51 protein-coding genes (1 of these 51 only partly in view) are annotated in these 57168 nt (G+C 60.8%); 24 read left to right on the top strand and 27 right to left on the bottom strand.

The features are described from left to right. From M2400_RS00255 to rpsU, 4 genes are all read right to left on the bottom strand, one after another. On the bottom strand, positions 1–1992 hold the 5' portion of the coding sequence (locus tag M2400_RS00255) for a bifunctional diguanylate cyclase/phosphodiesterase (RefSeq protein ID WP_259198057.1). It extends 1752 nt beyond the left edge of the window; only the first 1992 of its 3744 coding nucleotides appear in the window; the start codon lies at positions 1990–1992; the stop codon falls past the left edge of the window. 121 nt (positions 1993–2113) lie between these two features. After that, entirely contained in the window at positions 2114–3964 is a 1851-nt protein-coding gene (gene rpoD, locus M2400_RS00250; protein WP_063026748.1) for an RNA polymerase sigma factor RpoD, read from the bottom strand. A 67-nt stretch (positions 3965–4031) separates the two neighbouring features. Next, a complete protein-coding gene (gene dnaG / locus M2400_RS00245; RefSeq protein WP_003211012.1) occupies positions 4032–5993 on the bottom strand; it encodes a DNA primase in 1962 nt (653 codons plus the stop codon). A gap of 445 nt (positions 5994–6438) precedes the next feature. After that, positions 6439–6654, bottom strand: coding sequence for a 30S ribosomal protein S21 (rpsU, locus tag M2400_RS00240; protein WP_002551877.1), 216 nt, complete (start codon positions 6652–6654; stop codon positions 6439–6441). 203 nt (positions 6655–6857) lie between these two features. On the opposite strand from rpsU, the gene tsaD reads away from it, so the two are divergent. Beyond that, positions 6858–7883 (top strand): tRNA (adenosine(37)-N6)-threonylcarbamoyltransferase complex transferase subunit TsaD, encoded by a 1026-nt coding sequence (gene tsaD, locus M2400_RS00235; RefSeq protein WP_010167287.1) that lies wholly within the window; start codon positions 6858–6860, stop codon positions 7881–7883. A 33-nt stretch (positions 7884–7916) separates the two neighbouring features. Here tsaD and plsY read toward each other — a convergent pair whose 3' ends face one another. Further along, positions 7917–8486, bottom strand: a complete 570-nt coding sequence (plsY, locus tag M2400_RS00230; protein ID WP_177043244.1) for a glycerol-3-phosphate 1-O-acyltransferase PlsY — start codon at positions 8484–8486, stop codon at positions 7917–7919. 74 nt (positions 8487–8560) lie between these two features. Between plsY and folB the strand changes: the two genes are divergently transcribed. Both folB and folK read left to right on the top strand, forming a co-directional pair. Continuing rightward, positions 8561–8914: a dihydroneopterin aldolase gene (folB, locus tag M2400_RS00225; RefSeq protein WP_177131790.1), complete on the top strand. Its 354-nt coding sequence runs from the start codon at positions 8561–8563 to the stop codon at positions 8912–8914. Next, entirely contained in the window at positions 8905–9423 is a 519-nt protein-coding gene (gene folK / locus M2400_RS00220) for a 2-amino-4-hydroxy-6-hydroxymethyldihydropteridine diphosphokinase (protein WP_259198058.1), read from the top strand. The genes folB and folK overlap by 10 nt, the downstream gene beginning before the upstream one ends. Here folK and M2400_RS00215 read toward each other — a convergent pair. The 11 genes from M2400_RS00215 to M2400_RS00165 all read right to left on the bottom strand — a co-directional run bounded on the left by M2400_RS00215 (position 9393) and on the right by M2400_RS00165 (position 23488). Further along, positions 9393–10628: a multifunctional CCA addition/repair protein gene (locus tag M2400_RS00215; protein ID WP_177043247.1), complete on the bottom strand. Its 1236-nt coding sequence runs from the start codon at positions 10626–10628 to the stop codon at positions 9393–9395. The genes folK and M2400_RS00215 overlap by 31 nt on opposite strands. 63 nt (positions 10629–10691) lie before the next feature. Then, on the bottom strand, positions 10692–12254 hold the full coding sequence (locus M2400_RS00210) for a SpoVR family protein (protein ID WP_259198059.1): 1563 nt from the start codon (positions 12252–12254) through the stop codon (positions 10692–10694). Then, entirely contained in the window at positions 12251–13522 is a 1272-nt protein-coding gene (locus M2400_RS00205) for a YeaH/YhbH family protein (protein ID WP_003211000.1), read from the bottom strand. Before M2400_RS00205 ends, M2400_RS00210 begins: the two co-directional genes overlap by 4 nt. A 126-nt stretch (positions 13523–13648) precedes the next feature. Beyond that, the gene (locus tag M2400_RS00200) at positions 13649–15571 is read right to left on the bottom strand and encodes a PrkA family serine protein kinase (RefSeq protein ID WP_003210999.1); all 1923 of its coding nucleotides are present in this window, start codon (positions 15569–15571) and stop codon (positions 13649–13651) included. Between the two features lie 285 nt (positions 15572–15856). Beyond that, the gene (gene glpE / locus M2400_RS00195) at positions 15857–16186 is read right to left on the bottom strand and encodes a thiosulfate sulfurtransferase GlpE (RefSeq protein WP_088423358.1); all 330 of its coding nucleotides are present in this window, start codon (positions 16184–16186) and stop codon (positions 15857–15859) included. A gap of 33 nt (positions 16187–16219) precedes the next feature. Continuing rightward, positions 16220–17071, bottom strand: a complete 852-nt coding sequence (locus M2400_RS00190; RefSeq protein WP_259198060.1) for a symmetrical bis(5'-nucleosyl)-tetraphosphatase — start codon at positions 17069–17071, stop codon at positions 16220–16222. Further along, a complete protein-coding gene (gene apaG / locus M2400_RS00185; RefSeq protein WP_003210996.1) occupies positions 17071–17451 on the bottom strand; it encodes a Co2+/Mg2+ efflux protein ApaG in 381 nt (126 codons plus the stop codon). Before apaG ends, M2400_RS00190 begins: the two co-directional genes overlap by 1 nt. A gap of 107 nt (positions 17452–17558) precedes the next feature. Beyond that, positions 17559–18371, bottom strand: a complete 813-nt coding sequence (gene rsmA / locus M2400_RS00180) for a 16S rRNA (adenine(1518)-N(6)/adenine(1519)-N(6))-dimethyltransferase RsmA (RefSeq protein ID WP_076017896.1) — start codon at positions 18369–18371, stop codon at positions 17559–17561. After that, positions 18368–19357: a 4-hydroxythreonine-4-phosphate dehydrogenase PdxA gene (pdxA, locus tag M2400_RS00175; RefSeq protein WP_259198061.1), complete on the bottom strand. Its 990-nt coding sequence runs from the start codon at positions 19355–19357 to the stop codon at positions 18368–18370. Before pdxA ends, rsmA begins: the two co-directional genes overlap by 4 nt. Then, the gene (locus M2400_RS00170) at positions 19354–20691 is read right to left on the bottom strand and encodes a peptidylprolyl isomerase (protein WP_371132015.1); all 1338 of its coding nucleotides are present in this window, start codon (positions 20689–20691) and stop codon (positions 19354–19356) included. The genes pdxA and M2400_RS00170 overlap by 4 nt, the downstream gene beginning before the upstream one ends. Beyond that, the gene (locus M2400_RS00165) at positions 20672–23488 is read right to left on the bottom strand and encodes an LPS-assembly protein LptD (protein WP_259198062.1); all 2817 of its coding nucleotides are present in this window, start codon (positions 23486–23488) and stop codon (positions 20672–20674) included. Before M2400_RS00165 ends, M2400_RS00170 begins: the two co-directional genes overlap by 20 nt. 130 nt (positions 23489–23618) lie before the next feature. On the opposite strand from M2400_RS00165, the gene M2400_RS00160 reads away from it, so the two are divergent. Genes M2400_RS00160 through M2400_RS00150 form a run of 3 tightly spaced genes read left to right on the top strand, consistent with a single transcriptional unit; the run spans position 23619 to position 26078 of the window. Beyond that, positions 23619–24638 (top strand): aminoglycoside phosphotransferase family protein, encoded by a 1020-nt coding sequence (locus tag M2400_RS00160; RefSeq protein ID WP_259198063.1) that lies wholly within the window; start codon positions 23619–23621, stop codon positions 24636–24638. After that, the gene (gene murU, locus M2400_RS00155; RefSeq protein ID WP_177079313.1) at positions 24635–25309 is read left to right on the top strand and encodes an N-acetylmuramate alpha-1-phosphate uridylyltransferase MurU; all 675 of its coding nucleotides are present in this window, start codon (positions 24635–24637) and stop codon (positions 25307–25309) included. Before M2400_RS00160 ends, murU begins: the two co-directional genes overlap by 4 nt. A gap of 1 nt (position 25310) precedes the next feature. Then, positions 25311–26078 carry a TerB family tellurite resistance protein gene (locus M2400_RS00150; RefSeq protein WP_259198064.1) on the top strand — a complete coding sequence of 256 codons (768 nt, stop codon included), beginning with the start codon at positions 25311–25313 and terminating at the stop codon, positions 26076–26078. 118 nt (positions 26079–26196) lie between these two features. On the opposite strand, the gene M2400_RS00145 is transcribed toward M2400_RS00150, so the two are convergent. Then, positions 26197–27171 carry an alpha/beta hydrolase family protein gene (locus M2400_RS00145; RefSeq protein WP_177043256.1) on the bottom strand — a complete coding sequence of 325 codons (975 nt, stop codon included), beginning with the start codon at positions 27169–27171 and terminating at the stop codon, positions 26197–26199. A 77-nt stretch (positions 27172–27248) separates the two neighbouring features. On the opposite strand from M2400_RS00145, the gene M2400_RS00140 reads away from it, so the two are divergent. The 10 genes from M2400_RS00140 to trpE all read left to right on the top strand — a co-directional run bounded on the left by M2400_RS00140 (position 27249) and on the right by trpE (position 39448). After that, on the top strand, positions 27249–29636 hold the full coding sequence (locus tag M2400_RS00140; protein ID WP_259198065.1) for a PAS domain S-box protein: 2388 nt from the start codon (positions 27249–27251) through the stop codon (positions 29634–29636). Positions 29637–29661: 25 nt separating this feature from the next. After that, positions 29662–30291 carry a response regulator transcription factor gene (locus M2400_RS00135; protein WP_003210977.1) on the top strand — a complete coding sequence of 210 codons (630 nt, stop codon included), beginning with the start codon at positions 29662–29664 and terminating at the stop codon, positions 30289–30291. 214 nt (positions 30292–30505) lie between these two features. Beyond that, the gene (locus M2400_RS00130; RefSeq protein WP_063026781.1) at positions 30506–31618 is read left to right on the top strand and encodes an ABC transporter ATP-binding protein; all 1113 of its coding nucleotides are present in this window, start codon (positions 30506–30508) and stop codon (positions 31616–31618) included. A 43-nt stretch (positions 31619–31661) separates the two neighbouring features. Then, the gene (locus tag M2400_RS00125; RefSeq protein ID WP_010167251.1) at positions 31662–32702 is read left to right on the top strand and encodes an ABC transporter substrate-binding protein; all 1041 of its coding nucleotides are present in this window, start codon (positions 31662–31664) and stop codon (positions 32700–32702) included. Positions 32703–32875: 173 nt separating this feature from the next. Next, positions 32876–34108 (top strand): ABC transporter permease, encoded by a 1233-nt coding sequence (locus M2400_RS00120; protein ID WP_003210972.1) that lies wholly within the window; start codon positions 32876–32878, stop codon positions 34106–34108. A gap of 13 nt (positions 34109–34121) precedes the next feature. After that, positions 34122–34946 carry an ABC transporter permease gene (locus M2400_RS00115; RefSeq protein WP_003210970.1) on the top strand — a complete coding sequence of 275 codons (825 nt, stop codon included), beginning with the start codon at positions 34122–34124 and terminating at the stop codon, positions 34944–34946. Between the two features lie 229 nt (positions 34947–35175). Beyond that, positions 35176–36324 carry an iron-containing alcohol dehydrogenase gene (locus M2400_RS00110; RefSeq protein WP_177112615.1) on the top strand — a complete coding sequence of 383 codons (1149 nt, stop codon included), beginning with the start codon at positions 35176–35178 and terminating at the stop codon, positions 36322–36324. A gap of 84 nt (positions 36325–36408) precedes the next feature. Further along, positions 36409–37083, top strand: coding sequence for a ribulose-phosphate 3-epimerase (rpe, locus tag M2400_RS00105; RefSeq protein ID WP_008434441.1), 675 nt, complete (start codon positions 36409–36411; stop codon positions 37081–37083). After that, entirely contained in the window at positions 37080–37898 is an 819-nt protein-coding gene (locus M2400_RS00100; RefSeq protein WP_177043260.1) for a phosphoglycolate phosphatase, read from the top strand. The genes rpe and M2400_RS00100 overlap by 4 nt, the downstream gene beginning before the upstream one ends. A 68-nt stretch (positions 37899–37966) precedes the next feature. Continuing rightward, complete coding sequence (gene trpE / locus M2400_RS00095) at positions 37967–39448, top strand: anthranilate synthase component I (protein ID WP_177043261.1); 1482 nt, start codon at positions 37967–37969, stop codon at positions 39446–39448. Between the two features lie 137 nt (positions 39449–39585). Here the strand turns inward: trpE and estP are convergent, their stop codons facing one another. Next, positions 39586–41508: an esterase EstP gene (gene estP, locus M2400_RS00090; protein WP_259198066.1), complete on the bottom strand. Its 1923-nt coding sequence runs from the start codon at positions 41506–41508 to the stop codon at positions 39586–39588. 412 nt (positions 41509–41920) lie between these two features. On the opposite strand from estP, the gene M2400_RS00085 reads away from it, so the two are divergent. From M2400_RS00085 to M2400_RS00070, 4 genes are read left to right on the top strand one after another with little or no spacing between them, the layout of a single operon-like run. Beyond that, a complete protein-coding gene (locus M2400_RS00085) occupies positions 41921–42514 on the top strand; it encodes an aminodeoxychorismate/anthranilate synthase component II (RefSeq protein WP_177112621.1) in 594 nt (197 codons plus the stop codon). Positions 42515–42523: 9 nt separating this feature from the next. After that, complete coding sequence (gene trpD / locus M2400_RS00080; RefSeq protein ID WP_017476335.1) at positions 42524–43573, top strand: anthranilate phosphoribosyltransferase; 1050 nt, start codon at positions 42524–42526, stop codon at positions 43571–43573. Next, positions 43570–44406, top strand: coding sequence for an indole-3-glycerol phosphate synthase TrpC (trpC, locus tag M2400_RS00075; protein ID WP_177043264.1), 837 nt, complete (start codon positions 43570–43572; stop codon positions 44404–44406). The genes trpD and trpC overlap by 4 nt, the downstream gene beginning before the upstream one ends. Continuing rightward, positions 44406–45104, top strand: coding sequence for a lipoate--protein ligase family protein (locus M2400_RS00070; protein ID WP_177121897.1), 699 nt, complete (start codon positions 44406–44408; stop codon positions 45102–45104). Before trpC ends, M2400_RS00070 begins: the two co-directional genes overlap by 1 nt. Here M2400_RS00070 and crp read toward each other — a convergent pair. Further along, on the bottom strand, positions 45101–45745 hold the full coding sequence (gene crp, locus M2400_RS00065) for a cAMP-activated global transcriptional regulator CRP (RefSeq protein WP_010167230.1): 645 nt from the start codon (positions 45743–45745) through the stop codon (positions 45101–45103). The two genes, M2400_RS00070 and crp, sit on opposite strands and share 4 nt — an antisense overlap. Positions 45746–45995: 250 nt before the next feature. Here crp and M2400_RS00060 point away from each other — a divergent pair, with 250 nt between their 5' ends. Continuing rightward, the gene (locus tag M2400_RS00060; RefSeq protein ID WP_259198067.1) at positions 45996–46418 is read left to right on the top strand and encodes an OsmC family protein; all 423 of its coding nucleotides are present in this window, start codon (positions 45996–45998) and stop codon (positions 46416–46418) included. A gap of 165 nt (positions 46419–46583) precedes the next feature. On the opposite strand, the gene coq7 is transcribed toward M2400_RS00060, so the two are convergent. The 6 genes from coq7 to hemJ form a co-directional block, all read right to left on the bottom strand. Then, positions 46584–47231 carry a 2-polyprenyl-3-methyl-6-methoxy-1,4-benzoquinone monooxygenase gene (gene coq7 / locus M2400_RS00055; RefSeq protein WP_177043267.1) on the bottom strand — a complete coding sequence of 216 codons (648 nt, stop codon included), beginning with the start codon at positions 47229–47231 and terminating at the stop codon, positions 46584–46586. A gap of 180 nt (positions 47232–47411) precedes the next feature. Continuing rightward, a complete protein-coding gene (locus tag M2400_RS00050; protein WP_010167221.1) occupies positions 47412–47750 on the bottom strand; it encodes a histidine triad nucleotide-binding protein in 339 nt (112 codons plus the stop codon). A gap of 46 nt (positions 47751–47796) precedes the next feature. Continuing rightward, a complete protein-coding gene (locus tag M2400_RS00045; protein WP_177079319.1) occupies positions 47797–48585 on the bottom strand; it encodes an SDR family oxidoreductase in 789 nt (262 codons plus the stop codon). Between the two features lie 62 nt (positions 48586–48647). Beyond that, a complete protein-coding gene (locus M2400_RS00040) occupies positions 48648–49613 on the bottom strand; it encodes a DUF805 domain-containing protein (RefSeq protein WP_259198068.1) in 966 nt (321 codons plus the stop codon). 63 nt (positions 49614–49676) lie between these two features. Continuing rightward, positions 49677–50645: a nitronate monooxygenase family protein gene (locus M2400_RS00035; protein WP_177043270.1), complete on the bottom strand. Its 969-nt coding sequence runs from the start codon at positions 50643–50645 to the stop codon at positions 49677–49679. 24 nt (positions 50646–50669) lie between these two features. Next, entirely contained in the window at positions 50670–51098 is a 429-nt protein-coding gene (gene hemJ, locus M2400_RS00030; RefSeq protein WP_177043271.1) for a protoporphyrinogen oxidase HemJ, read from the bottom strand. A 136-nt stretch (positions 51099–51234) separates the two neighbouring features. Between hemJ and argC the strand changes: the two genes are divergently transcribed. Next, on the top strand, positions 51235–52269 hold the full coding sequence (gene argC, locus M2400_RS00025) for an N-acetyl-gamma-glutamyl-phosphate reductase (RefSeq protein WP_010206935.1): 1035 nt from the start codon (positions 51235–51237) through the stop codon (positions 52267–52269). 162 nt (positions 52270–52431) lie between these two features. Beyond that, a complete protein-coding gene (gene erpA, locus M2400_RS00020) occupies positions 52432–52782 on the top strand; it encodes an iron-sulfur cluster insertion protein ErpA (protein ID WP_003176443.1) in 351 nt (116 codons plus the stop codon). Positions 52783–52848: 66 nt separating this feature from the next. On the opposite strand, the gene M2400_RS00015 is transcribed toward erpA, so the two are convergent. After that, positions 52849–53940, bottom strand: a complete 1092-nt coding sequence (locus tag M2400_RS00015) for an anhydro-N-acetylmuramic acid kinase (protein WP_177121899.1) — start codon at positions 53938–53940, stop codon at positions 52849–52851. Positions 53941–53943: 3 nt separating this feature from the next. After that, positions 53944–55356 carry a peptidoglycan DD-metalloendopeptidase family protein gene (locus M2400_RS00010; RefSeq protein ID WP_177112627.1) on the bottom strand — a complete coding sequence of 471 codons (1413 nt, stop codon included), beginning with the start codon at positions 55354–55356 and terminating at the stop codon, positions 53944–53946. Positions 55357–55567: 211 nt separating this feature from the next. On the opposite strand from M2400_RS00010, the gene tyrS reads away from it, so the two are divergent. Next, positions 55568–56767: a tyrosine--tRNA ligase gene (gene tyrS, locus M2400_RS00005; protein WP_076962201.1), complete on the top strand. Its 1200-nt coding sequence runs from the start codon at positions 55568–55570 to the stop codon at positions 56765–56767. Positions 56768–57168 lie beyond the last annotated feature (401 nt).

Genomic DNA, 57168 nt, shown 5'->3' with positions numbered 1-57168 from the left:
CATGCAGTCTTCGTCACCGATGGGCAGCGGGCGACTGGAGACCTCGCAGAGGCGAATCTCGCCGTCGTTGCGGCGGATGTGGCAGACAAAGTCGCGGACGAATCCGTCCCGTTGCAGCAGTTCCAGCATGTCCTTGCGTTCGTTCAGGTCGACCCAGATGCCGAGGTCCAGGGTGGACTGATCCAGTGACATCACGCTGTTGAAGCCGGTTATGCGGCTGAAGCCTTCGTTGACTTCGATCAGCAAGCCGTCGCTTTGGCGGGACAGCAGCAGGCCATCGGGGGAGGCGTGGAAGGCCTTGGCGAATTTCTCTTCGGAGGTTTGCAGCCGCTGCTGGGTTTCTTTCAGTTGGGTGATATCACGCACCACCACCACCAGGGCTTCGGTGGTGTCGAGTTGAAACGGTTCGGCGGAAATCAGCCCGGTGAAGGCCTGGCCGTTGCTGCGCAGGAAAGGCATTTCCAGGTTACGGATGCTGGTGGTCTGCACCCGTTGCAGAAGACCGGGGCCTACACCCTGGATGCCCCAGATATTCAGTTCGGTGGCGGTTTTTCCTACGACTTCTTCAGCGCTCAGGCCGATCTGATCCTCGAACGCCTTGTTGACCTCCATCAGGCAGCCGTCGGACAGCCGGGCAATCACCAGGATGTCCGGGCATTGCTGGAACACGGAGGCGAACTTCTGCTCCGAAAGCTGCAACGCTTCCTCGGTGCGCTTGGCTTCGCTGATGTCGATCATCAGGCCGCGCAGCACCGGTTCGTGGCCGTGTTCGATCAGGCTGACGATGTCTCGCACCCACAGGCAGCGGCCATCGGCGGTGATCACGCGGTAGTCGACACTGTGGTCGCGGTTGGCTCGGGTTTCTGCGTAGCAATAGGATTCTGTGCGGGTCAGGTCGGCGGGGTGAATGATGTTGCGCCAGAAGCCCGGGATCAGCCAATGGGCCCGCGGATAGCCCAGCAGTTCCTCGGCGTGGGGCGACACGTAGCTGTAGGTGAAATCGCTGATGCTGGCTTCCCAGGCGATCGCTGAAAGGCTCTCCACCAGGCCGCGATAATGGTATTCGCTGCTGCGCAGTTCCTGTTCGAGGGCTACACGGCGGGAAATTTCCGAACTGAGCCGGCGATTGATCCGGATAACCACGGCCAGCACGATGCTCAGCAACAGCACCGCCGGCAGCCCGTAGAGCAGTACATCGGTCCAGAGGGTGCGGTGGTCGATGACGTTGCCAACCCAGTGTTGCTGGATGGCTTCGGTCTCGGCCGGGCTGATGTCGGCCAGGACTTTGTCGAGGATGCCCACCAGCATCTTGTCGTCTTTGGGCACGCCCATGGCCAATTGATAGCGATAGGGCGTTTCGCCGCTGATGTACAGGCCTTCCAGCTTGAGTTGGCGCAGGCTCCACACGCTGGAAGCGAGGTCGCCGACCACGGCGTCGACCTTATCCGTGGCGAGGGCCTGCAGCGTTGCGCTGACGTTGGGCATGGCCACCAGGTTGAGGTCCGGGTGGTGAGTGCGCAGCAGTTCGTGGGGCGCATAGTTTTCCACCACGGCCACCTTTAACCCGTACAGGTCCTTGAGGCTGCGCGGTTGCGGGCCGCCTTCATGGGCGAGGATGACGATGGGGAAGTCGAGATACGGCCGGGTAAACGACAGGAAGCCCTGGCGTTCGGGGGTGGACATGATGCCCGGCAGCAGGTCGAGCTGGTTGTTGCGGGCCTGTTCCAGTACCGCGCTCCAGTTCACCGGCTCGATCAGTTTGATCCTGAGCCCTAGGCGGTCCTGCATCAGGCGCACGTAGTCTGCGGCCAGGCCTTGGTAACGACCTTCTTCATCGCGGTATTCAAAGGGCGGCCAGGACGCATCGACGCCCAGGCGCAACTCTTGGTGGTCCGCCAGCCAGCCACGCTCTTCATCGGTGAGAGTCAACGCGCCAGCCGTTGCGGTCCAGGTCAGCAGCGACAGCAGTAACACAGTCGGCAATCTGGGCATAACGGTCTCGTTATGGCACGGGGAATGTTTCGAGTGTAGACGGGCATTTCGGGGGAGGTGAGGCGGGGGGAATTTAAACTGTAGAAAGCAAAACCCCCGGCCTGGGCCGGGGGTTCTGTGATCACTCGTCGAGGAAGGAGCGCAAATGCTCGCTTCTCGTCGGGTGGCGCAGCTTGCGCAGCGCCTTGGCTTCGATCTGGCGGATCCGCTCACGGGTAACGTCAAACTGTTTACCGACTTCCTCAAGGGTGTGGTCGGTATTCATGTCGATGCCGAAGCGCATGCGCAGTACCTTGGCTTCACGGGCAGTGAGGCCGGACAGTACGTCGCGAGTGGCTTCTTTCAGGCTCTCAACGGTAGCAACATCGATTGGCGACTGCATGGTCGAGTCTTCGATGAAGTCACCCAGATGGGAGTCTTCGTCATCACCGATCGGGGTTTCCATGGAGATCGGCTCTTTAGCGATCTTCAATACCTTGCGGATTTTATCCTCAGGCATTTCCATGCGTTCGCCCAGCTCTTCCGGGGTCGGTTCGCGACCCATTTCCTGCAACATCTGCCGGGAAATACGGTTGAGCTTGTTGATCGTCTCGATCATGTGCACCGGAATACGGATGGTGCGGGCCTGGTCGGCGATCGAGCGAGTGATCGCCTGACGGATCCACCAGGTGGCATAAGTCGAGAATTTGTAGCCGCGACGGTATTCGAACTTGTCCACAGCCTTCATCAAGCCGATGTTGCCTTCCTGGATCAGATCGAGGAATTGCAGGCCACGGTTGGTGTACTTCTTGGCGATGGAGATCACCAGACGCAAGTTCGCTTCAACCATCTCTTTCTTCGCGCGGCGGGCCTTGGCCTCACCGATCGACATACGACGGTTGATGTCCTTGATCTCGGCAATCGTCAGACCGGTTTCGGTCTGCAATGCAGTCAGCTTCTGCTGGCAACGAACGATGTCGGCCTGGAAGCGACCAATGGCTTCAGCGTATTTGCTTTTGCCTTTGGCCAGTGCGTCGGTCCAGCTTTCGTCGACTTCGTTGCCCGGGAACTGGCGCAGGAAGTCGGCACGCGGCATGCGCGCATCACGGACACAGAGCTGCATGATCGCACGCTCTTGTGCACGCAGACGCTCAAGGGCGCTACGAACCCGCTCAACCAGGCCTTCGAATTGCTTCGGTACCAGTTTGATCGGCATGAAGAGTTCAGCCAGGGCCAGCAGTTCAGCAGTTGCCTGCTTGCTGCCGCGACCGTGCTTCTTCAGGGCCTTGCGAGCCAGTTCCATCTGATCGGAGACCGCGCCAAAGCGCTGGGCTGCGATGATCGGATCCGGACCGCTTTCGACTTCTTCTTCGTCATCGGTGCTGGCTTCAGCTTCTTCATCGTCGGTGTCGTCGTCTGCTTTCGCAGCCTTGGCATCGATCGGTGGCGGAACTTCAGCCGCAGGTGGCGCAATGCCGTCGTCCGGGTCGATATAACCGCTCAGGACGTCGGACAGGCGGCCACCTTCGGTGGTGACGCGAGTGTACTCGGAGAGAATGTGGTCAACCGTGCCTGGGAAGTGCGCGATTGCGCCCATCACTTCACGGATGCCCTCTTCGATACGCTTGGCGATTTCGATTTCGCCTTCACGTGTCAGCAGCTCTACCGTACCCATTTCGCGCATATACATGCGCACAGGGTCAGTCGTGCGACCGATGTCGGTCTCGACCGCTGCCAACGCGGCGGCTGCTTCTTCAGCGGCTGCCTCGTCGGTATCGGCGTCGGCCAACATAAGGGCGTCCGCATCCGGAGCACTCTCGTGTACGGGGATCCCCATGTCATTAATCATGCGGATGATGTCTTCCACCTGCTCTGGATCTGAAATATCCTCAGGCAGGTGGTCGTTGACCTCTGCGTAAGTCAGATACTTCTGCTCACGACCAAGGGTGATCAACTCTTTGATACGAGACTGCTGTTGCGCTTTTCCGGACATAACACCCTATCCACTGAAGGTCTTGGCGGGCAAAAAACAAGCCGAGGATTATACCCGAGCTATGACCTCACACGCCAGCTGAGGTCGGGTTTGATGCGGAAACATTGCGACTTAAAAGGTCGCGCAGTTGATTTTTCTCTTCGGCGGTCAATTCACTCTGACGCGCTTTTCGAAGAAGTTGTTCCAGGTTTCGCTCGCGTTGACGAGCTACCAAGCTAGTAATGGTGTCGAAAAACTGTTGTTCAAGGTTATCGCCATCAATCAGCCATTCCTTTTCTGCCAATGCCTTCAGCAAGCGGCCCTGTTCGGTGCCGTGCCAGCGTGCAATCAGCTGGAATGAGTTTAGCTTAGGATTCTTCTGTACGGCTTCGAGCAGGGCCACCAACAGTTGCGTATTGGTGTGGTCTTCGGCCGCAAAGTGCCCCGCATCCTCGACTTTTTGTGCCAGTTGCGGGTGGTGCAATAACGTACGCAGGGCCGCCATGGTGGGCGGCTCTACTGCTGCTGGGACGCGTGGCCCGCGCGGTTCGTCACGGTCGCCGCCACGTTTGCCGTTTTTGTCCCAGGGTTTCTTGTCCCATTTCTTGCCGCCAGCGCCGGGTTTCTTCGGTGTCCACTCCTGCTGGGGCGTGTAGGCCTCCTGCGGTTGGTGGAAGTCCGAATAGTCCGGCATGGCGTCGTAATCCATGCCCGGGTCGTAGGCCGGCGGCGCCTCTTGCGGCGCGCTGCGCGCCAGCTGGCTGACGGCCTCGCCACTCAAACCGGTAATTTCCAGCAGGCGCTGACGCATCAGGGTCCGCAGGTTGGCGCCCGGGACCTTGTCGATCAGCGGCGCTGCGAGGGTGACCATATGGGCCTTGCCTTCGAGGGAGCGCGGGTCGGACTCTTCGGTCAGTTGCTGGAAAAAGTAATCGGCCAGCGGTTGTGCATGTTGGTTGATGCGCGCGCGGAACGCGTCGGTGCCTTCGGAGCGGACCAGGGTGTCCGGGTCTTCGCCCTCGGGCAGGAACAGGAAGCGTGCGCGCCGCCCGTCCTGCAAGCTCGACAGGGTCGATTCAAGAGCGCGCCAGGCAGCGTTGCGGCCGGCCTGGTCGCCGTCGAAGCAGAATAATACGTTGGGTACCACACGAAACAGCCGCTTCAAGTGCTCTTCACTGGTGGCAGTACCCAGGGTGGCCACAGCATTGCGCAAACCTTGCTGGGCCAGGGCGATCACGTCCATATAGCCTTCAACCACGATGATTTCATCGAGGTTGCGGTTGTTCTTGCGCGCTTCAAACAGGCCGTAGAGTTCCTGGCCTTTGTGAAACACCGGGGTTTCCGGTGAGTTCAGGTATTTGGGTTTGTCGTCCCCCAGCACTCGGCCGCCGAAGGCAATGATGCGGCCGCGACTGTCGCGGATCGGGAACATCACGCGGTCGCGGAAGCGGTCATAGCGCTTGCCGGTCTCGGCGTTTTCCACCAGCAGGCCAGCGTCGATCATGGCTTTTTGCTGCAGGGTGTCGCTGCTCAGGTGTTTGTACAGATTGTCCCAGCCGGGCGGGGCGAAGCCGAGGCCGAAGTCGCGGGCGATTTCACCGGTCAGGCCGCGGCCCTTGAGGTAATCGACGGCGGCTTTGCGCTGCGGATGGCTTTTCAGTGCCTGGCGGTAAAAGTCGGCGGCGGCAGTGAGCAGCGGGTATAGCGGCGAATCGGTGGGTTGCCGCGGTTTGTGCGGGCGGCCACTTTCTTCGCGGGGGATTTCCATGCCGGCGGCTTTCGCCAGTTCCTCGACGGCCTGGGGGAAGTCCAGGTTGTCGTGGTCCATGATGAAGCCGAGGGCATTGCCGCCAGCGCCGCAGCCGAAGCAGTAGTAGAACTGCTTGTCGGGGCTGACGCTGAACGACGGAGTCTTTTCCTTGTGGAACGGGCAGCAGGCGGTGTAGTTCTTGCCGGCCTTTTTCATCTGCAGGCGCGAGCTGACAACATCGACGATGTCGGTGCGGTTCAGAAGGTCGTCAATAAAGCTCTGGGGAATTAGCCCGGCCATGGCGTTCTCGTCATCACTGCGTGTAAAAGAGGGCCCGCAAAGTGTTCAAGGCGCGCGTATCGTGCGGCTCGATAATCTGTCGTCTGCTTGGTCTGTCAGGAAGTGTATCTGCCGAACATTCACTGACGTTAGTTCCGATCAGTGCCCGGCGTAGAAATGTTGCCCGGGAGTCCGGTCTTGGCCATGTGGGGGCCTCGGAAGCTCGTCTGTGGGCGCAGCCGACCTGTTGATCGCCTGTTGAAAAATAAGTGTGCTCGTCAGTAGCCTTGTTAGGCTCGTCAGAAGAGACGTGCACCGCTGGCAAAAGAGCCAGTCCTGACGTGTGAAGCGGTTCGTTTCAGTCGCGTGTGCGGCGTCAACGGTGAAGCATCAAGCGATATCCGCAAATGCCAACAGCCCGGCTGAGGGCCGGGCTTGGCAGAAGCTTGCTACGAACGTCTGTGTATTAGTACAGACGAACGGCGCGGCGCTGCTCGCGCTGAACTTTCTTGGCGTGACGCTTAACAGCGGCTGCTGCTTTGCGCTTACGCTCAGAAGTTGGCTTCTCATAAAATTCGCGGCTACGAACTTCAGCCAGAACACCGGCTTTTTCGCAGGAGCGCTTGAAACGACGCAGAGCTACGTCGAAGGGTTCGTTCTCTTTTACTTTGACGGCTGGCATCCAGAGCTACCTTCTTTCATTACCGGGAATCAACGTTCTCGTCGCAAAAAATTCGCGGCTGAGGTCGTCGGTTTTTAAGGGTTGCGGATGTTAACCCCTCATTGCCCGGAATGCAAAGCCTCTGATCGAAAACCGCTAGTCGGGAGGGGGAGCGGCGACTATTATGCGCGCCTTCGAATTCAGCCTCTACAAGGCGCAAACCCATGCTAGTTCTGGGATTAGAAACCTCGTGCGACGAAACCGGTGTCGCACTTTACGACAGTGAACGCGGGCTTTTGGCCGACGCACTGTTCAGTCAGATCGACCTGCATCGCGCCTATGGTGGCGTGGTGCCGGAGCTGGCCAGCCGTGATCATGTCAAACGCATGCTGCCTTTGATTCGCCAGGTGCTGGACGAGGCTGGCTGCGTGCCGACCGAGATCGACGCCATTGCCTACACCGCGGGCCCCGGCTTGGTCGGAGCCCTGCTGGTTGGGGCCTCTTGCGCCCAGGCGCTGGCCTTTGCCTGGGGCATTCCGGCCCTCGGCGTGCACCACATGGAAGGCCATTTACTGGCGCCGATGCTGGAAGAAAACCCGCCACAGTTCCCGTTCGTCGCTTTGTTGGTTTCAGGTGGCCATACGCAGCTGGTTCAGGTGGATGGAATCGGTCAATACACGCTTCTGGGCGAAAGCCTGGACGATGCGGCCGGTGAAGCTTTTGACAAGACCGCGAAGATGATGGGCCTCAATTACCCAGGCGGCCCGGAAATCGCGAGGCTGGCGGAAAAAGGCATCCCGGGACGCTACACCTTCCCGCGTCCGATGTGCGATCGCCCTGGCCTGATGTTCAGCTTCAGCGGCCTGAAAACCTCTGCCCTGAACACCTGGCAGCAGAGCGTCAGCGCCGGAGACGACAGTGAGCAAGCCCGTTGCGACATCTCGCTGGCGTTCCAGCAGGCCGTGGTGGAGACTTTGACCATCAAGTGCAAGCGTGCCCTGAAGCAGGCGGGTATGAAGCGCCTGGTGATCGCCGGCGGCGTCAGCGCCAACAAGGCATTGCGCAGCTCACTGGAGAAAATGCTCGGCGACATGAAGGGCGATGTGTTTTATGCCCGTCCCGAATTCTGCACCGATAACGGCGCGATGATCGCCTATGCCGGCTGCCAGCGTTTGCAGGCCGGTCAGCATGAGAGCCTGGCCATCAGCGTGCAGGCACGCTGGCCGATGGAGCAACTGCCGCCGCTGTAATCGGCGAACGTGAGCCATGTTCAGCGGGCGTATTTAAAAATGCCGTTCGCGCCCGGCAAACAGGTCGCGTAAATTGCCCCGGTGGCGCCAGACGATCAGCAGCGTAAGCACGCTCATCGGCACCAGCGCCGCCGGCTCCTGCCAGGCCAGCAATGGCAGGGTCAGGGGTGTGGCGATCAGTGCGGCCAGTGAGCTGGTGCGGGTCAGGTAGAACGTCAGCAGCCAGGCCAGGAGGGCCAGCAGCGCCGCCGGTGGGTAGATCCCCAGCAGCATGCCGGCTGCCGTCGCGACGCCCTTGCCGCCGCGAAAGCGGAAGTACAGCGGAAACAGATGGCCGAGCACGGCGCAGACGCCGATCCAGGCTTGCTGTTGCAGCGAAAGCCCGGCCAGGTCGGCGATCAACACCGGCAGCAGGCCCTTGCAGACGTCGCCGAACAGCGTCAGTACGGCGAGTTTCTTGCCGGCCAGGCGCAACATATTGGTGGCGCCGGCATTGCCTGAGCCACTCATTCGCGGGTCGGGATTTCCCGTCAGGCGGCTGAGCAAAATGGCGAAGGACAGCGAGCCGAGCAGGTAGGCGAGAGTCGCCAGTAACCAAAACATGCTAACTATTCCGGGCGAGGACGCCCTGATTCTAACGGGGCATCGCGCCCTTGTCGTGCAGCGGAGAAGAGTGCTTGGACAGAGTGTTTATCGAAGGCCTGGAAGTCGACACCGTGATCGGGGCCTACGACTGGGAGCGCGGTATCCGGCAATGCCTGCGTCTGGACCTGAGCTTCGCCTGGGACAACCGCCCGGCCGCGGCCGGTGACGACCTGACCTTGGCCCTGGATTACGCCAGCGTGTCTGCCCGCATCCAGGCCTTTGCCGAGCAGGCACAATTCCAGCTGGTGGAAACCTTCGCCGAGCGCTTGGCCGAAGTATTGATGAGTGAATTCCAGATTCCCTGGCTGCACCTCAAGCTGACCAAGCCCGGCGCCGTTTCGGCGGCCAAGGGCGTGGGCGTGGAGATCGAGCGCGGATGTCGCTAACTCAGGTTTACCTTGGTCTTGGCAGCAATATCGAGCGCCAGACGCATTTGTGCGCCGGCCTCGATGCGCTGGCGGGTTTCCTGACGGATATGCACTGTTCGCCGGTGTTTGAAAGCCAGCCGGTGGGCATCAAGAGCGGGCCTTTCTTCAATCTCGTGGTGTCGGCCTATACCGACCTGCCGTTGATGGAGCTGGACCGCCGGCTGAAATTCATCGAGGCCGACAATGGCCGCTACGCCCCGGATCGCAAGGGTTTGCCGCTGGACATCGACGTGCTGCTGTACGGCGAGCTGGTGGGTAACTTCGACGGGCTGGTCCTGCCCCGGGCCGAAATCCTGAAGAACGCGTTTGTGCTGTGGCCGCTGTCGTTGATGGCGCCGGAGCGTGTGCACCCCGAGGCGGGCAAGACATTTGCCGCGCTGTGGCGGGATGCACACATTGATCAGGTACTGGCGCCCGTTGCGTTCCAGTGGCGAGATCAGTCGCTGACGCCGGATTCGCTCTTATAGGCTTTCAACGCCTTGAGCCGTTCGCGTTTGAGCGCTTCACCCAATTCAGGGCCTTTGAAGCCTTGTTCCAGTAGCGGCGCGACGGCCACACCTCTGGCCGCCAGCGCTGCGCCGCGCAAATAATCCGCCTGTGGATAACTTCGCTGCTCAAGGCCCTTGCGGCCACGGGCGTCCATCTCGCACGCCACCACAAACTCCTCGAAACGCTGCGGACGACGGTAAACGTCAAAGCTTTGCAGCAACTCCAGCAAGGTCGAGGGCCTCAGCTCCAGTGCGCGATGGCCGTGGGTATGGTATTCGCCCACCAGCAGCGCCAGTTCCTGGCAATCCCTTGGCACCTTGAAGCGCTCGTTCACCGCCTTGATCAGCTTCAAGCCGCGATGCTCATGGGCGATGTGCTGCGGTAACTTATCCACAGGCGTGAGGCCCTTGCCCAGGTCGTGCAGCAGGCAGGCCCAGCGCACGGTCAGCGGTTGGGCATGTAGGGCAGCCTGTTCCAGCACGCTCAGGGTGTGCACGCCGGTATCAATTTCGGGGTGGTGAGCTTCGGGCTGCGGTACGCCAAACAGGGCATCGATCTCCGGCATCAGGGTTTTCAGGGCGCCGCAATCGCGCAGTACCTGGATAAACACCTGTGGCTGATTTTCCATCAGGGCGCGGGAAATCTCCTTCCAGCTGCGCTCGGGCGTGAGGGCTTCCAGTTCGCCGGAGTTGCTGAGGTCGCGCATCAGCTCGAGGGTTTCCGGTGCGACGGTGAAACCAAGGCTGGCGTAGCGTGCGGCGAAGCGTGCAACGCGCAGCACCCTGAGCGGATCTTCGGCAAACGCCGGTGAAACGTGACGCAGAACGCGCGCTTTCAGATCACGCTGGCCGTGGTACGGATCGGTCAGGTTGCCGTCATCATCTTCGGCCATGGCGTTGATGGTCAGGTCACGGCGGATCAGGTCTTCTTCCAGGGTGACTTCGGGGCTGGCGTGAAATACAAAGCCGCCATAACCCCGGCCGCTCTTGCGCTCTGTGCGGGCGAGGGCGTATTCGTCGCCGTTCTTTGGATCGAGGAACACGGGAAAGTCCGAGCCCACAGGCTTGTAGCCCAGGGCGAGCATTTCCTCAGTGGTAGCGCCAACTACGACGCGATCAATATCGGTAACGGGGATGCCCAGCAGGCGATCTCGTACCGCGCCACCGACTTTGTAGATTTGCATGAAAAAGCCTCCATTAGCGGCACAGGATAACGCCTGCGGCCCGCCAATGGAGGCTTTGCGATTTCACAGATGCACGACAGCCAGGTCGAGGCGACCGTAGTCGTTGTCGCTGTGTTCGTTGCGGGGCGGAACATGGTGGGTTTTCATCACATGGTCACCCTGCAGCGTTTCCAGGTGGATATCGAACCCCCAGAGCCGGTGCAGGTGCTTGAGGACCTCGTCAGTGGACTCTCCCAAGGGTTTGCGGTCGTGCTGCTGGTGGCGCAGGGTCAGCGAGCGATCGCCGCGTACGTCGATGCTGTAGATCTGCACGTTGGGTTCGCGGTTGCCCAGGTTGTACTGCGCCGCCAGGGTTTCGCGGATGGTGCGGTAACCCGGTTCGTCATGGATCGCTGGCACCAACAGGTCGTCCTTGAGGTCGTCGTCCATGATGCTGAACAGCTTGAGGTCACGAATCACCTGGGGCGACAGGTACTGCAGGATGAAGCTCTCATCCTTGAAGCTGCTCATGGCGAACTTGATGGTCGACAGCCAATCGCTGCCGGCAATGTCCGGGAACCAGCGGCGGTCTTCTTCGGTAGGGTGCTCGCACATGCGTCGGATATCCCGGTACATGGCAAAGCCCAGGGCGTACGGGTTGATGCCGCTGTAGTAAGGACTGTCGAAGCCCGGCTGGAAGACCACGCTGGTGTGGGACGTCAGGAACTCCATCATGAAGCCGTCGGTAACCAAGCCTTCGTCGTACAGGTCGTTCATCAGGGTGTAGTGCCAGAACGTGGCCCAGCCCTCGTTCATCACCTGGGTCTGGCGTTGCGGGTAGAAATACTGGGCAATCTTGCGCACGATCCGCACGATTTCCCGCTGCCAGGGCTCCAGCAACGGCGCGTGTTTTTCGAGGAAGTACAGGATGTTTTCCTGAGGTTCGGCGGGGAAGCGCGCATTGTCCTTGTCGCTGTTCTTGCCAGCGCGTTTGGGAATTGTGCGCCACAGGTCGTTGATCTGCTTTTGCAGATGCTCTTCACGATCCTTCTGGCGCAGGCGTTCTTCTTCGGCGGAGATCGGATAAGGGCGTTTGTAGCGATCGACGCCGTAGTTCATCAGGGCGTGGCAGGAGTCCAGCAGGTCTTCCACCGCATCGATGCCGTGGCGCTCCTCGCACTGCATGATGTACTGCTTGGCGAAGACCAGGTAATCGATGATCGAGCTGGCATCGGTCCAGGTGCGGAACAGGTAGTTACCCTTGAAGAAGCTGTTATGCCCGTAGCACGCGTGGGCCACCACCAGCGCCTGCATGCAGATGGTGTTTTCTTCCATCAGGTAGGCGATGCACGGGTCGGAGTTGATGACGATTTCGTAGGCCAGGCCCATCTGGCCGCGGGTGTAGGACTTTTCGGTGCTGAGGAAGTGTTTGCCGTAGGACCAGTGGTGATAGCCCAGGGGCATGCCCACGGACGCATAGGCGTCCATCATCTGTTCGGCGGTGATCACTTCGATCTGGTTGGGGTAGGTGTCCAGGGCATAACCCGCCGCGATGCGGCTGATTTCCCGGTCATAGGCCTGGATCAGTTCGAAGGTCCATTCGGACCCCGTGGATATGGGTTGGCGCTTATGCTCTTTGGCGGTCATGTCACTAACCTGCGCTGGAAGAGTTCACGGAAGACCGGATAGATATCGCCGGCCGAGACCAATTGTTGCTGGGCGAAGGTGTCAGCGAAGGCTTCGCTGATGCGCTCGTACTCGAACCACAGCGCCTGGTGTTCGCGCGGGGTGATTTCGACGTAGGTGTAGTACTGCACGAAGGGCATGATCTGGTTGATCAGGATGTCGCGGCAGATGGGCGAGTCGTCGTTCCAGTTGTCGCCGTCGGAGGCCTGGGCGGCGTAGATATTCCACTCGTTCGCCGGATAGCGCTCCGCCATGATTTCCTGCATCAGCTTCAAGGCGCTGGAAACGATGGTGCCGCCGGTTTCCCGCGAGTAGAAGAATTCTTCTTCATCGACTTCCCGGGCGCTGGTGTGGTGGCGGATGAAGACCACGTCGATCTTGTCGTAGTTACGCTTGAGGAACAGGTACAGCAGGATGAAGAAGCGCTTGGCGATGTCCTTCGTCGCCTGGGTCATGGAGCCGGACACGTCCATCAGGCAGAACATCACCGCCTTGGAACTGGGATTGGGTTGCTTGACCAGCAGGTTGTACTTCAGGTCGAAGGTGTCGAGAAACGGTACGCGATGAATTCGCGCGCTGAGTTTGGCGATTTCGGCCTCGATTTCCTGAATATCGCCGAAGTTGTCCGGCTCTTCGCGTTTCAAGCGTTCCAGTTCGGCCTTGGCGTCCCGCAGTTTTGCCCGGCTGCTGCCAGACAATGCGATTCGCCGCGCATGGGCCGAACGCAGGGTGCGGATGATGTTGATCCGTGACGGGTTGCCCTCGTTGCTGATCCCGGCGCGCACGGTCTTGAAGGTGTCGGTACCGGTCAGGTTGCGTTTGACCAGATTGGGCAGCTCCAGGTCTTCGAACATGAACTCCAGGAACTCTTCCTGGGTGATCTGGAACACAAACTCGTCCATGCCTTCGCCGGAATTGCCGGCCTTGCCCGGGCCTTTGCCGCCCGCGCCGCCTTGGGGGCGCTGGATGTGTTCGCCGCTGGTGAACTCCTTGTTGCCGGGGTGCACGACCGTCTGTTTGCCGCCCCGGCCGTGGTGCAGCACCGGTTCATCGATGTCACGGCCGGGAATGCTGATCTGTTCGCCATGCTCCATGTCGGTGATGGAACGGCGGCTGACGGCCTCTTCGACGGCCTTTTTGATGTGGTCACGGTAACGCCGCAGGAAACGCTGGCGGTTTACCGTGCTCTTGTTCTTGCCATTGAGACGTCGGTCGATCACATAGCTCATGTGGGAGCCCTCCGGGCAGCTTCAAGTTACAAGCTTCAAGCGGCAAGCTGGAAGCTTAAAAACAAGCGGTCGATTGCCAGGCTGTCCGGCGTACCGGGAGCCTGGCACTTCACGCTTGTCGCTGCCTTACTGCGATTTCCGGACCCGCAGGTACCACTCGGAGAGCAGCCGTACCTGTTTGTCGGTGTAGCCACGCTCGACCATTCGTGTGACGAAGTCGTTGTGTTTTTGCTGATCCTCCTTGCTGGCCTTGGCGTTGAAGCTGATGACCGGCAGCAGATCCTCGGTGTTGGAGAACATTTTCTTCTCGATGACCACCCGCAGCTTCTCGTAGCTGAGCCAGGTAGGGTTCTTGCCGTTGTTGTTGGCCCGGGCGCGCAGCACGAAGTTGACGATTTCGTTGCGGAAATCCTTCGGATTGCTGATGCCGGCGGGTTTTTCGATCTTTTCCAGTTCCTCGTTGAGGGCCACGCGGTTGAGGATTTCGCCGGTTTCCGGGTCGCGGTATTCCTGGTCCTGGATCCAGAAGTCTGCATACAGCACGTAGCGGTCGAAAATGTTTTGGCCGTATTCGCTGTAGGACTCCAGGTAGGCCGTCTGGATTTCCTTGCCGATGAACTCGATGTAACGCGGTGCCAGGTATTCCTTGAGGAAGCGCAGGTAGCGCTCGCGGGTTTCGGCCTGGAATTGTTCCTGTTCGATCTGCTGTTCCAGCACGTAGAGCAGGTGCACCGGGTTGGCGGCGATTTCGTGCGGATCGAAGTTGAAGACCTTGGACAGGATCTTGAACGCGAAACGTGTCGACAGGCCGTTCATACCCTCATCCACGCCCGCCGTATCGCGGTATTCCTGGATCGACTTGGCTTTTGGATCGGTGTCCTTGAGGTTTTCTCCGTCGTACACCCGCATCTTGGAGTAGATGTTGGAGTTTTCCGGCTCCTTGAGGCGCGACAGGACGGTGAACTGGGCCAGCATCTTCAGGGTGTCAGGCGCGCAGTGGGCCTTGGCCAGGGAGCTGTTGAACAGCAGTTTGTCGTAAATCTTGATTTCATCGCTGACCCGCAGGCAGTACGGCACCTTGACGATGTAGATCCGGTCGATGAAGGCTTCGTTGTTCTTGTTGTTGCGGAAGGTGTGCCACTCCGATTCGTTGGAGTGGGCCAGCAGGATCCCGGTAAACGGAATCGCCCCCAGGCCTTCGGTGCTGTTGTAGTTACCTTCCTGGGTTGCCGTGAGCAGTGGGTGCAGCACCTTGATGGGTGCCTTGAACATCTCCACGAACTCCATCAGGCCCTGGTTGGCCCGGCACAGCGCGCCCGAGTAGCTGTAGGCGTCGGCGTCGTTCTGCGGGAATTCTTCGAGTTTGCGGATATCGACCTTGCCCACCAGCGCCGAAATGTCCTGGTTGTTCTCGTCACCCGGCTCGGTCTTGGCCACGGCAATCTGGTTGAGGATCGACGGATACAGCTTCACCACCCGGAACTGGCTGATGTCGCCGCCGAACTCGGCCAGGCGCTTGGTCGCCCAGGGCGACATGATGGTGTTGAGGTAGCGTCGTGGAATGCCGAAGTCTTCTTCGAGGATCGCGCCATCTTCCGTGGCGTTGAACAGCCCCAGGGGCGACTCGAACACCGGCGAGCCCTTGATGGCGTAGAACGGCACCTTCTCGATCAGTTGTTTGAGCTTCTCGGCCAGGGACGACTTGCCGCCGCCGACGGGACCGAGCAGGTAGAGGATTTGCTTCTTCTCTTCCAGGCCTTGGGCGGCATGGCGGAAGTACGAGACGATCTGGTCGATGCATTCTTCCATGCCGTGGAAGTCTTCAAAGGCCGGGTAGCGGCGGATCACCTTGTTCGAGAAAATCCGCGACAGTCGCGAATTGGCTGCGGTGTCTACCAGCTCCGGCTCGCCGATCGCCAGTAGCAGGCGTTCAGCGGCAGACGCGTAGGCGCTGCGGTCCTTTTTGCACAGTTCGAGATACTCCTGAAGCGAGAGCTCTTCCTGGCGTGTGGACTCGAAGCGTTGTTGGAAGTGGCTAAAAATACTCATGACGTCGTCACCTCGCTCGATACGTGGAGCCGACGCCGGATCAATCAGTCGATGCTGGCAGTCATTGGTGGACACCAATGGCCGTTTTCCCCCCAGAACACCCTGAAACGCTACCGATGACCCGCACGCCGGTGTACCGGCTCTCCCCTGTTTTGGATGGCCTGCGCTTAAGGATAGTTCGGAATCAGGGAGGTCAAGGCGCGATACGAAATTAGTTTGGCCGCGCCGTTCGTCAGAAACGGCGCGAGGCCAAGCGTCACGCGGGATAGAGGGGTTTGAAAAAAATTATTGCGCGTCGCCTGCGGCAATTTCTGCAGGATAGGTCGTACGCCACAGCTCAAAGCCGCCGTCCAGGCTATAGACGTCGGAGAAGCCCTGGCTCACCAGATAGGCTGCCGCGCTTTGGCTGGAGTTGCCGTGGTAGCACGCCACGATCACCGGCGCGTCGAGGTCGGCGGCGCGGATGAAGTCGGCGATGTTGTGGTTGTCCAGATGCTGGGCGCCACTGATGTGGCCGGCGATGTAGGTCGGCTGGTCGCGAATGTCGACAACCACTGCGCCTTGTTCGCGCAGGGCCTGGGCTTGTTCTGGAGGAATACGTTTGAATTCAGTCATGGCGGGCTCCTTTGGCCTGTATGAAAGCGCGGCTCAGCGCTTTGCCGCGGCCTGCAGTTGTTCGGGAATGGGGGCTTCGCACTGGCAGCTCATACGCTCGCCGGTGTCGATGTTCAACAGGGTCATGGCGCCGCCCCACACGCAGCCGGTGTCGAGGGCGAACACGCCGGGTTCATCACATTTGCCTTCCAGGGCTGCCCAGTGGCCGAAGATGATCTTCGTGTCCCGGGTCTTGCGCTCCTTGTGGGCGAACCAGGGCTTGTAGCCGGGCAGGGCGGTTTCGGCGCCTTCCTTGCTCTTGAGGTCCAGCTTGCCTTCGGCGGTGCAGAAGCGCATGCGGGTGAAGTAGTTGGTGATCACCCGCAGGCGGGCGACCCCAGTGAGTTCGTTGTCCCACTTCACGGGATCGTTGCCGTACATGCCATCCAGATAAGCCGTGTAGAGGTTGTCATCGGCCAGGGCGGCCTCGACTTCACTCGCGCACTTGAGCGCCTTCTTCAGCGTCCACTGGGGTGGAATGCCGGCATGCACCAGCGCGATGTCGCGGCTTTCATCATAGTGCATGATTTTTTGCCGGCGCAGCCAGTCAAGTAACTCGGTACGGTCGGGCGCCTCGAGGATTTCCCGCAGGGTGTCGCCCTTTTTCAGGCGCTCGATGTTATTGCCGGCTGCCAGCAGGTGCAGGTCATGGTTGCCCAGCACACACACCAGGGAATCGCGCATGCCATAAAGGAAGCGCAGGGTTTCCAGGGATTGCGGGCCACGGTTGACCAGGTCGCCTACCAGCCACAGGCGATCCTTGGCCGGGTCGAAGGCAACGCGCTCGAGCAGGCACTTGAGCGGTTCCAGGCAGCCTTGCAGGTCGCCGACGGCGTACGTCGTCATCAGTGCAGGGCTCCGGGCACCGCCAGGCGGAACGGGGCGATGATGGCGTCGAAGTGTTTACCATCGTCGGCGAGCATCTGGTAGCTGCCTTGCATGTTGCCCACGCGAGAGGTCATGACCGTGCCGCTGCTGTAGGTGTGGCTCTTGCCGGGGGCGATCAGCGGCTGTTGGCCAACCACGCCGGCGCCGCGCACTTCCTCGACCTGGCCGTCACCGTCGGTGATGACCCAGTGGCGCGACAGAAGCTTGGCGGGCAGTTCACCGTTGTTTTGCACGGTAATGGTGTAGGCGAACGCAAAACGGTTCTGCTCGGGTTGCGATTGTTCCGCCAGAAAGCGGGTGACGACGCTGACGTCGATCTGATAGCGAGGATCGGACATGCAAGAGGCCTTAAAAGCAAAAGCGGGGGAACAGCGGATGCCGGTCAGTCTAGGCCAACTGATGGGCACTAGGCCAGACATGCTGTCTGGCCGTGCCCGACTCTGCTTTATTCAGCCGCTGGCGCTGGCTGAATGGCGAGCTGATCAGCCAGGCGCACGAAGGCAGCCAGGTCCAGTTGCTCGGGGCGCAGGCTGCCGTCGACGCCGGCGGCTTCGATTTCGGCGTTGCTGAGCAAGGCCTTGAGCGTATTGCGCAGGGTCTTGCGGCGTTGGTTGAACGCTTCGCGCACCACGCGCTCCAGCAATTTGTGATCTTTGGCCGGGTGTGGCAACACTGCGTGAGGCACCAGGCGCACGATGGCGGAGTCGACCTTCGGCGGTGGGTTGAACGCGCCCGGGCCGACGTTGAACAGGTGCTCTACGCGGCAGTGGTACTGAACCATGATCGACAGGCGGCCCCAGTCACCGCCGCCAGGACCGGCTGCCAAACGCTCGACCACTTCCTTTTGCAGCATGAAGTGCATGTCGCGGATGATGCCGGCGTTGTTCAGCAGGTGAAAAATCAGCGGGGTGGAGATGTTGTACGGCAGGTTGCCGACCACACGCAGGCTGTTGGGCGCGGCGTTGAGGCTGGTGAAGTCGAACTTCAGCGCGTCGCCCTGGTGCAGGTTGAAGTTGGGCATGCCGGCGAACTGCTGGTTGAGGATCGGGATCAGGTCCTTGTCCAACTCAACCACGTCCAGTTGGCCGCCGCTCTTCAACAGGCCTTGGGTCAGGGCACCCTGGCCCGGGCCGATTTCCAGCAGGCGGTCTTCGGGCTTGGCATGGATGGAGCGCAGGATGCGATCGATCACGCCAGCGTCGTGCAGGAAGTTTTGCCCGAAGCGCTTGCGCGCCCGGTGTTGGTAATGCTCGGTCATATACGGGTCTCGGCCATCTGATAGGCGGTTTCCAGGGCCACGTGCAGGCTGCCGGTATCGATCTTGCCGCTGCCGGCGAGGTCCAGGGCGGTGCCATGGTCGACGGAAGTGCGGATGATCGGCAGGCCCAGTGTCACGTTGACTGCGGCGCCGAAGCCTTTGTACTTCAGCACGGGCAGCCCCTGGTCATGGTACATCGCCAGCACTGCATCGCAGTGCTCCAGATATTTGGGGGTAAACAGAGTGTCGGCAGGCAATGGGCCGCGCAGGTCCATGCCCTCAAGGCGCAGACGCTCCAGGGTTGGTTCAATGATGTCGATTTCTTCATGGCCCAGGTGGCCACCTTCACCGGCGTGGGGGTTTAGCCCGCAGACCAGGATGCGTGGTTGGGCGATGCCGAATTTTTGTTGCAGGTCGGCGTACAGGATGCGCGTGACGCGCTCCAGGCGCTCGGGGGTGATGGCGTCGGCAATCTCCCGCAGGGGCAGGTGAGTGGTCACCAGCGCCACCCGCAGGTCGCCCGTTGCCAGCATCATCACCACTTGTTCGGTGTGGGTCAGCTCAGCCAGGAATTCGGTATGGCCGGAAAAGGCGATGCCCGATTCGTTGATCACGCCCTTGTGCACGGGGGCGGTGATCATCCCGGCGAAATCCCCGTCGATGCAGCCTTGGCCGGCCCGGGTCAGGGTTTCCAGAACAAAGGCAGCATTGGCCTTGTCCAGTTGCCCGGCGACGACCTTGGCTGGCAGCGGGGTATCCCACACGTACAGGCTGTTGGCCGGCGCCGGCAGTTCAGGCCAGTTGCCCGGGCCTACCGGCAGCAGATCGACGACCACACCCAGCTGCGCGGCCCGCTCAAGGAGCAGGTCGCGGCTGGTAATGGCAATCAGGGGGTGTGGCTGGGGTTGCGAGGCGAGCAGCAGGCACAGGTCAGGACCAATGCCGGCCGGCTCGCCGGGTGTCAACGCGAAACGCTTGGGTTTCACTGAGGTGCCTGGTCGGTGCCTGTTTGGTCGGCGCCTGGCAGCTTGTTCTCTACGTAGGCTTCGTCACGGATCTGACGCAACCAGGTTTGCAGCTCTTCGTCGTATTTGCGGTTACGCAGTACGGTGAGGGCTTGTTGCTCGCGGGCCTGGGCGGTGTTGTCGGTGGCGCGACGGCCAAGGACTTCCAGCACATGCCAGCCGTATTGGGTCTTGAACGGCTTGGACAGTACACCTTGCGGGGTCTTGGCCATCACGTCCTGGAACTCTGGAACCAGTGCCTTCGGATCGATCCAGTTCAGATCGCCGCCGTTAAGCGCCGAACCCGGGTCTTCGGAATAGCTCTTGGCCAGTTCGCCGAAGTCTTCGCCCGCTTCGATGCGGTCATAGAGCTTCTGGGCCAGTTCCTTGGTCTGTGCTTCGGTACGGATCTCGCTTGGCTTGACCAGAATGTGACGAACGTGAACTTCGTCCTTCATCTGGGCTTCTTCGCCGCCGCGCTTGCCGAGCAACTTGAGGATGATGAAGCCGCCAGGGGTACGGGCAGGCTGGGTGATGCCGCCCACTTCCATGGCGCTCAGCTCGCGGTCGAACGGTGGTGGCAGTTGCGCAGCTTTACGCCAGCCCATGTCACCGCCTTCGAGGGCGTTGTCGCTGCCGGACTGGGCAATGGCCATCTGGGCAAAGTCAGCACCTTGCTTGAGGCGGTCATAGATAGCCTGGGTTTTCGCCGCCGCAGCATTCAGCTGTTCAGCGTTGGCGCTGTCTGGCGTAGGGATCAGGATGTTGGCCAGGTGCAGTTCTTCGGAAAGCTGCATCTTGCCAAGGTCGGAAGCCAGGAAGTTCTTCACTTCCTGCTCGGACACCTGAACCCGTTCGGCCACGCGGCGCTGACGCACACGGCTGATGATCATTTCGCGGCGGATCTGGTCACGGGCGTCCTCATAGGACAGGCCGTCGTGAGCCAGGGCGGCGCGGAACTGATCAACACTCATGTTGTTGCGCTGGGCGATGGTGCCGACAGCCTGGTTCAATTCTTCGTCGCTGATCCGGATACCGGAGCGATCGCCGATCTGCAATTGCAGGTTTTCAACGATCAGGCGCTCAAGCACCTGTTGGTCCAGCACGCTGGTCGGCGGCACGCCGCCGCCACGCTTGGCGATGGTTTGCTGAACTTCCTTGACCCGCTGGTCCAGTTGGCTCTGCATGATCACGTCGTTATCGACGATGGCCACTACCTTGTCCAGCGGTTGGACCGCCGCGTGAGCGGCGGCAGTACCCAGGAACAGTGCGCCCAGCATCAGCGGGCGCAGACAATCAGAAAGCTTGGTCTTCACGTTCACGATAACCTTCAATGCCTTTGTCGAGGAAGCTCTCTACCTTGGCGCCGGTCAGGCCGCCGAGTCCTTTAAGGACGATCTGGAAGAAGAGCCCGTGGTCACCCTTTTCGTTCAGCGGGGCGATCTGGCTGTATTCGTCGTTGGAAACCCAGTAACGGTTGATGACGCGCAGTTTCCAGCAGCAGTTGTCGTACTCGAAACCACCGAAGGCTTCCAGGGTACGGTTGCGGGCATAGTCATACTGCCAGCGGGTGATCAGGTTCCACTGGGGAACGATCGGCCACATCATCGAGAAGTCGTGTTGCTGGATTTTGTAGTAATCCTTCACGAAGTTATCAGTGCCTGGAGTACCGTAGTCACCACCGAACTGCCATTTGCCGGTCAGCTGGTTGTAGACCACCTGGTCGTTGCGATAGCGATAACCAACGTTGATAACCTTGTTCGGGTTGTCTTCCGGCTGGTAGTGGAACATTGCGCTGCCAGAGCGTGGGCTGTGGCTTTCCGGGTCCCAGTTGTAGTCGGCAGTAGCGCGCCAGTCACGGTTGAAGCGGAACTCGTAGTCCAGGGCGATTGGCGAAACATCAGACTGTGCGTCTGCACGGTCCGAGGCTAGGATGCCCGGCAGTTGAACTTCGCGGTTCTTGAAGTAAACCGCTTCGCCGATGCTGACACGCTGACGTTCGAAACCGTTTTCTTCAATCCAGCGGCTGGTTACGCCGAGGGACAGCTTGTTCTCGTCGCCAATACGGTCAGTGCCGCTGAAGCGGTTGTCACGGAACAGCGACGCGTAGCTGAACGAGTACTCGCCGCTGTCGAATACCGGGATATCGCTCTGGTCCTTGTTCGGTACATACAGGTAGTACGCACGAGGTTCCAGGGTCTGGCGGTAGTCTTTGCCGAACAGGTTGGTGTTGCGGTCGAAGTAAAGGCCGCTATCGATGCTGGCAATCGGGATGGCGCGGTCTTGTGAGCTTTTAAAGACGCCGCCTGCATACGGAGAAGCACCTGGCTGAGTCGCAGCAAGCTGGGCTGCAACAATCTGGTCCTTACCCGTGCTATCCAGGTCAAGATCGTATTTGGTGTAAACGTACTTCAACTTCGGCGTAACAAAACCGTAGGTCCAGTTCATCGGGTATTCGACGGCTGGCGCAGCAGTCAGGCGGTCACCGTTTGCACGGGTCAGACCTGTTACGTAAGTGTCCAGGCGAGGCGACACCAGGCCGTTTTCATCGGTAAAGGTGCCTTTCTCAAGATCCCGATCAAAGCGTACGGCCTCGGTCTCGTAAGTGAAGTTCAACCCACCCGGATGGTACGGCAGCGCACCATTGAATGTGATCTGCGGCAGCCGGTCGTACGGAGTGATCTGGGAGATCGTCGCCAACTGGTAAGCCTGCAGGTTCAGCCGCGCCTGGTAGGTATCGCCACGATAGGTCACGGAACCCTGCTGGTTCACGTAGTCCTGGCTCTTGATCCCTTCCTGATAGGACTTCAAGTCCTGGAAGTAATAAGGATCGCTGATATTGGTGTAGTCGACCTGGGTCAGTACACGCGTATCCAGCCCACCCTTGTGCTGCCAGTTGAGCATGTAGCGGGTTTTTTCGTAATCGGTCTGGCCTTTACGCTCGCTGCTGTCGTCGTTCAGGTACGCGCCGCCGAACTGTCCTTCGCTGGACTTGGTGAGGTAGCGGAATTCGCCTTCCATCAACAGGCCGCGCTTGGTCATGTATTGCGGATACAACGTGGCATCGTAGTTCGGCGCCAGGTTGAAGTAGTACGGCGTAACCAGCGTAAAGCCCGTCTCGCCACCGGTGCTGAAGCTCGGCGGCAGGAAGCCGGATTGACGACGGTTGTCGATCGGGAAATAGATGTACGGGGTGTAAAGGATCGGAATGTCCTTCACGCGCAACGTCACGTTGGTCGCGGTACCGAAACCGGTGGCCGGGTTGAGCGTGATGTTGTTGCCCTTGAGCTGCCAGGCGTTGCTGTTCGGCTCACAGGTGGTGTACGTACCGTCCTTGAGACGGATGATCGCGTTCTCGGCACGCTTGGCGTACAGCGCGTTGCCGCGGATGCGCGATTTGTGCATCACGTATTCGGCGTTGTCGACCTTGGCCGCGCCGGTGTCCAACTGGACTTCAGCGTGGTCGCCCACCAGCAGGGCGCCGTTGTCGCGCAGACGGACGTTGCCGTTCAGCTCACCACGGTTCTCGGCCTGGTACAGGTTGGCCTCGTCGGCCTCGACCTGCATGCTGCCCTGGCGCATGACGACGTCACCGGCCAGGGAGGCGATCTGTTGATCCTGCTCGTAACGAGAGGCTTTGGCACCGATGAAGGTCGGCGCGTCGCTCTTGTTCGTCTTGTCGTTCATGCCAGGACGAATCGGCTCGATGTACGCGCCGGAGCAATACGGGCCGGTCTCGGCCAGTTGCGCAGCGGTGAGCTTCTCGCGTGGGACCCAGTCCAGATGGCTGTAGTCGGCGCTGCGCGAACGCAGGCCCCGGCCCTTGGCTTCGGTGACCAGCGTGGTCTGTGGCACGGCCTCGGCAGTACCGCCGGTCTCGCCTTGCGGCGTGCCATTGGCGGAGGTGACGGCACTGCCGTCATGCACCGGGCGCGGTGGCAACGGGGCTGCGGCCGTCTTCGGCGCGCAATTCCAGGCACCCGAAGCAGAGACTGAGCAGTCATACTGTTCCGCGGCGACCACGAATGAGGTGGCGAAAGGTTGCATGGCCAGCAGACTGCCGGTTACCAGCAACGGAAATTTTCTACGAAACGCGGGGGATTTCAATGCCATCTTATTAGTCCGGGCTTCCTGCGTGCCATCTGCCCGCGGTGTGGGCCGCACGCCTCTCGATGGTCTGAAAAAGATGCGTGATAATAAAGCATGACCCGCTTGACGGCTAGCGCCGTCGGAGACCCTTGTAATGCCCGACCAAGATCTACGTTTGCAACAGCTGCAAGTCTGGCTTGATGAGCAATTGCCTCGCCTTTTTACCGCCCAGGGCTGGGGCGTCGTACCCCCGGCCACGTTGACTGCGGCCAGCAGTGACGCGAGTTTCAGGCGTTACTTCCGTTGGGAGGGAGGAGGTCGCAGTTTCGTCGTAATGGACGCTCCACCCCCCCAGGAAAACTGCAAACCTTTCGTCGATATCGCTCATTTGCTCGAACAATCGGGAATAAATGTTCCGAAAATTTATGCGCAAGATCTGCTTCGCGGCTTTCTTTTGCTGAACGACCTGGGGAAAAAAACCTATCTGGACGTAATTGACGAGCAAAATGCCGATCAATTGTTCGCCGATGCCATCGACGCATTGCTGGCTTTTCAGCAATTGCCGATGGAAGCGCCGTTGCCCAGCTATGACGTCGCTCTGTTACGTCGCGAGCTGGAATTGTTTCCGCAATGGTACGTGAGCCGGGAGCTGGGCATCGAGTTCGACGCCAAGCAACTTGCCCTGTGGCAGCGCGTCAGCGAGCACCTGATCGACAGCGCCCTGGCCCAGCCCAAGGTGTTGGTGCACCGCGACTACATGCCGCGCAACCTGATGATCAGCGAGCCGAACCCCGGCGTGCTGGATTTCCAGGATGCGGTCTACGGCCCGGTGACCTACGACATCACCTGCCTGTTCAAGGATGCGTTCCTCAGTTGGCCCAAGGCCCGCGTGAGGGAATGGCAGCGCGGTTACTGGCAGCGTGCCGGCGCGTTGGGTATTCCGGTGCAGGCGGACTTCGAAGAGTTCCTGCGGGCCAGCGACCTGATGGGCGTGCAGCGCCATCTCAAGGTGATCGGCATTTTCGCGCGCATCTGCCATCGAGATGGCAAGCCACGCTACCTGGCCGACGTGCCGCGCTTCTTTGCTTATATAGAGGCGGTGCTCGCAGACCGGCCAGAGTTGAGCGAACTGGGTGAGTTGCTGGCAAGCCTGCGTATCGAGGCGGCCGTATGAAAGCCATGATCCTGGCCGCCGGCAAAGGTGAGCGGATGCGTCCGCTGACCCTGCACACACCCAAGCCGCTGATCCAGGCTGGCGGCAAGCGCCTGATCGAATATCACCTTGAGGCGCTGGCGAAAGCCGGCTTCACCGATATCGTCATCAACCATGCCTGGCTCGGCCAGCAGATCGAAGGCTACCTGGGCGACGGCTCCCAGTATGGCGTCCGCATCCAGTACTCGGCCGAAGGCGAGCCGCTGGAAACCGGCGGCGGGATTTTCAAGGCGTTGCCGCTGCTGGGGGACGAACCGTTCCTGGTGGTCAATGGCGATATCTGGACCGACTACGACTTCGCCAGCCTTGATCGGCCATTGAACGGCCTGGCCCACCTGGTGATGGTGGACAATCCGGCGCATCACCCGTCCGGCGGTGACTTCTACATAAAGGACGGCGCGCTTCATGATGCCGCCCCCGATGCCGATAACCTGACCTTCAGTGGCATTTCCGTGCTCGACCCGAAGTTGTTCGCGGGTTGCAGTGCGGGTGCCTTCAAGCTGGCGCCGCTGTTGCGTGACGCCATGGCCAAAGGGTTGGTGACGGGGGAGCACATGAGCGGACGCTGGATCGATGTCGGGACGCTGGAGCGCCTGGCGCAAGTCGAAACCCTGCTGACAGCGGGGCACTAGGATGTTGTGGCCAGGGACTCTGATCGGAGCCGGGGCGGGCTTTGCCATTGCCAGCATTCCGGGGGCCATGTTGGGCGCGCTGCTGGGCCAGGCGTTGGACCGGCGCCTGGAGCTGCAAAGCTGGGCGCAACTGCGCGAGCGTCTTGGCGGTCGGGCGGCGTTGCGTAATGACGAACTGCTGTTCGTGTTGCTTGGCCGCCTGGCCAAGAGCAACGGCCGGGTGGTGGACGGGCATATCCAGCAGGCGCGCCAGGAAATGCGCTCGCTGGACATGGCCGAGCCGGCCCAGCGCCGTGCGATTGCCGCGTTCAATCGCGGCAAGTCCGGCTCGGACCGGGTGCGCAGTTATTTGGGCGTGCTCAAGGCTCAGCCCCATGCGGCGGAAGGTGTGCTGCGTGCCTGTTGGCGCATGGCCTGGGCGGACGGCAAGGCCAGTACGGCCGAGCGCGAGTTGATTGAACAATGGGGCAAGTGGCTGGGCTGGACTGTGCAGCAGATCCAGGCGCTGGCGGCTGACTACGAGCCTGAGCGCAAGCCGCTGGCCAATCGTGGCGGGGCGTATCAGGAGGCGCTGCGAATTCTGGGGGTGACGTCAACGACGGAGCCGTCAGTGATCAAGCGTGCCTACCGCCGCCTGCTCAGCCGGCACCACCCGGACAAGATTGCCGGCAGTGGTGCCAGCCCGGCCCAAGTGCGCGAGGCGACTGAAAGAACCCGCGAGCTGCATAACGCCTATGCGTTGATTCGCGAGCGGCGGGACTTTCGCTAACTGTGGGAGCTGGCTTGCCTGCGATGCGGGCAACTCGGTCTCACCGATGCGCCGAGGTGATGCCATCGCAGGCAAGCCAGCTGCCACAGTTGATCTTCATCAGTTTCAAAAACTGCGCTCAACTCCCGCTGGCCTGTGGGCTCAACCAACCGCGAACCCGCCGGTAAAGTTGCTCCTGTCCGGCGGGGCTGTTGTCGGGGAACGCCTTCAGGGACACCTGCTTGTAGTTGTCATTCTTCAAGCGCTTGCTGGCCTGGGAACGTTCCAGGGCGGTTTTGCGCGCCTGCCCGTCGTCCTGATAGAACAGGTCCGCCGTCGCCAGCTTCAGCTTGGGGGCCAGTTGTTGCAGGTCCGGTTCACGGCCCGCCGGCGTTTGCGCGGCAACCATGACGAATTTCTGCACCTGCGCCGGTTGTTTTTCACTCAGGTAACGCGCCGCCCACCAGGCGCCGGTGCCGTGGCCAAGCAGCACAATGCTGCGGGCGTTCTGGGTCTGGGCGAAGGCGAGGGCGGCATCAATGCGGGCGAAGATTCGCGAGGCGTCGGTCTTGTCTTGTTCATCGCTGCCGGGAACCACGGCCGGGTCGGTGCCCTCGGCTTCGGCGCTGGCGGCTTGTTCCACGGGTTTGGCGACGGTGCTGGCGTCTTTGCTGCTGGTGTCCACAGCGGCTTTTGGCGATTCGATGACCCGTGGCGGCAGGGTGTCGAGAGTCAGGTCCGGCAGTGACAAACTGAGGGTGCCCCACGCCGCGTCCGGCAATTTCTGGCGCAATGGCCCGATTGCTTGAGGCCAGTCAGCACTTTCGCCGTTGCCCGGGACGATAATCACCACGCCTTCCGGTTCACCCGTGTTGGCCGGTTTCCACAGGGCGAGGAAAGAGTCGCTGCCCGCCTGCAACTGTTGCTGCTCCTGTTGCGGGATTTGCCGCTCCAGGGCGTTGGCTTCTTCCTGGCTGCGCTCCGGCAAAGGCTGGCGCACCACCGGTTTTTCCGGGGCGGGAGCGGGAGTGTCGGCGGCCTCGACACAAAAGGCGCTGGTAAACAGCAGCGACAGGCACAATGCTGGCAGTGCCGAGCGGTGGAGAAGTGGCATCGTTGATTTCCGGCCAGAAGTGATTCCGGCAGCCTAATGGGTTGGTCAGTATTTGTCAGTGCTATGAGACGTGGATCATGGGTTTTCGCTTCCTGCTGGTTATCGGCTGTTTATGCTTTCCCTTGATCGCGGGCGCGGTGCCTGCGCCTGCTCCTCACCCGGCGCAGTTGGATGCCGGCCAGCGTGAATGGCTGGGCCAGCACCCGGACCTGCGGGTCGGCCTGGTGTTGCAGGCGCCTTATGCCCAATACGATCGGCGCTTGCAGCGGCTGTCCGGAGCCAACGTCGAGTTGATGCAGTGGCTGGCCAAGGCGCTGAATATCGAGCTGACCTGGCGCAACTTTCCCAATCAGGAACAACTGGAGGCGGCAGTGCGTGACGGCGAGGTAGACCTCGCTCCCGGCCTGCTGCAAACCCCGGCAGGCCTGCGGTTGTGGCTGTTCTCCGACCCGTACATGCGCGTGCCCCAGCACATCGTCGGTATCCGCGATGGCGGCACCGCCGTGGACCTGGAAAAGCTCGACGACCAATCCCGCGTCGCCGTGCGCATGCCCAGCGCGGTCGCGGATTACCTGCGCAGCACCTACCCCAGTCTCAACCTGCAGGGCGTGCCCATGGAGCGCCAGGCCCTGCAATTGCTGGTGAGCCAGCAGGCGCGGTATGCGGTGGTGGATGAAGCGCAATTGAGCCGCTTGTCGGGCGAGACCGAGTTCGCTGGCCTGGCCGTGGTGGGCGATATCGGCCTGCCGCAATTGCTGCGGGTGGCGACGCGGCGCGACTGGCCGGAACTGGCCGACATCGTGCAAAGCGCCTTGCGCACGATCCCCGCCCGGGATCTGGACCAACTGCACACACGCTGGCTGCAACCCAAATACCCGCGGGTAACCGAGTCGCCAGGCTTCTGGCAAAACCTCACAGTGCTGCTGGGCCTGCTGTTGCTGGCCAGCCTGGCCGTAGTGTTCTGGCAACGCCGCCAGCAACGCGGCCTGGAGCACAACCTGTTGGCCGCCCGGGAAGAAAGCGCCGCCCGCGCCGCCGGTGCCGAAGCGTTGCGCCTGACCCAGTTCTCCATCGACCAAAGCACCGTCGGCATCCTGTGGGTCAATTGGGACAGCCATGTGCGCTACGCCAACCTCGCGGCAGAAACCATGCTGGGCTACGGCCCCGGTGCGTTGATCGAGCGGCCGCTGATCGAGTTCGACCCGACGCTGACCATGGACCGCTGGCTCAACCTGTGGAAGCGCGCCCGGGCCAGTGAAGACGGGCCGCAGAGCTTTGCTACCAATTGCCTGCGGGCCGACGGCAGTGTGTTGCCGGCGGATGTGTCCCTGAGTTTCCTGCGGTTTGCCGACGGCGAGTATCTGGTGGTTTACCTCAACGACGTCACTGAGCGGCGCCGGGCCCTGGCAGCGTTGCAGGAAAGTGAGGCGCGCCTGCAGGGGATTGCCGCCAACGTGCCGGGGCTGGTGTTTCGCCTGGAGCGCTTGCCGTTAAGCGATGACATCGAGTTCGCCTATATCAGCCAGGGCAGCGAGAGCCTGGTGGGCTACTCCCCGGCCGTCCTCAGTCATCGGGAAATGGGCATCCGCAACCTGGTGCATCCCGAGGATCGGGCCAGCTACCACCGCACCCAGGACCAGGCCACTGACACGGAAAGCAACTGGACATGGCAAGGTCGCCTGCTGACGCGCACGGGTGAGCAACGTTGGACCGAGATTAAGGCGGTCAGCCGTCGCCTTGCGGATGGCGTGGTGGTATGGGACGGGATTGTCTGGGACATCAGCGAGAGCAAGCGCATCGAGCTGGAACTGGACGCCTCCCGCGCGCAACTGCGGGAATTGTCCGCCCACCTGGAAACCGTGCGCGAGGAAGAGAAGGCCCGCATCGCCCGGGAAGTGCACGATGAGCTGGGGCAAATGCTCACCGTGCTCAAGCTGGAAACCTCGATGTGCGAGCTGACCTACGCACAACTGGACCCCGGCCTGCACGAGCGGCTGAACAGCATGAAGCGCCTGATCGCCCAACTGTTCCAACTGGTGCGCGACGTGGCCACGGCCCTGCGCCCGCCGATTCTCGACGCCGGGATTGCCTCGGCCATCGAATGGCAGGCCCGGCGCTTCGAAGCCCGCACCCAGATTCCCTGCCTCGTGCAGGTGCCGGACAACCTGCCGGCCCTGAGCGACGCCAAGGCCATCGGCCTGTTCCGCATCCTGCAGGAGGCGCTGACCAATGTGATGCGCCATGCCCAGGCGCATACTGTCGAACTGACACTGGTGGTGGAGGGCGCGCATCTGCGGCTGACCATCAGCGACGATGGCACCGGTTTCGTCCAGGCCCCCGGGCGTCCGGTGTCGTTTGGCCTGGTAGGCATGCGCGAGCGGGTGCTGATCATGGGCGGGCAATTGAGCCTGGACAGCGAATTGGGCGAAGGCACCACCCTGAGCGTGACGGTGCCGCTGGATTGATAACCAAAAGAAGAGGACATCCACTGTGATCCGTGTACTGGTAGCCGAAGACCACACCATCGTTCGCGAAGGCATCAAGCAACTGATCGGCCTGGCCAAGGACCTGCTGGTGGTGGGCGAGGCGAGCAATGGCGAGCAATTGCTGGAAACCCTGCGCCATGTGCCCTGCGAAGTGGTGTTGCTGGACATCTCGATGCCCGGCGTCAACGGTCTGGAAGCCATCCCGCGGATTCGTGCGCTGAACAATCCCCCGGCGATCCTGGTGCTGTCGATGCACGATGAAGCGCAAATGGCCGCCCGTGCGCTGAAGGTCGGTGCTGCCGGTTATGCCACCAAGGACAGCGACCCGGCGCTGCTGCTGACGGCGATTCGCAAGGTCGCGGCGGGCGGACGGTACATCGACCCGGACCTGGCAGACCGCATGGTCTTCGAAGTCGGCCTGACCGATTCCCGGCCATTGCACTCGTTGTTGTCGGAGCGCGAGTTCTCGGTATTCGAGCGCCTGGCCCAGGGCGCCAACGTCAACGACATCGCCCAGCAGTTGGCGCTTAGCAGCAAGACCATCAGCACTCACAAAGCGCGCCTGATGCAAAAGCTCAACATCACCTCCCTGGCGGAACTGGTGAAGTACGCGATGGAGCACAAGCTTCTATAGCCGCTTATCCATTTGCGACCACCCGCAAGCCCTGGCAGACCCATTCCTGCCACCTGTAGCGCTCGCACTGTTCTATGCCCGCCATCCGTGTAGGGCGATCCCTACCCCAAACCTTCCATCCTGCTGATGCCAATCTCTCCGGGCCCCCGATTTGCGGGGCTTCGCGGTAGGACTACGCTTGTTCCATGGCAGTCCAAAACAAAAAGGTGCGGGTATGAGCGAGGTGGATTCAAATGATGTGCTGGTCAGCTTCCGTGGCGTGCAAAAGAGCTACGACGGCGAGAACCTGATCGTCAAAGACCTCAACCTGGAAATTCGCAAGGGCGAGTTCCTGACCTTGCTCGGGCCGTCCGGGTCGGGCAAGACCACCAGCCTGATGATGCTCGCCGGTTTTGAAACCCCCACCGCTGGCGAGATCCAGTTGGCCGGCCGCTCCATCAACAACGTGCCGCCCCACAAGCGCGACATCGGCATGGTGTTCCAGAACTACGCGCTGTTCCCGCACATGACCGTCTCCGAGAACCTGGCGTTTCCGCTCTCGGTGCGCGGCTTGAGCAAGACCGACATCAGCGAGCGCGTAAAGCGTGTGCTGAGCATGGTGCAGCTCGATGCATTCGCCCAGCGCTACCCGGCGCAACTCTCCGGCGGCCAGCAACAGCGGGTTGCCCTGGCCCGTGCATTGGTGTTCGAGCCACAGCTGGTGCTGATGGACGAACCCCTCGGTGCCCTCGACAAGCAACTGCGCGAACACATGCAGATGGAGATCAAGCACCTGCATCAACGCCTCGGCGTCACCGTGGTGTACGTGACCCACGACCAGGGCGAAGCGCTGACCATGTCCGACCGGGTGGCGGTATTCCACCAGGGCGAGATCCAGCAGATCGCCGCACCGCGCACCCTGTATGAAGAGCCGAAAAACACCTTCGTCGCCAACTTCATCGGCGAGAACAACCGCCTCAATGGCCGACTGCACAGCCACACCGGCGACCGCTGCGTGGTCGAGCTGGCGCGCGGCGAGAAGGTCGAGGCGCTGGCGGTGAACGTCGGCCAGGTTGGCGGGCCGGTGACTCTGTCGGTGCGCCCCGAGCGTGTCAGCCTCAATGGCTCCAGCGAGAGTTGCGTCAACCGCTTCTCCGGGCGGGTGGCCGAATTCATCTACCTGGGCGACCACGTGCGCGTGCGCCTGGAAGTCTGCGGCAAGTCCGATTTTTTTGTGAAACAACCGATCGCCGAGCTGGACACAGCCCTGGCGGTCGGCGACGTGGTACCGATTGGCTGGCAAGTCGAGCACGTTCGCGCACTCGACCCACTTCTAGAGGCGAATTGATCGCCCCCTTGCTTCACCAACCTCGCACGTGGAGAGAACAACAATGTTGAGATCCCTGAAATATTCGGCCCTGGCGTTGAGCTTGATGGGCGCGACACAGGCCATGGCAGGCCCTGATTTGACGGTCGTGTCCTTCGGTGGCGCGAACAAGGCGGCGCAGGTCAAGGCCTTCTACGCCCCGTGGGAAAGCGCGGGCAACGGCAAGATCGTCGCCGGCGAGTACAACGGTGAAATGGCCAAGGTCAAGGCGATGGTCGACACCAAGAGCGTGTCCTGGGACCTGGTGGAAGTCGAGTCGCCGGAACTGTCCCGTGGCTGTGACGAAGACATGTTCGAACCCCTGGACCCGAAACTGTTCGGCAACCCGGGCGACTATGTGAAGGGCGCGATCCAGCCGTGTGGCGTGGGCTTCTTTGTGTGGTCCACCGTGCTGGCCTACAACGCCGACAAACTGAAAGCACCGCCAGGCGGCTGGGCAGATTTCTGGGACACCAAGAAATTCCCGGGCAAACGCGGCCTGCGCAAGGGCGCCAAGTACACCCTGGAATTCGCCTTGATGGCTGACGGCGTGGCACCGAAGGATGTGTACAAAGTGCTGGCCGGCAAAGATGGCCAGGACCGTGCGTTCAAGAAGCTCGATGAGCTCAAGCCGTACATCCAGTGGTGGGAAGCGGGCGCCCAGCCGCCGCAGTACCTCGCCTCGGGTGACGTGGTGATGAGTTCTGCCTACAACGGCCGGATCGCGGCCGTGCAGAAGGAAAGCAACCTGAAAGTGGTGTGGAACGGCGGGATCTACGATTTCGACGCCTGGGCCATTCCAAAAGGCCTGGCGAAAGACCGTGCCGACGCGGCGAAGAAATTCATCGCCTTCTCGGTGCAGCCGCAGCAGCAGAAGACCTACTCGGAAAACATCGCCTACGGCCCGGCCAATACCCAGGCGGTACCGTTGCTGGCCAAGGACATCCTCAAGGACATGCCGACCACACCGGAAAACATCGCCAACCAGGTGCAGATCGACGTGAGCTTCTGGGCGGATAACGGCGAGCAACTGGAGCAGCGCTTTAACGCGTGGGCGGCCAAGTAACCCGGTCGCCAATGTGACACCACCCCTGTGGCGAGGGAGCTTGCTCCCGCTGGACTGCGCAGCAGTCCCATCTTTTGGGGCCGCTTCGCACCCCAGCGGGAGCAAGCTCCCTCGCCACAGGACAAGCGCTACACCCACGTTGTGCATTTATGTTTAAGAATCCGGAGTTCGCCATGGCCCTCGCCATTCCCAGCCCCACCCTGAAACAGCGCCTGGCGCGTGCCGAGCGGCTCAATCGCTGGAAGGCCCAGGCCTTGATCGCGCCGCTGGTGGTGTTTTTGCTGCTGGTGTTTTTGGTGCCGATTGTGGCGCTGCTGTACAAAAGCGTCGGCAACCCGGAAGTGGTGGGCGGCCTGCCGCGCACGGTGGTGGCGGTGACGGCCTGGGACGGTCGTGGCCTGCCCGGCGAGCCGGTGTACCAGGCCATCAGCGAAGACCTGGGCGAAGCCCGGAAAAACTCGACCCTGGGCGATCTGTCAAAACGCTTGAACATGGAACTGGCGGGCTATCGCAGCCTGCTGACGAAAACCGCGCGGGCGCTGCCGTTTACCGAAGCGCCTGCCTCCTATAAAGAAGCGCTGGAAAACCTCGACGAACGCTGGGGCGACCCGGCGTACTGGCAGGCGATCCGGCGCAACACCAGCAGCCTCACGCCGTACTACTTGCTGGCCGCCGTCGATCACCGTATCGACGACCTCGGCGAAATCGCCCCGGCCACCCCGGACCAGGCGATCTACCTCGATATCTTCGCCCGTACCTTCTGGATGGGCCTGGTGATCACCGTGTGCTGCCTGCTGCTGGCCTACCCGCTGGCGTACTTGCTGGCCAACTTGCCGGCGCGGCAGAGCAACCTGCTGATGATCCTGGTGCTGCTGCCGTTCTGGACCTCGGTGCTGGTGCGGGTGGCGGCCTGGATTGTGTTGCTGCAGTCCGGCGGCCTGATCAACAGCGCGCTGATGGGCATGGGCCTGATCGATAAACCGGTGGAGTTGGTGTTCAACCGGCTGGGGGTCTACATCTCGATGGTGCACATCCTGCTGCCGTTCATGATTTTGCCGATCTACAGCGTGATGAAAGGCATCTCGCCCACCTACATGCGGGCGGCGATTTCCCTGGGCTGCCACCCGTTCGCCAGCTTCTGGCGCGTGTACTTCCCGCAGACCTACGCGGGCGTCGGCGCCGGCTGCCTGTTGGTGTTCATTTTGGCGATCGGCTACTACATCACCCCGGCGTTGCTGGGCAGCCCGAACGACCAGATGGTCAGCTACTTCGTGGCCTTCTACACCAACACCAGCATCAACTGGGGCATGGCCACGGCCCTGGGCGGTTTGCTGCTGCTGGCCACCGTGGTGCTGTACCTGATCTACAACTGGCTGGTAGGCGCCAGCCGCCTGCGCCTGAGCTGAGGAGACCGATGCGATGCTGAGCCCTTATATGTCGCCCGTGGAACGGGTCTGGTTCTACAGCTTGCGGATTCTCTGCGGCCTGATCCTGTTGTTCCTGATCTTGCCGGTGCTGGTGATCATCCCGCTGTCGTTCAACAGTGGGAGCTTCCTGGTCTACCCGCTGCAAGGTTTCTCGCTGCACTGGTACCAGGACTTCTTCGGCTCCGCGGAATGGATGCGTGCCCTCAAGAACAGCATCATCGTTGCCCCGGCGGCCACGGTGCTGGCGATGGTGTTCGGCACGCTGGCGGCGATTGGCCTGACCCGCGGGCATTTCCCCGGCAAGGCGCTGGTGATGGCCCTGGTGATTTCGCCGATGGTGGTGCCGGTGGTGATCATCGGCGTGGCCAGTTATTTGTTTTTCGCGCCGCTGGGACTGGGCAACAGCTTCTTCTCGCTGATCGTGGTGCACGCGGTGTTGGGTGTGCCGTTTGTGATCATCACCGTGTCGGCGACCTTGCAAGGGTTTAACCACAACCTGGTGCGGGCGGCGGCGAGCCTGGGTGCGTCACCGCTGACGGCGTTTCGCCGGGTGACCTTGCCGCTGATTGCGCCGGGGGTGATCTCCGGGGCGCTGTTTGCCTTTGCCACCTCGTTTGATGAAGTGGTGGTGACGCTGTTTCTCGCCGGGCCCGAGCAAGCGACCTTGCCCCGGCAGATGTTCAGCGGCATCCGTGAAAACCTCAGCCCGACCATCGCGGCGGCGGCGACCTTGCTGATCGCCTTCTCGGTGGTGCTGTTGCTGACCCTGGAATGGCTGCGCGGGCGTAGCGAGAAACTGCGCACCGCACAAGTCTAAAGACCGAGTCGCGATCAAATGTGGGAGCTGGCTTGTGTGGGAGCTGGCTTGCCTGCGATAGCATCACCGCAGTGTGACTGACACACCGTGGTGCTTGCATCGCGGGCAAGCCCGGCTCCCACACAAGCCTGCTCCCACAGGGAACGTACCATTCACCCCATGAATGGGAGACAACCTCGAATCCCAAGCTACTCTTGTGCCAGCCCATAACTGATAAGAGGCCGCGCACATGAGTACTTCCTCATTCAAGATCGCCCACAAACTGCTCACCGGCCCAGGCGCCATCGAGCAACTGGCCGCCGAGCTGACGCGGCTGGATGTCGACAACCCGCTGATTGTCACCGACGCGGCGCTGGTCAAGTCCGGCACCGTGGCGCTGGCGCTGGAACATCTGGGCGAACGGACCTACGAAATCTTTGACCGCGTGCTGCCCGACCCGGAAATCGCCATCGTCGAGGACTGCATGCGCGTCTACCGCGAAGGCGGGCATGACGGCCTGATTGGCGTCGGCGGCGGCAGTGCCATCGACATCGCCAAGAGCGTGGCAGCCTACGCCGGTTACCACGGCGCCCTGGCCGACCTGTTCGGCGTGGACCAGGTACCGCGCAAAGGCCCGCCGCTGATCGCGATTCCCACCACCGCCGGCACCGGTTCGGAGGTGACCAATGTGGCGATTCTGTCGGACAAGGTCGCGCAATTGAAAAAAGGCATCGTCAGCGACTACCTGCTGCCGGACGTGGCCCTGATCAGCCCGCAAATGACCCTGACCTGCCCCCGCAGCGTCACCGCCGCCAGTGGCGTGGACGCGCTGGTGCACGCCATCGAATCCTACCTGTCGCTGAATGCCTCGCCGATCACCGATGCGCTGGCACTGGGTGCGATCAAACTGATCGCCAAGGCTTTGCCCAAGGCCTACGCCAACCCGGCGAACCTGCAGGCCCGTGACGATATGGCCACCGCCAGCCTCATGGCCGGCATGGCATTCGGCAATGCCGGCGTCGGTGCAGTGCATGCGTTGGCGTATCCGCTTGGCGGGCGCTTCAACATCGCCCACGGCGTGAGCAATGCCTTGCTGCTGCCCTACGTGATGCACTGGAACAAACTGGCGTGCGTGGAGCGCATGCAGGAAATTGCCCAGGCCATGGGCGTAAATGTCACGGGCCTGAGTGCGGTGGATGCCGCCGACCAGGCCGTGGATGCGATGACGCGACTGTGTGCCGCAGTGGAGATCCCGTCCGGCCTGCGCAGCTTCGGTGTGCCCGAAGACGCCATCCCGGCGATGGCGGTAGAGGCGGCGGGGATCGAGCGCCTGATGCGCAACAATCCGCGCAAGCTGAGCGCGGCGGATATCGAGAAAATCTACCGGGCGGCGTTCTAACCATTGAGCGAGGTCACGGTGCGCGCGGCAAAGCATGAGGTATACAATGCGCGCCATCGTGATTTAGCTCAAAAAAGGTGCGTCATGCAGCCCTTCGTCATTGCTCCATCGATTCTCTCCGCCGACTTCGCCCGCCTGGGTGAGGAAGTGGACAACGTGTTGGCCGCCGGTGCCGACTTCGTTCACTTCGATGTCATGGACAACCACTATGTGCCGAACCTGACCATTGGTCCGATGGTCTGCGCCGCCCTGCGCAAGTACGGCGTGACCGCGCCCATCGATGCGCACTTGATGGTTAGCCCGGTAGACCGCATCGTCGGTGACTTCATCGAAGCCGGCGCGACCTACATCACCTTCCACCCGGAAGCCACGCTGCACGTGGACCGCACCCTGCAGTTGATCCGTGAGGGCGGTTGCAAGGCCGGCCTGGTGTTCAACCCGGCCACTCCGCTGAGTGTGCTCGAGTACGTGATGGACAAGGTCGACATGGTCCTGCTGATGAGCGTCAACCCGGGCTTCGGCGGGCAGAAGTTCATCCCTGGCACCCTCAACAAGCTGCGTGAAGCGCGGGCGCTGATCGATGCGTCGGGCCGGGATATCCGCCTGGAGATCGACGGTGGCGTCAACGTCAACAACATCCGCGAAATCGCGGCGGCCGGTGCCGACACCTTTGTCGCCGGCTCGGCAATCTTCAATGCCCCGGACTATCAGGAAGTGATCGCCAAGATGCGTGCAGAACTGGCGCTGGCGCGTCCATGAGTGGCTTTGAGCAGTTGTTCCCCGGCAAACTGCCACGGCTGGTGATGTTCGATCTGGACGGTACGTTGATCGATTCGGTGCCGGACCTGGCAGCGGCGGTGGACCAGATGCTGCTCAAGCTGGGGCGCAAGCCGGCGGGTGTCGAGTCGGTGCGCGAGTGGGTCGGCAACGGTGTGCAGATGCTGGTGCGCCGGGCCCTGGCCAACAACATCGATGCCGAGGGCGTGGACGAGGTGGAAGCCGAGCACGCCCTTGAGCTGTTCAACGTGGCCTATGAAAACGGCCACGAGTTGACCGTGGTCTACCCCGGCGTGCGGGACACTTTGAAGTGGCTGCACAAGCAGGGCGTGGAAATGGCCCTGATCACCAACAAGCCGGAGCGCTTCGTCGCGCCGCTGCTGGACCAGATGAAGATCGGCCGTTATTTCCGCTGGATCATCGGCGGCGATACCTTGCCGCAGAAGAAGCCGGACCCGGCGGCACTGTTCTTCGTGATGAAAATGGCCAATATCCCGGCGTCCCAATCGCTGTTTGTCGGCGATTCGCGCAGCGATGTGCTGGCGGCGAAGGCGGCGGGGGTCAAGTGCGTGGCCTTGAGTTACGGCTACAACCATGGCCGGCCGATTGCCGAAGAATCCCCGGCGCTGGTGATAGATGACCTGCGGCTGTTAATCCCAGGTTGCTTGGGAGCGGGCGCTGAGATAACGTTGCCCGACGCTGTTCCATCCCCTTCTGGAAATCCCATCGTGGTGGTCACTCGCAAACTCTGGATGAAAGTCATCAAGGCCCTGGCCCGCTGGCGTTGGCGCGCCTGACTGATCCTGGCCGCGCTGCGGCACGTTTGCACACCTGACCGTTAGACCCTCATGCCACGAGGCACCTCATGATCCGCGAAGAATTCCTGCGTTTGGCCGCTGCCGGCTACAACCGTATCCCCATGGCCTGCGAAACCCTGGCCGACTTCGACACCCCGCTGTCGATCTACCTGAAACTGGCCGACGAGCCCAACTCCTATCTGCTGGAGTCGGTGCAGGGCGGCGAGAAGTGGGGCCGTTATTCGATCATCGGCCTGCCGTGCCGCACGGTGCTGCGTGTACATGATCACCATGTCAGCATCACCCTGGACGGCGTCGAGATCGAAAGCCACGACGTTGAAGACCCGCTGGCCTTCGTCGAAGACTTCAAGGCGCGCTACAACGTGCCGACCATCGCCGGCCTGCCGCGCTTCAACGGCGGTTTGGTGGGCTACTTCGGCTACGACTGCGTGCGCTACGTGGAAAAACGCCTGGGCAAATGCCCGAACCCCGATCCGTTGGGCGTGCCCGACATTCTGCTGATGGTCTCCGACGCGGTGGTGGTGTTCGACAACCTCGCCGGCAAGATGCACGCGATTGTGTTGGCGGATCCTTCCCAGGCCGATGCGTTCGAGCAAGGCCAGGCCAGCCTGGAAGCGCTGCTGGAAAAACTGCGCCAGCCGATCACTCCGCGTCGCGGCCTGGACCTCAGCCGTCCGCCGGCGGCCGATCCGATCTTTCGTTCAAGCTTTACCCAGGATGACTACGAGCGTGCCGTCGATACCATCAAGGAATACATCCTTGCCGGTGACTGCATGCAGGTGGTGCCGTCGCAGCGCATGTCCATCGACTTCAAGGCTGCGCCGATTGATTTGTACCGGGCGCTGCGCTGCTTCAACCCGACGCCGTACATGTACTTCTTCAACTTTGGCGACTTCCACGTGGTAGGCAGTTCGCCGGAAGTGCTGGTGCGGGTCGAAGACAACCTGATCACCGTGCGCCCGATTGCCGGCACGCGCCCTCGCGGCGCGACCGAAGAGGCTGACCTGGCGCTGGAGCAGGACCTGCTGAGCGACGACAAGGAAATCGCCGAGCACTTGATGCTGATCGACCTGGGTCGTAACGACACCGGGCGTGTCTCGGAAATCGGTTCGGTGAGGCTCACCGAGAAGATGGTGATCGAGCGTTATTCCAACGTGATGCACATCGTGTCCAACGTCACCGGTGAGCTGAAGGCCGGGTTGACCGCGATGGATGCGCTGCGGGCGATCCTGCCGGCGGGCACCTTGTCGGGCGCACCGAAGATTCGCGCGATGGAAATCATCGACGAACTGGAGCCGGTCAAGCGTGGTGTGTATGGCGGTGCGGTGGGGTATTTCGCCTGGAACGGCAACATGGACACCGCCATCGCGATCCGTACGGCGGTGATCAAGGACGGCGAACTGCATGTGCAGGCGGGCGGCGGGATTGTGGCCGACTCGGTGCCGGCCCTGGAGTGGGAAGAGACGCTGAACAAGCGCCGGGCGATGTTCCGGGCGGTGGCGCTGGCTGAGCAAACGCCGCAGGGCTGACTGCTGATCTCGATCCAAATGTGGGAGCCGGGCTTGCCCGCGATGGCGGTGTGACAGTCGATAGATTAGTTGACTGATCTACCGCTATCGCAGGCAAGCCAGCTCCCACAGTTGTTTTGTGGGGATGTTAGATCGCCTCAGAAATCCAGGCTCACCCCGACACTCAGCCCTTGCTGGGTAAAGTTGTCATCCTTTCTCACGTTATAGGCCGCGTTCAGCGCAAGGTCCTTGGTCACCTTGTGGGTAATCCCCAGGTTCAAGCGATCCGAATTGCTGCGTGGCGTGTAGCCGTCCAGTTTGAAATCAATCCCCGGCACGCTGTTGAGGGACATGCCCACTCGCTGCGTATCGTTTTCAAACTCGTGCTCGTGGGCCACTTCGCCAAACACCAGGGTTTGCGGGGTGAAGCGGTAGTTGGCTTGTAATCCGATTCCCAGGCGCTTGGAGTCGCGCTGTTGGTCATCAAAGGTCAGCGCGGTGGAACGGGCATCTTTCTCCGAATAACCATTCACCTCGACCCGCGAATAGTCAGCGCTGATAAAGGGCGAGAAATGCCATTCGCTGTTCGGCTCGGCGATGTCGTACCCAACCCGTGCGCTCAATGCCCATAGCCAGCCGTCAGTGTCGCCTTTCTCGGTGCCTTCGCTGACGCCCAGGGCGAACTTGCGCTTGAGGTTGTCGAAGTCCAGCTTGCCACCCGTCAACGCGGCATCGGCCCACCAGTGATTCTGTTGGTACTGGGCGAAGGCCGTGCCCATATAGCTGTTGAGCTTGTAGTCCGAATCGCTGGCGCCGGCCTCAAGAGTCTGGCGATAGAAGCCCGCTGCCACGCCGACGCGCCAGGCCTCGTTGAGGCGGTAACTGCCGCCGATGTTCAGGTTGTAGCCGCTGCCGTCACCGCTGGCCGAGCTGTTTTGATCGTCGAAGTCCAGGTGCTGGCCGCCGGCGGCGACAATTGCCCGCCATTGGCCCACGGCCTGCCAGTTGCCGGAGTCGGCTTGCCATTGGCTGCGCAATTCATCCTGGTGGGCACGCAAGGTGCCTTGGGCCATTTCCGGCAGCAGGGTGATTTCCCAGGGGGCGGCGAGCAGCGAATAGGCGTAGTCGGCGATCAATACCTGGCCGGCTTCGGTGGGGTGGACGGTGTCGTTGTAAATCAGCTTGGTCGGGTCTGGGTTGGTGCCGCCGACGCCGTACACGGGGTTCCGGCAGGTGGTGCCGCTGAAGCAGGTCTGGTTGAGATTCTGGTCGGTGGCAAAGCCAAAGCGCCCGGGGTCGGCGAAGGTTTCCTTGAGCAGCAACGGAATGTTCAGCGGGATGATCTGTGCATCTATTTGTGACAGGCGCTGGACCAATGTCTGGTTGAAGACGCCAGCCAGGGCGCTGACGGTGCCTTGGAGCGGCGTGCCATTGACGGCAGGTGTAAGGCCCAGGTCCGGCAGCATCCACACCATCACATAACGGGCCCCAGCCTGTTGCAGGGCCAGGGCGCTGTTGGCCAGGCGTCCGGCGGCGGCTGACGCCTGATCGGGGCTGAGCACCAGGCCGTCGAGGAAGTCATTACCGCCGCCGGAGAGAAAGTACAGCGCGTTGGGGTCGGCTCGGCCGCCCGTTGATGCGAGGTATCCGGGACGTGTACGCAGCACCTGCCCGGTGTCGCTGTCGGTGACGGTGGAGTTGCCGGTGATGGCATCGTAGATCTGCTGAGTGGTGTAGCCGCCGACCGCCCAGTTATTGCCGTCTGCCTGGCCCTGCGCAGCGCGTTCCGGGGAGGTGGAGGCATTCAGGTCGCCCGGGGCAACCCCCAGCTTGCCGCCCAATAACGTCGAGGAGATCAGCGAAGTGCTTTCGCCGCTGCCGTCAAAGTATTGCGGGCCGGTGCGGTTGGTGAAGCGATAGGTTGAGCCGGGGGCGCCAGGGTCTGCGAAAGTCCCGGCATCAGCCAGGCTGTCGCCGAACACGATCATGGTCGAGTAGGGCGACGGTGCGGCGAACGCCTGGGAGCAAGCCAGAGTTAACAGGCAGCCGACGAGTGGGGCGAAGTAGGGCTTTTTGGTCATGAGTCCGTCCATGATTTTATTTTTTTGTCTGCACTATGACTGTAGCGACCTCCCAAGGGTTCTGAAAAAATTGACGCCAATTATCGGGCAGGCAGTTTCCCCCGTATTTGCGGCGCCATATTGCACCGCTGGCGAGGCTACGTTACTGTGCTTGGACGTATGAATGAGACCCTCCCCGTGTTGATCATCAGCAAACTCTTGATGCGAGTAGTCAAGGCACACGCCCGTTGGCGTTGGCGCGCCTAACTTTTCTCTACCGGCCACGCCGGACCTGTACCGATTTGCCTTCTTCACCCTTTGTTCGACGCCCCTTGCCGGCCAACCCCGGCAACCGGAAAGTGCGTCTGGCAGCGGGTCACTCCCTTGGAAGGCCGTCATTAGAAGTCAGTGAATTCAAGAGGTTTTAACCCACATGTTGCTGATGATTGATAACTACGACTCCTTTACCTACAACGTTGTGCAGTACCTGGGCGAGCTTGGCGCCGAGGTCAAGGTGGTGCGCAACGACGAATTGACCGTGGCCCAGATCGCCGCGTTGAACCCTGAACGCATCGTCGTTTCCCCAGGCCCGTGCACCCCGACCGAAGCGGGTATTTCCCTGGAAGCCATCAAGTTCTTCGCCGGCAAGTTGCCGATCCTGGGCGTGTGCCTGGGCCATCAGTCCATCGGCCAGGCATTCGGCGGCGACGTGGTTCGCGCCCGCCAGGTGATGCACGGCAAGACCAGCCCGGTATTTCACAAGGACCAAGGCGTATTCCACGGCTTGAACCTGCCGGTGACGGTGACCCGTTATCACTCGTTGGTGGTCAAGCGTGAAACCCTGCCCGAGTGCCTTGAGCTGACGGCCTGGACCCAACTGGAAGACGGCTCCGTCGACGAGATCATGGGCCTGCGTCACAAGACATTGAACGTGGAAGGGGTGCAATTTCACCCGGAATCGATTTTGACCGAGCAGGGCTACGAGCTGTTCGCTAACTTTCTCAAGCAGAGCGGCGGCACGCGCTAAGGACTTTTCATGGATATCAAGACTGCCCTGAGCCGTATCGTCGGCCATCTGGACCTGAGCACCGCTGAAATGAGCGATGTGATGCGCGAGATCATGACCGGTCAATGCACCGACGCACAGATTGGCGCGTTCATGATGGCAATGCGCATGAAGAGTGAGAGCATCGACGAAATCGTCGGCGCCGTGTCGGTGATGCGCGAGCTGGCCGACAAGGTCGAGCTCAAGACCCTCGACGGTGTGGTCGACGTGGTCGGCACCGGCGGCGACGGTGCGAATATCTTCAACGTGTCGACGGCTTCTTCCTTCGTGGTGGCAGCTGCCGGCTGCACTGTGGCCAAGCACGGTAACCGTGCGGTGTCGGGTAAAAGCGGCAGCGCCGACTTGCTGGAAGCAGCAGGCATCTACCTGAACCTGACCCCGGTACAAGTGGCGCGTTGCATTGATAACGTCGGTATCGGCTTTATGTTTGCCCAGTCCCATCACGGGGCTATGAAACACGCCGCCGGCCCACGTAAAGATCTGGGCTTGCGCACCCTGTTCAACATGCTCGGCCCGCTTACGAATCCGGCCGGCGTGAAGCATCAGGTGGTGGGCGTGTTCAGCCAGGCGTTGTGCCGGCCATTGGCCGAAGTGTTGCAGCGCCTGGGCAGCAAGCACGTGCTGGTGGTGCATTCCAAGGACGGCCTGGACGAATTCAGCCTGGCAGCACCGACCTTCGTGGCGGAGCTGAAGGACGACCAGGTCACCGAGTATTGGGTCGAGCCTGAAGACCTCGGCATGAAAAGCCAGAGCCTGCACGGCCTGGCGGTGGAAAGCCCGGCGGCCTCCCTTGAATTGATTCGCGATGCCCTGGGGCGTCGCAAGACTGAAAACGGCCAGAAAGCCGCAGAAATGATTGTGCTCAACGCCGGTGCGGCGCTGTATGCCGCAGATCACGCCTACAGTCTTAAAGAGGGCGTCGCCCTCGCTCATGATGCGTTGCACACCGGGCTGGCGCGTGAAAAGCTCGAAGAACTGGGTGCGTTTACTGCGGTGTTCAAAGTGGAGAATGAAGGATGAGTGTTCCGACCGTTCTGGAAAAAATCCTCGCCCGCAAGGCAGAGGAAGTCGCCGAGCGCCGTGCCCGTGTCAGCCTGGCCGAGCTGGAAGGCCTGGCGAAAAGCGCTGATGCGCCCCGCGGTTTTGCCAATGCGCTGATCAAGCAGGCCAAGGACAAGCAGCCGGCCGTCATCGCTGAAATCAAAAAAGCTTCGCCGAGCAAGGGCGTGATTCGCGAGATATTCGTCCCTGAAGACATTGCCAAGAGCTATGAGAAGGGCGGCGCCACATGCCTTTCGGTGCTGACCGATATCGACTATTTCCAGGGTTCCGACCTGTACCTGCAGCAAGCCCGCGCGGCGTGCTCGCTGCCGGTGATCCGCAAGGACTTCATGGTTGACCCGTACCAGATCATCGAAGCCCGTGCGCTGGGCGCCGATTGCGTGCTGCTGATCGTCTCCGCACTGGATGACGTGAAGATGGCCGAACTGGCTGCCGTGGCCAAAAGCGTCGGCCTCGACGTGCTGGTTGAAGTGCATGACGGTGATGAGCTGGAGCGCGCGCTGAAAACCCTCGACACACCGTTGGTGGGCGTCAACAACCGCAACCTGCACACCTTTGAAGTCAGCCTGGAAAATACCCTGGACCTGTTGCCGCGTATCCCGCGTGACCGGTTGGTGATTACCGAAAGCGGCATCGTCAATCGTGCGGATGTGGAGCTGATGGAAATCAGCGGCGTGTATTCGTTCCTGGTGGGCGAAACCTTCATGCGCGCCGAGAACCCGGGGGCTGAACTGCAGCGCCTGTTCTTCCCGGAACGTGGCGTCGCCGTCAGCGGCTCGACCCTGGATTGATGATGACCCAGCCGGTGGCGATGACGGTCGAGGCCGGCCTTAAGGCCGAGCAGGATTTGCTCGCCGCGGTCTGCGCGGGTGAGCAGCCGTTCGGCCTATTGTTCTGGCAACCGAATGATCAGGCTTTGGTGATGCCCCGTCGCCTGAGCCGGCTTCCGGCATTCGAGACGGCCAGCCAGGTGTCGGCCGACGCCGGTTGGCCGGTGCTGTTGCGGGAAACCGGCGGCGAGCCGGTTCCGCAATCGGCGGCCACGGTCAACATCGCGCTGGTCTATGCGCCGCCGCGCAGTGAAGGTGACCAAGGTCGCATCGAAACCGGTTACCAGCGTTTGTGCCAACCGATTTGCGACCTGCTGATCGAGTTGGGTGGCAATGCCTCGGTGGGCGAGATTGACGGTGCGTTTTGCGACGGTCGCTATAACGTCAACCTCGATGGCCGCAAAATGGTCGGTACCGCCCAACGCTGGCGCCAAAGTGGCGGGCGCCCGGTGGGATTGGTGCACGGTGCGTTACTGCTGGATGACGATCGCGTCGAGCTGATCGCTGCGGTCAATCGCTTCAATGAAGCGTGTGGCCTGGAACAGCGGGTGCGCGCCGAAAGCCACATTGCCTTGCACGAAGCCTTCGCTGCGCCTGACGCGATTGCCCGGCTCGATGCGTTGTACCGGCAGATGCTGGCGAGCTTCCTGCCGGTTTAGCGAGTGCCGTACACCACCATGGTCTTGCCTTTGACATGGACCAGGTTGCGTTCTTCCAGGTCCTTGAGCACCCGGCCTACCATTTCCCTTGAGCAACCCACGATCCGGCCGATTTCCTGGCGGGTGATCTTGATCTGCATCCCGTCGGGATGGGTCATGGCGTCCGGTTGCTTGCACAGTTCCAACAGGCAGCGGGCGACCCTGCCGGTGACGTCAAAGAACGCCAGGTCGCCGACCTTGCGCGTGGTGTCGCGCAGGCGCTGGGCGATCTGCCCGCTCAGGGCATACAGAATGTCGGGATCCTGCTGGGCCAATTCGCGAAACTTCGCATAGCTGATCTCGGCGACTTCGCATTCGACCTTGGCCCGCACCCAGGCACTGCGCTGCTGTTCCTTGCCGGCTTGTTCGAAAAGTCCGAGTTCACCGAAGAAATCACCGGTGTTGAGGTAGGCGATGATCATTTCGCGGCCATCGTCATCCTCGATCAGGATGGTGACTGAGCCTTTGATAATGAAGAACAGGGATTCCGAGCGCTCGCCCGCGCAGATGATGTTGTGCTTGGCCGGATGACGCCGGCGCTGACAATGCATCAGCAGTTTGTCGAGGTTCTTGATTTTGGGTGTGGGAGTAATAGCAACCATGGTTGTATCCCGAAAAGACTGCACGGTGTTGTTGAGCTTGTTTTTTTATCCAGCGCGATCAACGGCTAAGCTACATCATCCAATGGATGGCAATGCGCCATTGATTTGGCGCCAGCTTAACAGACACATTCTGACTACATTAGGGAATTTACCCGGCAAACCCTGCTGTTGATCGCTTTCATGGGAAACTCTGCCGCCCCAAAACCCTGTGCTAAGCTGGCGACCCTTTTTTAGCAGTGGAGTCTGGGCGATGAAGGCACGCATCCAATGGGCGGGCGAAGCCATGTTCCTCGGTGAGTCGGGCAGTGGCCACGTGGTGGTCATGGATGGCCCGCCGGAGGCCGGTGGCCGCAACCTGGGCGTACGCCCGATGGAAATGCTCCTGCTCGGTGTAGGCGGTTGCAGCAATTTCGACGTGGTCAGCATCTTGAAGAAGTCCCGACAGGCGGTGGAAAGCTGCGAAGCGTTCCTGGAAGCCGAGCGTGCCACCGAAGACCCGAAGGTGTTTACCAAGATCCACATGCATTTCGTGGTCAAGGGCCGGTCGTTGAAAGAAGCCCAGGTCAAGCGTGCCATTGAGCTGTCGGCCGAGAAGTACTGCTCGGCCTCGATCATGCTGGGCGCTGCGGGCGTTGCCATTACTCATGACTACGAGATCATTGAGTTGGACTGATTCCTCAATCAGCAGGCAAAAAGAAAGGGCGCTAAAAAGCGCCCTTTCTGGTTTTTTGTAGGAGCAAGCTTGCTCGCGATGGGCGTTAACGATAACGCGGACATCCTGAATGAATGCGGTGCCCTTGCTTTTTTCGCGAGCAAGCTCGCTCCTACAGGGCCGGCCTCAGATGCGGTAAGTGCTCTTGGTCATGACTTTGGCCAGCAGGCTCATGCCGAATTTCACCGGTGCCGGGAAGCGGAAGCCGCCGGCGTCCAGCGCGCTTTCGGCGTGATGCTCTTCATCTATGCGCATCTGCTCAAGAATCGCCCGGGATTTTTCGTCCTCGGCCGGCAGTTGCTCAAGGTGTTCGTTGAGGTGTTTGCACACCTGATGCTCGGTGGCGGCCACAAAACCCAGGCTGACTTTGTCGCTGATCAACCCGGCCACCGCCCCAATGCCAAACGACAGGCCGTAGAACAGCGGGTTCAGCACGCTGGGATGGCTGTTCAACTGGCGGATGCGTTGTTCGCACCAGGCCAAATGGTCAATTTCTTCTTCGGCGGCGTGTTCCATCGCGGCGCGCACTTGCGGCAGCTTGGCGGTCAGGGCCTGGCCCTGGTACAGCGCCTGAGCACAGACTTCGCCGGTATGGTTGATGCGCATCAGGCCGGCGACGTGGCGGGTGTCGCTCTCGCTCATTTGCGCTTCGGGCTGCACGATGGCTGGCGACGGGCGGTGCGGTTGGCCGCTGAATGGCAGCAGCGTGCGCATGGCCGTGTCGGCTTGCAGCAACAGACGGTCAATCGGCGAGTAGTGACGTTGGGTAGTCATGCTGACCTCCGGGAAGAATCTCGGCGGCCAGTTTACCGCAAGAGAGGGTGAAGCGTTTGCGCTGGGTCAAATTGCTTGTGTGGCGAGGGAGCTTGCTCCCGCTGGAGTGCGCAGCGCTCCCGGTTTTATGCGGCCGCTACGCGACCGAGCGGGAGCAAGCTCCCTCGCCACAGATGGTGCTCAGCCCGGCGGCCAGTTCATCTGGCGCTGACCCAGAACATGCATATGGATGTGATAAACAGTCTGCCCGCCATCTTCATTGCAGTTCATCACCACACGGAAGCCCTTTTCGCAGCCTTGTTCAACGGCCAGGCGTTGGGCGGTGAACAGGATATGCCCGGCCAGCGCCTTGTCTTCCTCGGTGAGGTCGTTAAGGGTACGGATCGGCTTTTTCGGAATCACCAGGAAATGCACGGGTGCCATTGGCGCGATGTCGTGGAAGGCCAGGACCTGGTCATCCTCGTAGATGATTCTCGCGGGTATTTCTCTGTTGATGATCTTGGTGAACAGAGTATCCACAGCTGTTTCTCCATTGTGAAAGTGCAAGGTGAGTGTACTCAGCGGGTCAGCGCGGGCAATAGGCCTTGTTGATGGCGCCGGCAATCTTGCGCGTCAGCCAGCGCGGGCTGAAGCGCGGGCTGAACGCCAGCCAGCGATTACGCCGGCCGGGAATGATGATGGCTTTGTTCTTGGCCAGGGCGCGCACGGTATAGAGCGCAACTTCCTCCGGGCTCATCAGCTGTTGGCTGCGGTCCAGTTTGGCGGTGTCCATTTGTGCGGTGCCGAAGAACGCGGTACGGGTCGGGCCGGGGCAGAGGACGGAAACCTTGATGCCACAGGTTTTGAGTTCTTCGCGCAAGCCTTCGGAAAAGTGCAGCACGTAGGCCTTGCTGGCGTAGTAGGTGCTCATCCAGGGGCCCGGCTGGAAGGCAGCAACCGATGCGACGTTGAGAATCTGCCCACCGCCGTGCAGGGCCATCGCATTGCCGAGAGCGTGGCACATGCGGGTCAGGGCTAGGATGTTGACTTCCATCAGGTCCTGCTCGGTCATCCAGTCCTGTGCCAGGAACGGGCCGCTGGTGCCGATGCCGGCGCAGTTGACCAGCAGGTCGATCTGCCGTTCGCCCTCCTCAAGCTCCAGCAGGAACCCGGACAGGCGCAAGGGCTCGCCCAGGTCGCAGGCGCGGAACAGCACCTCGACGCCAAAGCGTTGGGTCAATTCGATTGCAATGCTTTCCAACTGATCACGCTGGCGGGCCACCAGAATCAAGCTGCGGCCGCGACGGGCCAGTGCTTCGGCCAAGGCCAGGCCGATGCCGCTGGAGGCACCGGTGATCAGAGCGTAACGGGTCATGCGTTTCTCCATCGCAACGCTACCGGGCCTGTGACAGAGGCGTCACAGGCGTCGGGCGTTTTTCACTGTTGCGTAGAGTCTACAGGTTCGGCTGTGTCGTCAGCACTTTGCACATCGACTTCATCGACGGCGGTGGCCTGGTCGCTGTCGTCATCGGAATTGATGGAGCTGCTTTCGTAGCTGGCGCCTACGTCGCTTTCCAGTTGATCCAGGTAGCCGCTCATGCCCACCAGCACAGCGCCGGCAAAGATCAGCGGAATGAATGCCAGCCACAGGGCGGACAGGATTTTTACCGCGGTAGAGTTGCGCGGCGGTGGCGCGCCGTACTGGTTGGCGCCGGTATTGCCCGGGAGAACCATCAGCAGAATCGGGAAGATGCTGCCTACGAACGGCACCAGGTGCAGGAACCACAGCCAGCCGGACCAACCCAGGTCATGCAGGCGCTGTACGGTGATCTGCACGCTGACCCACACGGCGGCCACGAGTAGGGCGATCCCGACCAGAAAGCCAATGACCATGGCAATCGTCGGAGACACCGCGGCGATGCCCAGCCCGACAGTAAAGAACGCGCCCGAGACGAGCAGCATCACCACGCTCAACACCAGTGTCCACGCCAGGAAGCGCAGGCGCCCGATACGGCCGTTGACGGTGAATACGTTAAGGGTGGAAAACTCCGGCAGGTTCTCGCCTACGGCGGCCCGGGGCGGGGCGTAAGGTGATGCGGCGGGGGTTGTGTAATCGGTCGAGCTGCCGGAGCCCGTTTCGTGGGTTTCGGCAAGGCTGAAGGCGACGGGCTGCTCTTCTTCTATGCGCGCGTCGACACCGGCATTTTTCAGCGCTTGCAGGTAGGTTTCGGCATCGGCGCGGGAAAGGTCGCGTTTCAGGGCGACAGGGCGGCCGGTGAAGAGTTTTTCGATCGCGTCAACTTCGCTTTTGAACAGCTCGGCGAGGTTCAGCTTGGCGGTGGTGCTCTCGACGCCCGGGAGCAATGCGCCATCAAACACAATCTTGAAACGGTTGTCGCTCATGCGGGCATCCTTGTCACTGAAATAGGGGAGGCCTGCTTCGATCAGCAGGCTTTACATCGCGGGTCAGCGTGGCCAGCGTTCAGGCAATTGTGCCGCGTGCTCGAGCGCCTTGCGGTATTCGGCATCCAGGCGGGCCACGAGTTCATCGACACTGGGCAAATCATCTATCTCACCGACGCCCTGGCCGGCAGACCATACGGTCTTCCAGGCTTTGGCCTCGTCGTTGAGTGGCTTGAGCTTGGAGCCGAAATTGACTTCGCCCTTGCCTTGCAGCGCAGCGAGGTCGAAACCGGCGTTTTCCAGGCTCTGGCGCATGAAGCTTGCGGGCACACCGGAGACGGCTGGAGTGTGCACGATGTCGGCGGCGCGCGATGTGAGCAGCATCTCTTTATAAGCATCCGGGGCGTGGCTTTCGGTGGTGCCGATAAAACGGGTGCCGAAATAGGCCAGGTCGGCGCCGAGTAGTTGTGCCGCGAGGATTTCGTGGCCGTGGTTGAGGCAGCCGGCGAGTAGCAGGGTCTTGTCGAAGAACTGACGAATCTCTGCAATCAGCGAAAACGGGCTCCAGGTACCGGCGTGGCCACCGGCGCCCGCCGCGACGGCGATCAGGCCGTCGACGCCGGCTTCAGCGGCTTTCTCGGCATGGCGCCGGGTGGTGACGTCGTGGAATACCAGGCCGCCGTAGCTGTGCACGGCGTCCACCAATTCTTTCACCGCGCCCAGGCTGGTGATGACGATCGGCACCTTGTGTTCGACGCAGATCGCCAGGTCAGCTTCCACACGCGGGTTGCTGTTGTGCACGATCAGGTTGACCGCATAGGGCGCCGGCTTGTCCAGCAGCGCCAGGCCCGCTTCGATCTCTTCCAGCCACGCCTTGAAACCGCTGCTTTCGCGCTGGTTGAGCGCCGGGAAACTCCCGACGATCCCGTTGCGGCAGCAGGCCAGTACCAGTTGCGGGTTGGAAATCAGAAACATCGGCGCAGCCACTACAGGCAGGCGCAGATTTTGTTCGAGCGAAGCGGGCAGCGACATTGGAAGTACCCCGAGTAATAGAAATTAGAACGGTTTGACCACGACCAAAATTACGATAGCCAGCAATATCAGAACTGGCACTTCATTGAACCAGCGATAAAAGACATGGCTGCGGGTGTTTTCGCCACGGGCAAAACGTTTTACCTGTGCGCCGCACATGTGGTGGTAGCCGATCAGCAGTACTACCAGGGTCAACTTGGCGTGGATCCAGGCGCCGGATTGAAAGATGGCCGGGTTGAGGTAGATCAGCCAGCCACCGAACACCAGGCTGGCAATCATTGCCGGGCCCATAATGCCGCGGTACAGCTTGCGCTCCATGACGCTGAAGCGTTCCTTGCTGACGGTGTCCTCGCTTTGAGCGTGGTAGACGAACAGGCGCGGAAGGTAGAACAGCCCGGCAAACCAGCAGACGATGCTGATGATATGGAAGGCTTTGACCCATAGATAAAGCATTTTTAGTTATTCCCAGGTTCACGGTAGCTGAAGATAGTAGTGGCTCAAGCGTCTACACGTCACGTTGACGGTTGTCGCAGGACGATACGGACCCTATTATCGACGGCTTTCCAGTGGGTTCGTTGAGGGCAGGTTTATGGTCAAGGTCGGTATCGTCGGCGGCACGGGTTACACCGGTGTCGAATTGCTGCGTTTGTTGGCTCAGCATCCGCAAGCTGAGGTGGTGGTGATCACTTCCCGATCCGAGGCCGGCCTGGCTGTGGCCGACATGTACCCGAACCTGCGAGGCCACTATGACGGCCTGGCGTTCAGCGTTCCGGACATCAAGACCCTGGGCGCGTGTGATGTGGTGTTCTTCGCCACGCCCCACGGTGTGGCCCACGCCCTGGCGGGCGAGTTGCTGGCCGCTGGCACCAAGGTGATCGACTTGTCGGCAGACTTCCGCCTGCAGGACGCCGATGAGTGGGCCAAGTGGTACGGCCAGCCTCACGGCGCGCCGGAGTTGCTGGAAGAGGCGGTGTATGGCCTGCCGGAAGTCAATCGTGAGCAGATCAAGCAAGCACGTCTGATCGCCGTGCCGGGTTGCTATCCGACCGCCACGCAGTTGGGTTTCCTGCCATTGCTGGAGGCCGGGTTGGCGGATGCATCGCGCCTGATTGCTGACTGCAAGTCGGGTGTCAGTGGTGCGGGTCGGGGTGCAGCGGTAGGTTCGCTGTACTCCGAGACGTCGGAAAGCATGAAAGCCTATGCAGTCAAAGGCCATCGCCACTTGCCGGAAATTCGCCAGGGGCTGCGTCGCGCGGCGGGTAAGGATGTCGGCCTGACGTTTGTGCCGCACCTGACGCCGATGATTCGCGGGATCCACTCCACGCTGTATGCAACGGTCGTCGATCGCTCGGTGGATCTGCAGGCGCTGTTTGAAAAGCGCTATGCCAATGAACCGTTCGTCGACGTGATGCCGGCGGGCAGCCACCCGGAAACCCGCAGCGTGCGTGGTGCCAACGTGTGCCGTATTGCAGTGCACCGCCCACAGGATGGTGACCTGGTGGTGGTGTTGTCGGTGATCGATAACCTGGTGAAGGGTGCTTCGGGCCAGGCGGTGCAGAACATGAACATCCTGTTTGGCCTGGACGAGAAGCTGGGCCTGTCCCACGCGGGCATGCTGCCGTAAGTTTTCTGCTGTTGCGCAAAGGCCCGTTGATCGGGCCTTTCGTGTTTTTAATGGCCGCTGCGCAGATTGATATACCGTAACAATAGTTGACCGCTTTTCTAGGAGAAGCGGATAATGCCTGCCATCACGCATATGGCGGCGCTACGCCGGGAGATTATCAGCATGAGCGTTGAATCCTTCACCCCCACGGCTTTGCAATTCACCCACGGTGCTGCGCACAAGGTGAAGAGCCTGGTCGATGAAGAGGGTAATGATCGCTTGAAGCTGCGCGTATTTGTTACGGGCGGCGGTTGTTCAGGGTTTCAGTACGGTTTCACCTTCGATGAAGACGTGGCCGATGACGACACCATCGTTGAGCGCGAGGGCGTAAGCCTGGTCGTGGATCCGATGAGCTTCCAGTACCTGGCAGGAGCCGAGGTGGATTATCAGGAAGGTCTGGAAGGTTCGCGCTTCGTGATCAAGAACCCGAATGCAACCACCACGTGTGGTTGCGGGTCTTCGTTCTCGATCTGATCGACAGCGGATGTGAAAACGCCGCTTGGCCTTGATAGGGCCAAGCGGCGTTTTGCTGTGTGGGGTTCAGGCGGGGTAGATCGCGCCGAGTACGCGAAGCCCGCGGGCGCCGGTGACGCTGGGGCGGTTGGCGGCGATGCCTTCGAGGCAGCAATGGGCCAGCCAGGCGAAGGCCATGGCCTCGACCCAGTCCGGGTCTACGCCGTAGGTGGCGGTGCTGCTCACTTGAGTGGCGGGCAGCAAGGTGCTCAGGCGGTTCATCAAGGTTGCGTTGTGGGCGCCACCGCCGCAGACCAGCAGGGTTTCGGTCTGTGGTTGGGCGGTTTTCAGGGATTCGACGATGGTCAGGGCGGTGAGCTCAAGCAGCGTGGCCTGCACGTCTTGGGCCGCGAATGACGGTAATCGGCCCAAGTGATGTTCCAGCCATCCCAGGTTGAAGACTTCGCGCCCAGTGCTTTTTGGCCCTTTGGTCACGAAGAATGGGTCGCCGAGTAATGCCTGGAGTAGCTGTGGCTCAACGTTTCCGCCGGCTGCCCACTGGCCATCGCGGTCAAAGTTCTCGCCGCGTTGCTGCAGGATCCAGGCATCGAGCAGGACATTCCCCGGGCCGCAGTCAAAGCCGGCGACCGGTTTGCCAGTCTCGATCAAGCTGAGATTACTGAAGCCGCCGACGTTCAGCACGGCGCGGTTGCCCGTACGCTCGCCAAACAATGCCTCATGAAAGGCGGGCACCAGCGGAGCGCCTTGCCCGCCGGCGGCGACATCGCGGCTGCGGAAGTCACTGACGACGGTGATTCCGGTCAACTCGGTGAGCAGCGCCGGGTTGCCGATCTGTACGGTAAAGCCCCGTGCAGGTTCGTGGCGAATGGTTTGCCCGTGACTGCCAATCGCACGAATGTCCTGGGCTTTGAGTTTCTGCTGATCCAGCAGGGCATGAATACCCTGGGCGGCGAGTGTCACCCAGTTATGCTGGGCGATTGCCGAACGGGCAATCTCGTCCGGGCCGCTGGCGCAAAGGCCAAGCAGCTCGGAACGCAGGGATTCAGGCATGGGGATGTAGTGGGTGGCGATCAGCTTGATCGCCGGCGCCTGCTCGATCAGCGCAATGTCCAGGCCATCAAGGCTGGTCCCGGACATCACACCTATATAGAGCGACATGGCTTAGCGTTTCGCCGAGGCCAGGAGAGTGGAGCGCTCCTGATCCATGCGGGCCATCAGTGGCTGGCTCTGCTGCAGGAAGCGTGCGCGCTCGGCCTTGGCGATTGGATCGGCCATTGGCAGCTTCTGGCCCAGTGGGTCGACGTGCACGCCGTTGACCTGGAACTCGTAGTGCAGGTGCGGGCCGGTAGACAGGCCGGTGGTGCCGATGTAGCCGATCACCTGGCCTTGCTTGACGTTACTGCCCGTCTGCACACCTTTGGCAAAACCTTGCATATGGCCATACAGCGTACGGTACGTGTTGCCGTGTTGGATGATCACGGTGTTGCCATAGCCACCACGGCGACCGGCGAGCAATACCTTGCCGTCACCGGCAGCCTTGATTGGCGTACCACGTGGCGCGGCGTAGTCGACGCCTTTGTGTGCGCGAATTTTGTTCAGAATTGGATGCTTGCGACCCATCGAGAAACGCGAGCTAATACGGGCGAAGTCAACCGGAGTACGGATGAAAGCCTTGCGCATGCTGTTGCCGTCGGCGGTGTAGTAGCTGCTGTTGCCTTGTTTGTTGGTGTAGCGCACTGCGGTGTAGGTCTTGCCACGGTTGGTGAACCGCGCCGAAAGGATGTTGCCAGTGCCTACGACCTTTCCGTTGGCGACCTTCTGCTCGTAGATCACGTCGAATTCGTCACCCTGGCGAATGTCCTGGGCGAAGTCGATGTCGTAGCCAAACACGCTGGCCATATCCATGGTCATGCTGTGGGACAAACCGGCGCGGGCGGCGGATTGCGACAAAGAGCTGTTGATCACTCCGTGTACATACGCAGAGCGCATGACTGGCTTGGTCGTGACTCGATTGAACGCAAAGCCCTTGGCGCCCTTGGTCAGCGTGATGCTTTCCAGGTCGCTGACGCTACTGTGCAGGTTGTTCAACTGGCCGTCGGGGGTGAACTCGAATTCAAGCTTCTGGCCGTGCTTGAGCTGGGTGAACTGCTTGGCCTGCTTGTCGCTTGCCAGTACATCGTTAACTGTCGCGGCGGGAAGACCGACCTTTTCGAACAGGGTCGACAGGGTGTCGCCTTTGGCAACAATGACTTCCCGGTGTAGCGGGTTCTTCGGTGCTTCTACCGCCGGCGTGGCCTGTGCGGTCTCTGGGGTGTCTTCGGCGCTGTTTTCGATCTGGGCAAACGGCGATTCTGCGGCGCCATTTGTGGCTTGTAGTGCGTCGGAAGCGTCTTGATCTTGTGTCAGTTGCTCAACCGGACTTTCAAGGTCAAGGCTCAGTGTCGTTCGTTTGGCTTCTACATCGCTGGAAGGGAATACCAGGAGTGCCAGGCTCAGAAGGGCGGCGATCCCACTTGCGGCGAGCAGGTGGGTCTTCGGGTAAAGCGGCGGCGCTTTAGACGGTTCTGTGGTCATAAGTAATTTTGACTTTGAAAAGATGAATTGGAAAAGATGAATGACATGATGAAGATGAAATAACTGTATAAAATATAACCAAATCATCTGTGGTGCAAGCTTGCGAACGCTAGGCTTGCTGAACGGTGTCCGTGCGCAGGGCAAAACTTGTAATTAGTCCCTGATCTTGTATGGTTGGTTCCCTTTTGAATCTGAGCCTTGCGGGTCTGTTATGAAGTCGGTTGAAGAGCAGCTAGCGCTGATCAAACGTGGTGCGGAAGAACTGTTGGTTGAAGCTGAGCTGATCGAAAAGCTCAAGCGTGGCCAGCCCCTGCGTATTAAGGCTGGCTTTGATCCGACGGCGCCGGATCTGCACCTTGGGCATACCGTGCTTATTAATAAGCTGCGTCAGTTCCAGGAGCTGGGGCATCAGGTGATCTTCCTTATAGGTGACTTCACCGGGATGATCGGCGACCCGAGCGGCAAGAGCGCGACGCGTCCGCCGCTGACTCGTGAGCAGGTTCTCGATAACGCCGAGACCTACAAGACCCAGGTCTTCAAGATTCTTGATCCGGCCAAGACCGAGGTGGCGTTCAACTCCACCTGGATGGATCAGATGGGGCCCGCGGACTTCATTCGTCTGACGTCCCAGTACACCGTTGCTCGCATGCTTGAGCGCGATGACTTCGACAAGCGCTACTCCACCAATCAGCCGATCGCTATCCATGAGTTCCTGTACCCGCTGGTTCAGGGGTATGACTCGGTGGCGTTGCGTGCCGATGTCGAGTTGGGCGGTACCGATCAGAAGTTCAACCTGCTGATGGGGCGTGAGCTGCAGCGTGCGTATGGGCAAGAAGCTCAATGCATTCTGACCATGCCGTTGCTGGAGGGGTTGGATGGCGTCAAGAAGATGTCCAAGTCTCTGGGTAACTATGTAGGTATCCAGGAAGCGCCGGGTGTGATGTACGGCAAGCTCGTCTCGATTCCTGATGCGCTGATGTGGCGTTACTTCGAGCTGTTGAGCTTCCGCTCGATGGATGAGATCAATGCATTGCGTGCCGATGTAGAGGCGGGTGCGAATCCGCGGGACGTGAAGATCAAGCTCGCTGAAGAGATCGTGGCGCGTTTCCATGGCGAAGAGGCTGCTGCCAGTGCTCATCGTGCTGCGGGTAACCGTATGAAGGATGGCGAGCTGCCGGATGATTTGCCTGAGATCGAATTGACTGCTGGCGAGGCAATGCCAATCGCTGCTGTCCTTAATAAGGCGGGCCTGGTGAAGAACTCGGCAGTGGCGCGCGACCTTCTGGGTTCCGGTGGTGTGCGTATAGATGGTGAGGTTGTCGATCGCACCTTTATATACGAACTGGGCGCGACCCACGTTTGCCAGGCCGGCAAGAAGGCATTTGCGCGTATTACGCTTAAATCCGAATAAACCTGAAATTAACTGTTGACGGCGTTTTATATCTGTCTATAATTCGCCCCACTTCCGGCGCAGTCGAAACGGAAAACTCCTTGGTAAACAAAGAGTTATGTAGGTTTCGACAGCGAGTTGCTTCAGGTCATCGAAGCCCAGAAGGAGTTGATAAGGTCGTGTAGTTTGGCCCTGTTAACGATTCGATCTTCTCGGTCGAAAGCGGAGAAAAAGAGGTGTTGACAGCAGCGTGTAACGCTGTAGAATTCGCCTCCCGCTAACGAGAGATCGGAAGCGCAAGTGGTTGAAGTTGTTGAGGAATTCCTCGAAAACTTCTGAAAATAATCACTTGACAGCAAATGAGGCTGCTGTAGAATGCGCGCCTCGGTTGAGACGAAAGATCTTAACCAACCGCTCTTTAA

The sequence above is a fragment of the Pseudomonas sp. BIGb0558 genome, assembly GCF_024807515.1.
GTDB lineage: Bacteria > Pseudomonadota > Gammaproteobacteria > Pseudomonadales > Pseudomonadaceae > Aquipseudomonas > Aquipseudomonas yamanorum_A.
This window is presented reverse-complemented; position numbering and strand designations above follow the sequence as displayed.

Excerpts from the sequence above, each read along its gene's own strand:
- rpoD (WP_063026748.1), bottom strand. The coding sequence starts at position 3,964 with ATGTCCGGAAAAGCGCAACAGCAGTCTCGTATCAAAGAGTTGATCACC.
- rsmA (WP_076017896.1), bottom strand. The coding sequence starts at position 18,371 with ATGACCGAGCATTACCAACACCGGGCGCGCAAGCGCTTCGGGCAAAAC.
- M2400_RS00060 (WP_259198067.1), top strand. The coding sequence starts at position 45,996 with ATGAAGGCACGCATCCAATGGGCGGGCGAAGCCATGTTCCTCGGTGAG.
- coq7 (WP_177043267.1), bottom strand. The coding sequence starts at position 47,231 with ATGACTACCCAACGTCACTACTCGCCGATTGACCGTCTGTTGCTGCAA.
- M2400_RS00085 (WP_177112621.1), top strand. The coding sequence starts at position 41,921 with ATGTTGCTGATGATTGATAACTACGACTCCTTTACCTACAACGTTGTG.
- trpD (WP_017476335.1), top strand. The coding sequence starts at position 42,524 with ATGGATATCAAGACTGCCCTGAGCCGTATCGTCGGCCATCTGGACCTG.
- M2400_RS00070 (WP_177121897.1), top strand. The coding sequence starts at position 44,406 with ATGATGACCCAGCCGGTGGCGATGACGGTCGAGGCCGGCCTTAAGGCC.
- trpC (WP_177043264.1), top strand. The coding sequence starts at position 43,570 with ATGAGTGTTCCGACCGTTCTGGAAAAAATCCTCGCCCGCAAGGCAGAG.
- M2400_RS00160 (WP_259198063.1), top strand. The coding sequence starts at position 23,619 with ATGCCCGACCAAGATCTACGTTTGCAACAGCTGCAAGTCTGGCTTGAT.
- rpsU (WP_002551877.1), bottom strand. The coding sequence starts at position 6,654 with ATGCCAGCCGTCAAAGTAAAAGAGAACGAACCCTTCGACGTAGCTCTG.
- apaG (WP_003210996.1), bottom strand. The coding sequence starts at position 17,451 with ATGTCCGATCCTCGCTATCAGATCGACGTCAGCGTCGTCACCCGCTTT.
- M2400_RS00035 (WP_177043270.1), bottom strand. The coding sequence starts at position 50,645 with ATGTCGCTGCCCGCTTCGCTCGAACAAAATCTGCGCCTGCCTGTAGTG.
- M2400_RS00190 (WP_259198060.1), bottom strand. The coding sequence starts at position 17,071 with ATGACGACGTACGCCGTCGGCGACCTGCAAGGCTGCCTGGAACCGCTC.
- M2400_RS00115 (WP_003210970.1), top strand. The coding sequence starts at position 34,122 with ATGCTGAGCCCTTATATGTCGCCCGTGGAACGGGTCTGGTTCTACAGC.
- M2400_RS00010 (WP_177112627.1), bottom strand. The coding sequence starts at position 55,356 with ATGACCACAGAACCGTCTAAAGCGCCGCCGCTTTACCCGAAGACCCAC.
- trpE (WP_177043261.1), top strand. The coding sequence starts at position 37,967 with ATGATCCGCGAAGAATTCCTGCGTTTGGCCGCTGCCGGCTACAACCGT.
- M2400_RS00145 (WP_177043256.1), bottom strand. The coding sequence starts at position 27,171 with ATGCCACTTCTCCACCGCTCGGCACTGCCAGCATTGTGCCTGTCGCTG.
- M2400_RS00200 (WP_003210999.1), bottom strand. The coding sequence starts at position 15,571 with ATGAGTATTTTTAGCCACTTCCAACAACGCTTCGAGTCCACACGCCAG.
- estP (WP_259198066.1), bottom strand. The coding sequence starts at position 41,508 with ATGACCAAAAAGCCCTACTTCGCCCCACTCGTCGGCTGCCTGTTAACT.
- hemJ (WP_177043271.1), bottom strand. The coding sequence starts at position 51,098 with ATGCTTTATCTATGGGTCAAAGCCTTCCATATCATCAGCATCGTCTGC.
- M2400_RS00205 (WP_003211000.1), bottom strand. The coding sequence starts at position 13,522 with ATGAGCTATGTGATCGACCGACGTCTCAATGGCAAGAACAAGAGCACG.
- M2400_RS00150 (WP_259198064.1), top strand. The coding sequence starts at position 25,311 with ATGTTGTGGCCAGGGACTCTGATCGGAGCCGGGGCGGGCTTTGCCATT.
- M2400_RS00130 (WP_063026781.1), top strand. The coding sequence starts at position 30,506 with ATGAGCGAGGTGGATTCAAATGATGTGCTGGTCAGCTTCCGTGGCGTG.
- dnaG (WP_003211012.1), bottom strand. The coding sequence starts at position 5,993 with ATGGCCGGGCTAATTCCCCAGAGCTTTATTGACGACCTTCTGAACCGC.
- M2400_RS00110 (WP_177112615.1), top strand. The coding sequence starts at position 35,176 with ATGAGTACTTCCTCATTCAAGATCGCCCACAAACTGCTCACCGGCCCA.
- tsaD (WP_010167287.1), top strand. The coding sequence starts at position 6,858 with ATGCTAGTTCTGGGATTAGAAACCTCGTGCGACGAAACCGGTGTCGCA.
- M2400_RS00210 (WP_259198059.1), bottom strand. The coding sequence starts at position 12,254 with ATGACCGCCAAAGAGCATAAGCGCCAACCCATATCCACGGGGTCCGAA.
- M2400_RS00165 (WP_259198062.1), bottom strand. The coding sequence starts at position 23,488 with ATGGCATTGAAATCCCCCGCGTTTCGTAGAAAATTTCCGTTGCTGGTA.
- M2400_RS00215 (WP_177043247.1), bottom strand. The coding sequence starts at position 10,628 with ATGCAAATCTACAAAGTCGGTGGCGCGGTACGAGATCGCCTGCTGGGC.
- M2400_RS00140 (WP_259198065.1), top strand. The coding sequence starts at position 27,249 with ATGGGTTTTCGCTTCCTGCTGGTTATCGGCTGTTTATGCTTTCCCTTG.
- murU (WP_177079313.1), top strand. The coding sequence starts at position 24,635 with ATGAAAGCCATGATCCTGGCCGCCGGCAAAGGTGAGCGGATGCGTCCG.
- glpE (WP_088423358.1), bottom strand. The coding sequence starts at position 16,186 with ATGACTGAATTCAAACGTATTCCTCCAGAACAAGCCCAGGCCCTGCGC.
- tyrS (WP_076962201.1), top strand. The coding sequence starts at position 55,568 with ATGAAGTCGGTTGAAGAGCAGCTAGCGCTGATCAAACGTGGTGCGGAA.
- M2400_RS00100 (WP_177043260.1), top strand. The coding sequence starts at position 37,080 with ATGAGTGGCTTTGAGCAGTTGTTCCCCGGCAAACTGCCACGGCTGGTG.
- rpe (WP_008434441.1), top strand. The coding sequence starts at position 36,409 with ATGCAGCCCTTCGTCATTGCTCCATCGATTCTCTCCGCCGACTTCGCC.
- M2400_RS00120 (WP_003210972.1), top strand. The coding sequence starts at position 32,876 with ATGGCCCTCGCCATTCCCAGCCCCACCCTGAAACAGCGCCTGGCGCGT.
- M2400_RS00045 (WP_177079319.1), bottom strand. The coding sequence starts at position 48,585 with ATGACCCGTTACGCTCTGATCACCGGTGCCTCCAGCGGCATCGGCCTG.
- crp (WP_010167230.1), bottom strand. The coding sequence starts at position 45,745 with ATGGTTGCTATTACTCCCACACCCAAAATCAAGAACCTCGACAAACTG.
- M2400_RS00040 (WP_259198068.1), bottom strand. The coding sequence starts at position 49,613 with ATGAGCGACAACCGTTTCAAGATTGTGTTTGATGGCGCATTGCTCCCG.
- folK (WP_259198058.1), top strand. The coding sequence starts at position 8,905 with ATGTCGCTAACTCAGGTTTACCTTGGTCTTGGCAGCAATATCGAGCGC.
- M2400_RS00125 (WP_010167251.1), top strand. The coding sequence starts at position 31,662 with ATGTTGAGATCCCTGAAATATTCGGCCCTGGCGTTGAGCTTGATGGGC.
- argC (WP_010206935.1), top strand. The coding sequence starts at position 51,235 with ATGGTCAAGGTCGGTATCGTCGGCGGCACGGGTTACACCGGTGTCGAA.
- plsY (WP_177043244.1), bottom strand. The coding sequence starts at position 8,486 with ATGTTTTGGTTACTGGCGACTCTCGCCTACCTGCTCGGCTCGCTGTCC.
- M2400_RS00015 (WP_177121899.1), bottom strand. The coding sequence starts at position 53,940 with ATGTCGCTCTATATAGGTGTGATGTCCGGGACCAGCCTTGATGGCCTG.
- erpA (WP_003176443.1), top strand. The coding sequence starts at position 52,432 with ATGAGCGTTGAATCCTTCACCCCCACGGCTTTGCAATTCACCCACGGT.